Here is a 57,671-nt window from a genome sequence, read left to right as displayed (position 1 = left end):
TGCTCTTCATCGAAGAAAAAGAGAAAATAGCTATTCAGAATATCATCAACAATGCTGGTAAAAAAGAAAACTCTTTGAGAATCGTCTACCCGAAGAATTCATCCGATCTCAGGCTAGGTTTTATGCTATTGAAAAAAAACCTTATTACTGAAACCAATGACAAACTTGCTCAAAAAGCTTTTGAGGGTGACAAAACAAAAGAGACGGATATAGCCATTCACGTATCTCAATTTAAAGAAGACTTAACCGACCCAGGGGGTATTTATCGTGTTATGAATTATGGGTTTGTTTACGAACCTGATACAAACAATCTAGATGATCAGTTCATTGACCACAAGAAAGAAATAAAAGAATACGTCAATTTTTTTAATGATAAATACAACAAAATTCGCTCATTTACGTCTATTAGAATAGACACTGTTACCGATCAAGGCAAGGTTATTCCAATCGGAGTAATAAATGTAGAATCTCCCCAAAAAGGCTTTATCGAAGACGTAGCAGAGTATCGATCAACTTACAGAGCTATAATTACTTCATTAGTTGCCCTATCTTCAGAAACTGTTTTTGATTATAGGGAGTTTATTCTGGAAAATTTATTAAAATTGAAAAACTAGTAGAACTGAACAAATGATTCTGGTAGGGTAAAGCATAGCTAATTTGTACTTACTTTTACATTCAGGAGTTCTGCAAGTTGACCGAAAAAAATATGGAAGAACTAAAAAAAGAGCTATTAGAGAACTTAAAAGGTGAAGACCCATCTGCAAAGTTCCTTAAAAGAAAAGAGGAAAATAAAGGTATGCCCCTCATGAAAGTTGTGGGTAATGGCCTTGTTGTTCCTTTTGAAAAAAACCCCATTGATCCTGAATACTATGACGAATTAGTAGCCAATGGTACAAAAGTTAACATTCCTTCTTTCAGGCGTCCCTAGTTAATTGACTTTCATAAGTTATTCAAAAGAAGTACTTACCTTCCTTATGAAGTCTTATCCTGGTCATCTCTCCTCCATTAATCTGGATAAAAGAAATGTTCAGATGACTAAATCGGGTGAGCAAATTAGCGACTCAATAAGATCTTCTGAACTTTATAACATGATGTGATTCACATTCAAAAAGAACTGTGATACAATTCTGCCAGCCCAATTGCCAGCCAGAGCATTCTAGTTATGGTAAAAGATGTGCTAAGTGATTGATTTTAATGGTGCCGCTTAAGAGACTTGAACTCCCAACCTACTGATTACAAATTGACATATAGTACATTTTTTGAACTTTCCTGAACTGTTATGAATGGCTCTGTATCCCCCTTGGATATTGGCTTTAACGCATAACAAGGAGTTCATAAGAATGCAGAAGAAGTTAACAAATGTCGTTCAATTTGCCAGCCCGGTTGCCAGCCAGAACAAAACCCCACCACAAAAGAAAAATAGTATTCGGTTTACCGAATCAGCCATCAAAAAACTTGTGTCTAAATCTAGAAGAATTGTCTTCTGGTGTAATGGACTAGCAGGTTTTGGAATAAGGGTTTCACCTAAAGGAAATAAGAGTTGGGTTTACGAATATAGACTTGAGGGTGTTCATAGAATGCTCACTCTTGGAAAATATCCTCGCTTGTCACTAATAGAAGCGAGAAAAGCTTTTGTGATAGCTTCTGAAAAGGTTCAGCTCGGTATTGACCCAGCAACTGAACATCTTGAGAAGAAAAAGGCTGAACAACAGGCCATGACAATCAAGCAACTTGTTCCTCTCTATATTGAGTATTGCAAGTCACGTGGTGAGAAACGCTGGGATGAAAAACAGCGTGTCCTTAATAAAGAACTGGTCGCTGTAATAGGCGCAAGAAAGGTCAAGGACATTTCTTTCCGTGACATGGCCAATATGATCTATGAAATCGGGATAAAACGGAGCAAGGCAACCCAGGCAACCCGTTTTCTTTCTCATACCAAAGGGCTGTTCAAATACGCCAAGAACTTTCATGGGCTTGTCGAATTTAACCCTTGTGCCGACCTGGAGGCACCCAAGGTTAAAAAGACAACGAAACGCTCTCTTAATACAAGAGAGGTTTTTGCTGTTTGGCACAACCTTAACAAAATGAAAGTGGTTCCGGTCATTATTCTCGGACTAAAATTCATGCTCTGTACAATGACTAGGGGCATAGAAGTTCGAACCGCAGAATGGTCAGAAATTGATCTGGAAGGAAAGGTTTGGGTTATTCCTGACCATAAAGCGAAGAATGGTCGCAGACATCTTGTCCCACTTAACAGCTATGCTCTCGATATTCTTGAAGAGGTGAAAGAATGGACAGATGGGCATCGGTATGTGTTTGGTTGGAACAGGATCAACAACATTGATAAATCCCGAGAAACATCAGAAAACGATTATCTAAAAGAAACAGCTTTTAACCATGCTATGCGCGTGAACTTTGACCAGATTGGTATTGACCAGAAGTTTACGCCACATGATTTAAGAAGAACAGGAGCAACTCTATTGACCAGTGTTGGTTATTCTACTGACTGGGTTTCAAAGCTGCTAAATCATACCCCATCAGGAGTGACTGAAACTCATTATGATATGTTCGATTATTTTGAAGAAAAGAGGGCTGGCATTGAGTGTATTAAATATATCCTGGACCGTATTCTATCTTCCAAGAACATTGACTTTGTCCCATCAATCAAGACCCTCCGCTCTGAGTTTATGGCGAAGGGTCTTGTCTTTGAGTTTTTAAAGGAAGAATACTACTTAAGCAAAACTATTCAGCATAACTCTGTTTGTCCATCCAATCCTTCAAGTCACGCAACCTATACGCTTTCCTACGACCTTGAGAAGTTATAGACACAAGAGGTGGGAAATTCCCATCCTTACGCTCGCGGTATTGAGTTGACTTGTCGAGAGAAGTAATTTTCTCGGCAAGGTCAATACTTACAAAAGCATTCATCTCCATCATCAGTGCTGACAACATCTTATGTCTTTCTTCTAGGTTCATAGCTGGTAATAAAACATCGATTAAGTTTTCGCTTAGCGTATGCATTTTTTCCTCCTTGCATATTAGACGTCACTCTTTTAGTGAAGTCATTGATTTTGGAAATGTACACTCCAGGAAACATACCTTAGTAAGAATGTAATTTAATTGCCTATGTCATCATTACCCATAGAGTCCATTTCTTAATCGAATGATTCTTTGTAGGGTCATTCTGCGTCAACTAAAACAAGAGGAGTTAAAATGAACGCAAAAATCTACTCGAGAAGGTTAAGAACCGACTATTTAGCGAAAGTCGTGAATCAACTAATTGATCTAAGGATTATTAAAGGTTTAACGTTAGAAGACCTTAACCATAAAATTGGTGTATCAGATTACTTGGTCCATAAATGGGAAACGGGTCACAAAACACCTAGCACTTTCAACTTATGCTGTTGGGCAAATGCTTTGGAGGCTGAATTAATTATTGTGGCTAACGACAATAGGCCAACAAAACCTCCTTCCGAAACAGTCAAGGCTGTAAATGATAACAAATTGCAAATCGTAGAATAGGTCTGTTTGTTGATGGCTCGAAATTGAGCCATCAACACCCATTGGTTCACATTCCAGTCTGGGACAACTGGAAGAATTCAAAAGCTGCAAGACATAGGTAATCTTGCCTAATGGTAATCGAATTTAATTGAAACTTGGCCCCTTGGTAATTTGAGCATTAATCTCATCAAGGATTTTTTCTTGGATTAGTTGACTGTAGTGCTTTTCAGTGATTTCGACACTAGAATGACCAAGTCCAGAAGAAATTTTACGAATATCTATCCCCATTTGTAGACCTAAGTTTGTCCAAGTATCACGTGGGGTGTAGGTTGAGAGATTCTTCTCTATTCTTAAATCAGTAGCTATCTTCTTGATATTGTTATTGAACCATTTGAGTTTGTCACGTTTGGCTCGGAAGATAGCTTCACCCACTCTGCCTTCTGGAATGATTGGGAATATATAGGCTGTTTTTGACTTATTCTGAATATAGTATGAGAGGATAGACAGGTTCTCTTCATTCTGTTTGATTGAGAAAAAATCCCCTTCACTCTCCGTCTTCTTACGTGTGTAGCTAAACCGCTCCCCATCAAATTGTTCAACACGTGCTAAGGCAATGTCATAGAAGTTCATACCCATGTTATTGAACATGAACAGGAAGTAGTTTCTTACATGAAACTTTGACCCACCCTCAGGATAGGAGCATTGACGAATAGAATTGATTTCTTCATGCGTAAGAACAATCGGAGTATTAGCAGTGCTACTCTTTTTGAAGCTCTCTAATGGCTTATGCCCTTTTAGGTCATCATAGGTTTTCTCAGCATCATTGAGAATCGCCTGTAAGCTTCTCAGATGAATGTTGATTGAGTTCTTTGATTTAAGGCGGGTACTGAGATAGGTTTTGAAGTCTTTAGCAAACTCAAAGTTGAAGGCCTTGATCGGCATGTCATAAGGTTTGAGTTCTTCCCTAACGGTAAACATGTCTTTTTTGGTCTTATCAAAGAGGTCAGGAATAGACTGTTTATCATCTTTACCGAATAGCTTCTTGCGGTATTTGACAACGATCTTTAAAGCGTCTTCATAAGACGAAGCGGTCGAAAACCTGGCTTCAGCATGAAAACGATAAATCAACTTGGCACCATGCTTTAATAAACTAAGCTCGGATTGCTTGTTAAAGAACTTCCTCTCAATGGTTTCTTTTAACTGGGTTATCGGCCATAGCTTGATCTCGCCTTTATTCTCATCCATCCAAAGATCAATGTCACTGTAAAGGCTATGAATGCGCTTGGTCTTTCGGACAGGATTAGTAACCCCTTTTAATTTGAAATGTGCAGTTTTCTTTTTCCCTTCAATACTATCCAGTTCAATAAAATCTTCTTTGCCAAGTCTGATATAGAAAGGGATATCTCGTCTTTGAGTTTTATGCCCAATGCGTAAAACAAGAGGGTATTTGTTATTTTTATCTACATTAGAAGGGCGTGTATCTAAGACTATTCTGACTGTGGCCATGGTTAAACTTTCCTTTTACTTGCACGTATTCTGCACGTTTTTTTCCGTGTGTGGTGATGAGAAGTGACACAAGATAAGAGAAAACCGATCTTAATTAGCCAATAGGACACATTTGCTTTCATGTAATATCATTCCGTTCCGACTGTTAATCAGAGGGTCCTTGGTTCGAGCCCAAGAGGAGGAGCTCTCAATATCAGCCAGTTACAATATACAAATTGTAACTGGCTTTTTTATTTGCACTCAACTATGTAAAGGAAGATGATGACAACTCTACTGAAAAAACGAGAAAACGATGAAGAAGAAAACTTCAATAATCAATATTCTGAATAGCTTCTTAATTTCTTTCTCGTTCGACCTCAAGTAGTTAATCAGTCTACTACTCACCCTTACTGCTGAAACTACAAGTTGCCGAATAATTCTTACTAAAATCTTCATTTCATAGTGATTTAGATTGATGGTTTGGTTTCATGGTAATGAATGAAACAATTATCAGCCTGTTGCTAGAGCCGTCTATCGTTCCAAAATAGTTAAGCCCGACTGATGGAGGCGCTCTTAGCCTAGGGGTTTTATCTCTATTTCCTCTCATTGTATTTGTAATTTGTTACTGTGATATATTTGACATAACTTTTACCAAAGTTAACAATATTAACTTAATATGCATCAAAAAGGTTTTATTTCTACCAAAGAATTCATACTATTGTTAATAATCTACGTTAGCCATATTGGGTGTCTTTTATTTACCAAACTTACCATTACCCAAAATTGATCGACTAATAATACCTCATGAGCAAAGAATTCAGACAAAAACTGATCGAAAAACTGGAAGATAAATTGGGAGATTGGCAGAGCTACTCAATACCAGAATTAATGGCTCGGTCCGAACTAAAAGGTTTAATCAGCGACGAAACTCTTAGGAGGGTGCTGGCAGGTAAGCCTGTCAGATTTAACACTCAAAATCTGATTCTCAGTGCCTTCGAAGAGAGTATTGAAAAAACAGAATTCTCACAACTCACACATGGCATTGAAACTGCCAAAGTAGTTGAAAACCTTCTAACTAAGAATGAACGACTGTTTTCCATAAGGTCCAAAAAAGCCCAGATTGACCTGACATTAAACTTCACAGACACAGTTCTTAGAATTAAGTGCATTGATGATGACAAAGATGTTGCGGAAATCAAGAAAGTGCTGGGCGCCTCGAAGGAGGTTCCAGATAAATACTTCACAAAGCACATATCTAATGCATTGCAGGACCTGAGAGACGAACGATGTAGTAGCTATATTATCTTGTCACACCTAAACCCAAGACCCGCTTTAGTCAATTCACTTAGATCGTCTAAAATTAAGTTCGAACCTCAGATTAAGTTATTTACTCTTCATGAGTTCTTACAAACCTTTTTTGATACAAAAAACTATCTACACTCACTTCATCGTAAACTTCTGAAGCACGGTTTAGTCTTAGAAAACGACAAAAAAACACTCGATCACGAGAGTCTGCTAAACATTCCTGTTCGATATAATTTAGCCACCGTGCCTTCAGAAGACTCTAATGAAAACACGTTCATAAGGGATGAGATAAAGTCCTTTATAAAAGAAGATGATAGACTCTTAGTCATTCTTGGACACCATGGTGCTGGCAAAAGTCTTAGTTGTCTTATTTCTGCTTTTGAACTCATCAATGAAGACCATGATAACAATAGGATTTTTCCATTACCTATAGTTGTTCAAGCGACTAGCTTTTTATCACTTCAACCTTCGGCAGTCATAGGCAGAGTACATGAGGAAATAGAAATTCAATATAGAGCCTCACTACCGCGCAACTTAATAGAAACCCTAGTCAATGAAGGTAAAATAGTCGTCTTCATTGATGGCATAGATGAAAGTAGATCATCTGGCGAATGGTCAACAATAAAAAAATTCTTTACTGATCTACTTGATAATCACAAATACTCAGACCGACCGAAATACATTATAACTGCTCGGCACGAACTCTTTGAAACCGAAGAAATTGAAAGCCGAACGTTTTCCTCTCTACAGCTGGTCAAGGTTTTGTCCCTAGCTGCATGCACATTGGATGAAACTTATCGAATTCTCAGAAATAGGTTTTCATCATTCGATGATTTAAAACAAGACAACGCGTTCGGAAAATTGATCAAATTAACCACTAATCCACTTTCCTTAGAATTAGCCATAGGTGTTCTAACCATGATGCAAAATCCCTCTCGAAAAGGAGGCGGCAGCTCACAGAATATGGCCGTTGCCAGAGAAGCCTACGACTTATTTTCGGAGTACACAAGGGCGTGGGCCAAAAGAGAACAATTAAGGGCTGTGTCCACTGAGATTACACCATCGTTAAGCGAACGCCTCAAGTTCTGTGAATTGTTGGCAGAGGTTGCATGGGATAATGCTTATTCTGAAGGCATAGATTCAGAAGCTCTTAAATTTGCTACTATTGAACAATACAAAAAAACTGGATTAAACATAACGAATAACCCAAGTGAGCTAGAATTTCTATTCTATGATGCCAAGATTTCTAGCTGTTTAATTCGCCGCAACGACAATTTTGATTTCCCTGACCCGAGACTCCATTCATTCTATTTATCTAAAAGAATAGTCTCCGAACTAATAGATAGGAGATCAAGGTTCACAGTTCTCAGAAAGAAGAGAATCGAACAGGACGAATTTGAAGGATTATCTACTTTTGTACTCGGTGGATTAAATGCTGACCATTTTAACCGTATAGATGACATATTAGATCTGTTAACTGATCTTATTAATGATTCTCGAAGTTTTAATCACTGCCAGTCATTTCAAGAATTATCTAACCTACATTTTAATCTAATTGGGCTTTTGTGCTGGGTTTCTATAAAGAATTCTGGAAAGCACAAACCATTGAGGTTACAGAAAGTTTACTGCCCTTACGGATCAGTACCGTCATTTGGTCTTGAGCCAGAAATTTTGAAGAAACTACCGATTACCGTCGAAAGAGGTAATTGTGAGTTCAACGACCTAGCTATTTTCAATCAGAGTGGTAACGGGCAACTCTTAACCAAAAAACCTGATGCTCTAAGCGAAAGTCAAGGTTACCTTTCAAAAACCAAATCAATAGAGAACCTCCAGGAATATTGCTGGTCAAACAATATTCTGGAGAGAGATTCAAATCGTGACGTTAATAGTCAAAATGATCTCAAGTGGGTTATTATACCGGGAGGAAAGTATTCCTTAAATCAATGGGAAGCCAATGACAAACAAGAATATGAGGACAATTGGTGGTCCGACACTAAACGCAGAGGCATCAAATCGAAGCTTACCAAAGGCAAGGTTGACGTATTAACTGAAAGCTTTCTTTTGTCTCAACATCCGGTCACCAATGGCCAATTTTTGGAGTTTATTCTTAAAGAACATGAATGGTCTCCTCAGAATCACAGAGACGCCATTGGGAACAGATGGTACTTATTAGGTTTTAATTGGCTAATTCAAAAGTATTCTGATGATCTATCCAGATGGTCTGTTGCGGAAATAAGAGAATACGATCCAATCTGGTTTGATTCTCCTGTTGTGAGTGTAACATGGTCAGCAGCGAATGCCTTTGCCACTTATCACGGGAGCTACTTGCCGCTTGAAAGTCAGATTGAAATTGCAATGAATTTGTTTGACTACCCAGAAGACAAAGGGCTCAAAAAAGATAAATGGTACATCTATTTTGACAAGGAAGGTGGAAAAAACAACGAAACAATGATGATCCCATCATATGTTCCTCGTTTTGATTGTACTAAGGCGAATCCCTTCAGCCCTGACCAAGGGGTTCATTTTGATTTATCCTCCTTCGAATCAGAAATGAAAAAGCTAGACCCCTCGTTGATCAATATCCCATATCACTTAGCAGGAGGTGTCAGTGAGTGGACCTCTTGTCAATGGGATCCTCATTGGCCCATAAATTCAAATCACTACGGCATGTACAAGGACACAATTATAGCCCCATACAATAATGGGCTAGGACTCATTAATCAAAAACCCAAGAGAATCCTTTCTGCTGAAGACAATATTGAGAAGGGATACTCACAACGGGGAGGTAGTTATGTAACAACATTGGATCAACATGGGATTTATCATCGCTCAGTTCAGCCGGTCAGTAATGCCAATGAAGATGTTGGGTTCCGATTGGCAAAACCTATTTATTAATATAAAATCATAACCATGAAAAATATCAAAATACTTCTTATAGCAATCATGACTGTCTGTTGTGTGGTCATGTTAAAGTCTTGTAAAAAGAACAGTGAGAGTGATACTTTTAAAATTGGGGTTCTAGCTCCTGTGACCAGCTTCATGAGTGGTCACGGAACAAGTATAGAGAAAGGTGCCCGTATTGCTCAACTGATTCTTAATGAGGAAGATGGAATTCTAGGAAAGAAGGTAGAACTGATTGTCCTAGACACACAATCTGATCCATCCGTAACAGTGGACCGCACAAAAGAACTAATTGAAAAACACGATGTTAAACTCTTGATCGGAACAGGCACGAGTGCGTCATCACTTGCGGCCATAACTCCGGCCACAGAAAAGAAGGTGCCTTTTATTTACTCTTTGGATGGAGAATGTAAGACATGTTCCTTTGGAGATGCTTCTTCTGTTTCTACCAGTGTTTGGGGCTCTGGGTTTACCGAAAGAATGATTGTAGAACCTTATCTCAAATACTTGGAAGGGAGATTTAGGAAAAGTCAAGATGACGACTTTAAGGTTTTCTTTGTTGGTGGTGATTATGTCTATCCTAGAACTACTAATGCCTATGCAATTGAAGTGGCGAAGAAATTGGGATTTACAATTCTTGCTGAAGAATACACCGATATGTCTACTAAAGACTATACACCAGTAATAAGAAGAATCTTGGACGAAAATCCCGACTTATTAATAGTCACCAATCCAGGTGCAGCGGGAGTGTCGTTCATGAGGCAAGCCTTACAGCTTGAGTTGAATGAAAAAGTTGTCATTGGCGGATTCGCAACTTTCGATCAAGAAGCAATCGATGCTATGGGAAATGCATCTGAAGGGGTTTTTGTAGTCAATCGATACAGCAAATTTCTTAACAATACTCAGAATGATGAATTCCTAAAGTTATACTCGGAAAAGTACTCTAATGACAATTTGATGCCGGGACCCACAGCTGCAGCCGGGTCTTTTGGTTCGATTATGCTGGCAGCAAAGGCATTCAACCAAGCGAAATCCGATGAGCTTATTGATTTCCGCAGGCATATGAATGGCGCAGAGATGATGCTACCTCAAGGCCCGGTAAGAGTCAATCCTGATAATCAAATCTTCGAGCAACATGTCTATATAATGCAAATCAGAGATCAGCAATACAACCTAGTTCAAGATCTGGGCATTCAAATCCATCCAAACTTTGAAGGGTGTTCGGTGAAGTAAACAGGTTTAAAACTCCTCTCTATGTCCAAAATTCCCGAAATATTAATCGATAGCCTTGTCTCCTCAAGCCACCTACTCCTGGTAGTTCTGGGCTTTTATGTTGTCTACGGAATAATGAAAGTGATCAATATGGCACATGGAGATTTACTCATGCTAGGAGGATATTTTACCGCTTATTTCAACTCAATCCTCGGTAGTTTCTGGTTGAGTGTACTGATTGCAGTGATATTATGCCTAATTCTCGGACTAATTATTGAGAGAGTCGTCATTCGACCCCTTTATAGCGAAGATAAGATAATGACATTACTGGCCACCTGGGGAGTGAGTTTAATGTTAATTGAGCTTGTCCGACTAATTTATGGACCATCGGGGATCTTTGTTGACGCACCCATTTCTGGAGTCTATGTTTTGGGAACATTTCCGATATCAAGATATTCAATATTTGTTCTTATAGTCTCGGTTATTATTACATCCACTTTTGGTCTGTTGCTTGGCTATACCAAGTTTGGGACACTATTAAAGGCCGCCATACATAACCCTTGGCGAGCTTCACAGTTTCAAATTAATATTGGCAAAGTCTATTCCATTGGTTTTGGAATTGGGGCTGCTGTGTCCGGGTTTGCCGGAGCAATTATAAGCCCCATATCCGCCTTGACTCCAAATATGGGAATTGATTATGCCTTTCTATCATTCTTGGTGATCATTGCTGGAGGTTTTAGATCAATTTGGTCTGCCATCGTTGGTTCTATAATTGTTGCCTCTACAAGAACGATTCTTAGTTCTGTAATTGATAGTACAGCTGCCACGATAGGCATGCTCGGGATCATACTCTTAATTATTTTCTTGAAACCCGGTGGACTTTTTGAAGAGGTAGAATCAACATAAAGTATGAAGAAAAAACTCAACTATAAAGTGGTAATAATGTTGGTAACCGTGCTTACCATATTAATGTCATCGTACCTACCTTCATATTCTCTGAACTTCTTGGCTGGAGTGTTTCTAATGGCATCTCTCACAGCATTGACTGATTTTGCTTGGGGAAGAGCCGGCATCATCATTTTTGGCCCGATGCTCTTTTTCTCTCTCGGTTCATATACATCAGCAATTTTTCTAAAAAATCAAATTGATCTTGGCCTTGGTGGTTTAGCATTAATAGCAATCATTTTGATCATTTACCTTTTAATATTTTTACCCAGCTTTTTTAGAGGTTTGAAGCCAATACAATTCGGTCTCGTAACTCTTATTGTCAGCGTTGTTTTTCAACAACTGATCATTGATTTTTACGAACTCACCGGAGGATCCAATGGTTTGATTAATTTCTCGAGTAATGGTAAATTTTTTGGATTGGAACTAGCGCTCTCGAATTCAAGAATCAATTACTTCAGTAGCACTGTCTTTAGCGTTATAATACTCTCAATACTGCTTTACCTAAAAAGGTCGAACATGGGGAAATTGATTACTCTGATTAGGGATTTCCCAGATCGTGCTTCTTCCTTAGGTTTTAGTATTGCAAAATGGAGAAGTGCTGTTTTTCTTCTCTTTGCTCTTCTATCTTCTTTTTGTGGATTTTTTTATGCCCCGATTGTTGGAGTGGTTCATCCAGGTTTGTTTTCTGTTCCTTATAACGTGGTCATTCTTGTTTGGCTTGTGATTGGTGGACGAGGCACACTCTATGGCCCGTTTCTGGCCGCGATATTTTTAAAAGGCTTAGAATTCTATCTCGGTAGCAAATTTTCCGGCTACTACCTCATTCTCGTAGCTCTTACCCTCCTTATTACAGTTATTTTCTTCAGGAGAGGCTTCATAACCAGTCTTTCAAAATCCATCAATCATGCTGCTTCAACTAAATAGCATCAACAAATCATACGCAGGGTTTTCAGTGATTAAAAATCTCAATTTAGATATCGATACTAAATCTGTAACAGCCATCATAGGTCCCAACGGTGCGGGTAAATCCACCCTGTTCAAAATTATATATGGAAGTGAAATCAGTGATTCAGGCAAAGTCATATTTAATGGCCTAAATATTAGTCAAAAGAATGTTCATGAGCGCGTCAAATTAGGGATTGGAGTGTCAATGCAGATTCCTAGATTTCCAGACGAACTTTTGGTTCAAGAATTACTCTCTCTCGCAGAAGGCAATACTGAGATCTTCAAACCATTGGCTTCAAACTGCTCACTCCAAAAAAGAACAGAGAGTATTATTAGTCGTTTTCGGCAATCTCTTTGGAAAGATCTAGACTTCAAGAAGTCAATATCGGAACTATCCCATGCCGATCGTAAGAAACTAGACATTCTAATCGGGGTTATTAGTGCGCAAACGCTCTGTCTACTAGATGAACCAACAGCAGGATTAGCCCTATCTGAACAAGAAGGGTTGATAAGATTTTTAGACTCTTTGCAAGATGAAATGTCAGTTTTGATAATTGAACATAATATGGCATTTCTCAAACAGCTGGATAAGCATGTCTCATTTATGCATGATGGCCAGATTTTTATGACGGGAACCTTTTCCGAGATTTCAAATAATAACTTAATAAGAGATATTTATCTAGGAAAATGAATATTCATGAAATTATTCTTAAGTTAGATAACTTATCCATAGGATATGCTCACATTCCTATACAAGAAGATTTACACTTGGAAGTCGGAGTCGGCCAATACATTGCAATCACTGGAAGAAACGGATTAGGGAAGACTACATTATTAAACACCATCGCAGGGCTCACGCCTAAGTTAAAAGGAAACATGTTTTTTGAAACCTCCGACATAAATCAACTTTCAACATATGCCCTGGCTGGGAAAGGCATGAGATACTTACCTGACAATAAGGGGTTGTTCAAAAACATCTCTGTTGAGCAAAACCTGACTATTGCAAAGAAAGAAGGACATTTTCATTTAGAAATGGTTCTTGATCTTTTTCCTCGATTGAGGTCTCGATTGTCAAACCTTTCAGGAACATTGTCAGGTGGGGAACAACAAATGCTAGCAATTTCTCAAATGCTTCTTGCAAACCCCAAGTTAGGTCTCATTGACGAACTGTCTGAGGGTTTGCAACCTGATGCAATCCAAAGTTTATTAGATTTTCTTGAAGCCAATCGTCAAGCTTCCGGAATGTCGCTTTTGTTTGTAGAACAAAGAATAAACGTTGTAAAAGCTCTGTCTGATGGTGCAATTGTCTTCAGAGCCAATAAGGCTCCAGAATATATTGGTCGCAATTTGTGGGTAAGTGACGAAGCCCTGTTAGAAAATCTCATTTTCAACTAAGACACACAAACATGAACGAATATCCAGAATTTGATCACTATATCTCCGAGACCTTGACACAAGCGTCCCCCCCGGTAATGCATCAGATTAATTCAGATGTTCAAAGGATGCGCGAAAAGAATGTCCAACTTTATGATTTTGGACAGGCCATTATCAATATGTCACCGCCCCGTTCCGTTTCCTCATTTTTAAAATCTGTTGATTGGAGTAATCCTGACTATCAGCGAATTTGCCCAGTACCTGGCATGAAATCCTTGCGCAAGAAAATAGCCCAATATCGGCAGAAAGTGTTCGACAAGCCAATTAACGAAGATAATGTCATTGTTACCTGTGGGGCCAATCATGCTGTATATATGGCAATAAACTCCATTTCAATTCCACAAGATGATGTGGTGGTATTTTCGCCATATTTTTTTAACCATTTTATCGCCATACAGACCCAAGAACTTAACCCACATCCAATAAGATTGGGCAACGATATGTTACCAGACTTAGATCTTATAACCGATGACATTGTCAATAAAAAAGCGATAGTCCTTTCCTCACCGTTGAACCCTTCAGGAACATATTTATCAGCTGACCAGCTGACCGGTTTGTCTAAAATGGCGCAGTCAAAGGGCACCACTTTAATTCTGGATGAAACCTATTTCGAATTTCAAAAAGAAAACGACCCTCCAAATCTTCTTAATGACAGTACAATTCTTGTTGGCTCATTTTCAAAATCAATGTGCATCGCTGGATTGAGAATAGGCTATTTGATCGCTCCTCACAACCTGATTGAGGAAATGTTGAAACTCCAAGATACCATGGTGATATCACCAAATACAATAGGTCAAATGGCCGCCGATAAAGGACTGGATGAGATAACATCTCACACATCAAAGGTTCGAAAGGAACTCAAAAAAAGGAGTAAGGCTCTTTCTGAGGGACTAGCTGAAATCAATGTTTTCGATGAAATACATGGTGACATAGACTTATTCCATTTCACAAAATTGCCTGGGAAAAAGAATGGTAAAACTGTTAAAAATGACGTCTTACTAGCCGAAGAGCTATTAAAGAAAGGCATCATTGTTATGCCAGGAAATGTTGCTGGACAGCAAGGGTATTTAAGATGGACTGTTGGTAATATCTCAACAGAAGAAATATCTGAATCTATACCTATCCTGAAGGCTTTTTTTGACAGCTATTCTGAATAGAATATTTTCGGTAGGCTGTTTTAAATCTCAAAAATGACCCTTTTCATATTCAATATGCATCCACATTTCGTGGACTACGAGGAGTAGAGCTCTTTTCTCGAAACACGGAGTCATACGCTATATTCTAATATCCACTTCACATAACTCATTAGTGATTACTTGCAGTTTTTGTAACCGAGGATAATTATCAATTTTCATCTCAATGAAGTATTTGAACAGTACCACTTCAAGAACTGTTTGGCAAATGTTTTTTCGATAAGATTTAACCCATGATTGAAAGTCTGAACTTGATGCCAACGGAGCCATTTATGTAGCCGACCCAAGAAATCACAAAATTCGGAAAATCGTTTTCAATAATTAGTAGCAGTACAATACATTAAGCAATTGAATAACGAGCACCTCTCATATGAGAGGTGCTTTTATTTTAGAATAGTGTGTAATGAGTCACCTCAATATTTCGTTACTTTGGTGCCATGAGAAAATCATTTCTCTTATTGATCACATTGCTCTGCCTCACATCCCTTGGTTTTGCCCAATCCAAGAAGAAAAAAACCAAGGAAAAAGAAGAGGTAGAGAAACCTGATATCAGGTTCAAAAAGGCAGATGTGGATACCATGCCTGACGCTGACCTAAAGAAAAAGCGGAACTACTATTATGGTGAAAAGACAAAGAAGTCTTTTACCACTAAAGATTCTCGGACTGCGGTCACCTACGAGCTATTCAATGTATTACGAGAACCGGTTAAGGTTGATAGTTATGTCAGAAGAATATATTATCACGATACTCGAAAGGGTGAGGTTGTTGCAGTGACAGGAAGAGGTCAGACGCTGTCCAGAGTACTTCATGGCCCTTATAAAAGAACAGTGAATGACATAGTGGTGGAAGAAGGCATGTACTATTATGGTACAAAGAACGAAACCTGGATGTACCAGAAAACTGATTCCACGCTTTATGATAAGAGGCACTATGTGAAAGGCTGGTTTCGCGATTCAGAAATCACCTACTACGATGAAGATCAGAAAACCAGAGTTAAGGAAGTTATACCCTATCGATATGGCAAAAAAGAAGGTGAGTACTATCTCTTCTTCCCTAGTGGAAACATTGCGGTAAGAGGACGATATGAATTCGATAGAAAAGTAGGTGTCTGGGAAGAATTCCACAACCTGCCTGGCGTAAGTAGAATCAAAAAAGAAATCCAATATCCCCCAGAGTTCTATTTGAAAGATTTCAAATCCTATGTCCGGAAAGAATGGAATCGCAATGCTACGCCAACTTATGTGGCGCCCCCTAAGAATCAATAGAAAGCATCCTTAAGGTGAAGGATTTCATCTTCCCCCTTTTTACTCAAAATTGCCACAATATCAAACCGAATGTCTCCTGACCACTCAACCTCTCTCATATATTCTTCGGCCGCTTTTATGATCGCGGCCTGCTGAGTATTGGAAACAAATGACTCTGGTTCTCCAAAACTTCTGCTTGTTCGGGTCTTGACCTCCACAAAGATCATGAGCCCATCTTTTTGACAAATAATGTCGATCTCGGACTTCTTAAACCGATAGTTTCTTGCTAGAATCTCATAGCCATTGGCCACCAAGTACTCAGCGGCTAAATTTTCTCCTTTTGTGCCAATCGTTTGCATAGATATGAATCTGCCGTTGATTAATTTAGGCATTAATTTCTGCTAACTTCGATCATTCGAATATTCAATCCCCTATGCTTAAATCCATCAACCCAACAAGCACCACCAGCTGGCAAAAACTTAAGGCGCATTTTGAGGCCATGAGTTCAGCGGAAATGAAGCAGCTATTTGATACTGATCCAGAAAGATTCAAGAAGTTTTCTTTGAAGTTCAATGACCTTTTAGTCGATTTCTCGAAGAACATCATCACTCAGGAGACCATGGAACTTCTCGTTAATCTGGCCAAAGAATGTGAGCTCAAGCAGGCCATTGAGAGCAAATTTAATGGCCAACCCATTAATGCCACAGAAGGACGTGCTGTGTTACACACAGCCCTCCGCAACAAGTCTGATAAACCAATTATGGTAGATGGTAAAGATGTGATGCCAGACGTTAAATCTGCCTTAGCTAAAATGAAGGTATTTGCCGATAAGGTTACCTCTGGTAGCTGGCACGGTTATACGGGCAAATCAATTAGGTACATTGTCAATATCGGTATTGGTGGATCAGACTTGGGTCCCGTAATGGTTACCGAAGCCTTAGCACCTTATGCCACGTATGATACTACTACCTACTTTGTCTCTAATGTAGATGGTTCTCATGTTTCTGAAATTCTGAAAAAGGTGAATGCGGAAGAGACCCTTTTTATGATTGCCTCTAAAACCTTTACCACTCAGGAAACCATGACTAATGCGCATACCGCTAGAACATGGTTCTTAAATCAAGGTGCTTCTGAAGCCGATATTGCAAAACACTTCGTTGCACTTTCGACAAATGCAGATGCTGTGAGTGAATTTGGCATCGATACTAATAACATGTTCGAGTTCTGGGATTGGGTTGGTGGAAGATATTCGCTTTGGTCATCAATCGGTCTTTCCATTGCATGCACGATAGGTTTTGATGATTTTGATGAACTCTTAACCGGTGCCTTTGAAATGGATCAGCACTTCCAAAGTGCTGACTTTGACGAAAACATTCCAATTATATTAGCACTAATCGGTATATGGTATGGCAACTTTTTTGGAAGCGAGTCGGAAGCCATTTTACCTTATGATCAGTACATGCACCGTTTTGCTGCATACTTTCAACAAGGCAATATGGAGAGTAATGGAAAGTATATTGGACGAGATGGCAAGCCAGTCGATTACCAAACGGGTCCTATTGTGTGGGGAGAACCTGGTACCAATGGTCAGCATGCCTTTTATCAACTCATCCACCAAGGCACAAAATTGATTCCTTGTGATTTCATGGCACCGGCCCAAAGCCATAACGCGGTTGGAGACCATCACTCCAAATTACTATCTAACTTCTTCGCACAAACCGAAGCCTTAATGAAAGGTAAGTCTTATTCTGAAGTTGTTGAAGAACTCGAGCAACAAGGAAAATCAAAGGAGGAAATAGAAAAACTTGCTCCTTTCAAAGTGTTTGAAGGCAACAAACCTACCAATAGTATACTCTTCCAAAAACTGACACCGAGAGTTTTGGGTAGCCTTATCTCGATGTACGAACACAAAATCTTCGTTCAAGGCGTAATCTGGAATATCTATAGTTTTGATCAATGGGGCGTTGAATTAGGAAAAGTATTGGCTAAAAAGATCCTGCCAGAATTGTCTGATAACGATCAGGTTGAAAGTCATGATAGTTCCACCAATGGATTGATCAACGCCTATAAAGAAATGAGAAACGCATGAGCGAGAAGAACTACCTATACCCACTAAAGTTTGATACCATCTTTAAAGAGAAAATCTGGGGTGGAACAAAAATCAAGGATGTACTGAACAAGGATTTCTCCCCACTAAAAAACTGTGGAGAAACTTGGGAGATTTCGGGTGTTGAGGGAAACCTAACCACGGTCTCGGAGGGAAACTTAAAGGGCTGGACCCTTCCGGAACTTATCGCTGAGTACAAAGATGACCTTGTCGGGGCCAAAGTTTATGAAGAGTATGGTAATGAGTTTCCATTGTTGGTCAAGTTCATTGATGCAGCGCAAGACCTGTCCATTCAGGTTCACCCTAATGATAAGTTGGCAAAAGCCAGACATAACTCTCTAGGCAAAACCGAAATGTGGTATGTCTTTCAGGCGGATGAAGGCGCAAGACTAATTAGCGGTTTTAACAAAGACACCAATAAAGAGGAATATCTGGATCACCTTAGTAATGGAAGGCTAACAGACCTTTTGAATTATGAGGATGTCCAAAGCGGTGATTGCTTCTACTTGCCTGCTGGTAGAGTCCATACGATCGGTCAGGGTTTACTTCTGGCAGAGATTCAACAATCATCGGATGTCACCTATCGCATTTACGATTTCGACAGAACAGATGATGAAGGAAACAAGCGTGAACTGCATACAGAAGAAGCACTTGATGCACTAGACTATAAAGGGTACTCCGACTATAAAACCAACTACACACCTTGCCTAAATGAGTCGGTGCCGTTGGTGAAATCGCAGTACTTCAGAACCAACCTTTTAGACTATACCACGGGCATCATCAGAGAGCATTATAATTCTGCCTCTTTCATCATATATACATGCGTGCAAGGTGAAGCAGAAATAGCCACTCAGGGGCATAGTACAAAAATATGTATGGGTAATGCAGTTTTGGTACCTCGAAAGTTCCCAGAAATCCATATTCGGACCAAATCTGGTTTCAAAATGTTGGAAACCTACATGCCATAGTCTATTTTTGATTCATGGCTGGAAAGAAGAATATGAAGAGCTTCTCGGCCACGTTCTTAAATACGAAAGACAATAGCGTGGTCAAGAAAGAGTTTCTGGCGCGTAATCACACTTCTGCTCTTAGGAAAGCTAACAGACAAATTACGAAGTACGTTCGTGTATTGACTGTAGAACCCGTTGGAGAACAGAAGAAACCGGCCTAATTTAGCGTGTATATGTGGCCCCGTGAGCGCGAAAGACATGAGTTTTCATATTAATAAGACAGTTGAAGTAATAAATCTGGGTACTGATGACTACAAGCGTGTGTGGGACTATCAGGAATCTATTTTCAAAAAAACGGTTGATCAAAAGATCTTTAACCGGAAAACTGAGTACCCAAAAGATCAGGTTACTACCAACAACTATCTTATTCTATGTGAGCACCCTCATGTGTATACTCTAGGGAAAAGTGGTTCCATTGATAATTTGCTCCTTGACGATCAAGGACTCAAAGATCATTATGCCCAATTTTATCGGATCAACAGAGGCGGTGATATTACTTATCACGGTCCAGGGCAGCTTGTCGCCTATCCAATCTTAGATTTAGACCATTTCTTTACCGATATCCATAAATACCTTCGCTTTTTAGAAGAAGCTATCATCCTCACCTTGGCAGATTTTGGTTTGTCTGCAGGAAGGATTGATGGACTCACTGGCGTTTGGATTGATTTTGAAGAGGGAGCGAAAGACCCACGGAAAATTTGTGCCATGGGCGTGAAGTCAAGTCGTTGGGTCACTATGCATGGTTTAGCCCTAAATGTCAATACCGACCTTTCTTATTTCGAGCATATTGTACCCTGCGGGATAGACGACAAAGCCGTGACTTCCATGAACAAAGAGCTTGGCAGACACGTAGAAATATCAGAAGTTCAAGAAAAACTGACGCACTATATTGCCGAAGTTTTTGAAATGGACATTATCCAATCAAATGCGGTCTAGAAAACTCTATACTTATCTCCTACCCATCATTCTGCTGACTGCTATATTCAGCATACTCGGATTAAGGGATAGTATATCAGATGAACATCCTATTAACATCTCAATGAACGAGAAGCACAGAGGTGTTTGCTGGGTTGGTGGTCCACGCTTGGTGGATTCTACAATGCTCGAAGCACTGGCGACTCGTAATGTCAATTGGATCTCTCAGACTCCATTCGGATGGCAAAGAGGCTATAGCAACCCTGAAATTGGAAACAACATTGGCAATGATAGAGCTTGGTGGGGGGAAAGGGACGAAGGGCTAAAAGTAACTACTCAATTAGCAAGAGAAAGGGGAATTAAAACCATTCTAAAACCACACATATGGTTGCGTGACAATGAAGGCAAATGGCGCGGAGACATAGCCATGAATTCAGAAGAAGATTGGCAAAAGTGGTTTGCCGATTATGAAGAATTTATCCTTCACTATGCCAAATTAGCGGAAGCTGAAAAGATGGAAATGCTGTGCATTGGTACGGAACTTCACAAAACCTGCATTGAACGCGAACAGAACTGGAGAAGCTTAATTGCTAAAATCCGAAACGTCTATTCTGGCAAACTTACTTATGCAGCGAATTTCTCTGAGGAATTTGAGGATGTAGCCTTCTGGGATGAGCTCGATTATATAGGAGTTCAGGCCTATTTTCCTGTTGCAGAAACTGAAAATCCCACACTCGAAGAAGTAAGACAAGGCTGGCAACCACATTTAGAAAAACTTGAGGCCTTCTCAAGACAACACGAAAAACCGATTCTCTTTACAGAAGCTGGTTATAAAAGCACTAAAGACTCAGGGGTTGAACCCTGGGTTTGGCCTCAAAGACTTAGCCAAGAGGAAGTGCTGGATATTTATTCAGAAGAAACGCAAGCTACGCTCTACGAAGCCATGTTCAGAGAAGTATTCGATAAACCTTTCATCGCAGGAATACACCTCTGGAAGTGGTACCCATCCCAAAGAAGACGGTCAAACAACTCTAGCGATAGACAGCAAAGGCTCTATAACATTGACTTTACCCCTCAGGGTAAAAAGGCCGAGGAAGTCATGACAGAATGGTTTACGAAATTCAGTCAATAACCAGCTCAATTTCTATTTTTGCAACATGAAGAAGGACATTCAAATGCCCAAGGTGACCGGTGTAAAACTATGCATTGCAAAAAGCATCAACGACCTTGGTGAGAGCGACTGGCACGTTTATTTGATCAACAAAAATTTGATCGAGTTGACGAATGTCATGATCGTCTCCAAAGGTTATGAAAACAAAGATCCTGGCGCTCGAAAGACTTCTACCCTAAGGCACATGATAGAACAAGTGGATGGACAAAGTGTAGCTAAAGTAGAATCCATCAGTCCAGAAGTATTCTCTTTCTTTAATGAGTTTTGGGTAAGCTATTATATTGTTAATGAGCTCTTTGATAAGAAGTTCGTCATAGCCCCGTTCCAAGAATTTGACCTCGAAACGATCGATGAAATTGATCTTTTAGGAAGAATTGCCACTTGATTTCATGGAATTGTTCAATTACATTGTAATGAACAGACATGAAAGACATACACAACATCTTATTTCTGGATATTGAAACAGTACCCTTATATCCAACATTTGATCTCCTTCCCGATCGTTTCAAGACCTTATGGGAAAAGAAGTCCCGCTTTATAAAAGGAGCTGACCAACAAACGGCAGAAGAGCTTTATGCACGAGGCGGCATTTACGCAGAGTTCGGTAAGATCATTACTATTGCTGTTGGCTATTTTGTATCCAGTGGTGACGAGATAAAAAACTTCCGAATAAAGGCCTTTGCTAATCATGACGAAAAGATTTTACTCAATAAATTCTCTGCGCTCATTAATGAGCATTTTAATTCTAAAAAACTCAGGCTCTGTGCCCATAACGGTAAAGAATTTGACTTTCCTTATATAGGAAGAAGAATGTTGATTAATGAAATCTCTATTCCTGAACCGCTCAATTTGAGTGGACGCAAACCTTGGGAGGTGCCTCATATTGACACAATGGAGCTCTGGAAATTCGGAGACTACAAACACTTTACTTCATTGGATTTATTGGCCGCCCTCTTCGATGTTGACAGCAGTAAAGACGACATTGACGGCAGTCAGGTTTATGAGGTTTATTACCATGAAAAGAACCTTGAACGAATAGCCGAGTATTGCAAGCGAGATGTAATGGTACTTGCCCAAGTGTTTATGAGGTTGAATCAGATGCCCTTGCTAACAAAAGATGAAATCACCATTCTTTAAAGTCTGACTGAATAGAAGATTTGCACTTTTTTATTTCTACTTTTAAAACAACTCTATTCTCCATTAATGGCTCGAAAAAGAAAACCTCAGCACAAAAGAAAATCTAAAAATCCAGCCAGCGGCAACCCCAAAAGAGTCGAACCTCTAATTGCCGAATTTCTTGGTCGAAATCCGGGGAGAGGTTATCAAATTAAACAAATACTAAAAGGGCTGGGTGTAAGAGATGTTAAGTCAAAAAACATCGTAACCGAAGCCATTTTCAGATTGGAAGACTCAGGCAGTATCAAGAAGCTACGCAATGGTTCCTTCACAATAGACCCAGCAGATATTAAAACACTTATCGGTGTGGTAGACAATGTGAGTTCTCGATTCGCATATGTCACCTTGGAAGGTGGAGATGAGGAAGGAGATGTCTGGGTTTCTGTCAAAGACTTAAATGGCGCATTGGATGACGACAAGGTCAAGATTGTTTTGAAGCCTGGTCGCCATGGAAAAAGTCGCGAAGGAAAAGTAGTCGAGATCCTTGAGCGCAATAGGCAAGAATTTGTCGGTAGATTGGAGATGTCGACCCGCTATGGCTTTGTCATTCCTGACTTTAAGAAAATGTTCCATGACGTCTATGTACGCCTGGAAGACCTCAATGGAGCTAAGCACAACGACAAAGTGATTGTTAAAATCACCCAGTGGCCTGAAAGAGACAAAAAACCCGAAGGCATTGTCACGCGAGTATTGGGCAAGGCAGGGGAGCACAATGCTGAGATCCACTCCATAATTGCTGAGTTTGGCCTGCCATTAGAATTCCCTGAGGGAATTGAAGCCGAAGCCGAAACAATCTCGGATAAGATCACCGCAAAAGAAATCTCGAAGCGAAAAGACTTTCGCAAGATCACCACTTTCACCATCGACCCACATGATGCAAAAGACTTTGACGATGCGCTTTCCATTAAACCCTTGTCGAATGGAAACACAGAAGTGGGAATACACATTGCAGACGTCACCCATTATGTAGGTCTCAAAACTTCTTTGGAAAAGGAAGCAGTCGAACGAGCAACGTCAGTTTATCTGGTAGATAGAACGATCCCGATGCTTCCAGAAAGGCTTTCCAACGGACTTTGTTCACTTCGGCCTGAAGAAGAAAAGCTTACTTTCTCAGCAGTCTTTGAACTGGACGAGAATGGAAACATCAAAAAAGAGTGGTTCGGCAGAACCATCATCTACTCCGATAGAAGATTTACCTACGAAGAAGCACAAGAAAGACTTGAATCTGGAGAAGGCGACTTTCATGAAGAAGTCAAGGCACTGGATGTACTGGCCAAAAAGCTTCGACAAAAGAGGTTTGATAACGGAGCTGTCAATTTCGAAACCGTTGAGGTTAAGTTCAAACTAGATGAAAAAGGAACTCCTCTTGGAGTGATTCCGAAAGAGCGTAAGGATGCTCACATGCTTATAGAGGAGTTTATGCTCCTAGCCAATAAGCGCGTAGCAGAGTTTATATATAATAAGGTCAAACAAGCCAATCCACTGACCTTCGTTTATAGATCTCATGATAACCCCGATCCGGAAAAGCTCGATACCTTCTCCAATTTTGCCAGAAGGTTTGGTCATCAGCTAGATTTTGAGAAAAGAGGAATTTCCAAGTCACTCAATGGCCTGATCGATCACATAGAAGGGAAACCTGAACAGAATGTACTACAGCAATTGGCCATTAGAACCATGGCCAAGGCCAAATACACTACCGATACCAAAGGACATTTTGGGCTTGCCTTTCCTCATTATACCCACTTTACCTCCCCCATCAGACGCTATCCGGATATGATGGTACATCGATTACTTCAACATTACCTTGATGGCGGTAAGTCAGTAGACAAAGAGGAATATGAAGAGCTCTGTGTGCATTCTTCAGACCGCGAGAAACGCGCTGCCGATGCCGAAAGAGCTTCGATTAAATACAAGCAGGTGGAATTTATGTCGCTTGTTGAACAAAAAGATTTCGAAGGTATTGTGAGCGGAGTCACTGAATGGGGCATCTATGTTGAAATTACAGAAACGAAGTGTGAGGGAATGGTCCGCATTGCCGATCTGGACGATGATTTTTACGAATATGATGAACAAAACTACCGTGTGATTGGTAGAAGAAACAAGCGAATGATTAGCCTGGGTGATAAAGTGATGGTCAATGTTAAGGCCACCGACATAGACAGGCGAACCATCGATCTAATTTTTGCAGAAAATGACCAATAACCTTCAGGAGCTCGTCAATCAAATCAATAAGCGACTCGAAGAATTAGAATACGGAACTGACCCCAACGAGCTTTACGATCCCATTCGATACATCATGTCACTGGGGGGTAAGCGCCTTCGGCCTGTGCTTGTCTTGCTGGCATACAGGCTTTTTAAGGAAGATCATGACCGAATCATTGATCAGGCTATTGCCGTTGAGGTATTTCACAACTTCACCTTGATGCATGACGATATTATGGACGAAGCCCCTTTGAGAAGAGGCAAACAGACCGTTCATGAAAAATGGAATGAAAGCACAGCCATTCTTTCTGGAGATGTCATGATGGTGAAAGCCTATGATTTGATCATTGAGGCAGAAGCAAACCTTAAGCAGATTGTCAAAGATTTTAACCATTGCGCTGCTGGAGTTTGTGAAGGACAGCAAATGGATATGAACTTCGAAGACTTACCAACTGTCTCTGAAGCACAATACATCAATATGATCCGTCTAAAGACAGCCGTTCTTTTAGGCTTTAGTCTTAAACTAGGTGCTATGTTGGCTAACGCAACTGAAAGCGAGGCTAATGCGCTCTACGAATTCGGGGTTGATATTGGAATAGGGTTCCAACTGAAAGATGATCTCTTAGACGTTTATGCTGATCAAGCAAAGTTTGGAAAACAGGTCGGTGGTGACATCATTTCTAATAAAAAGACTTTCCTATTACTCAAAGCCCTCGAGCTGGCTAATGACAATCAATCTACCCGGTTGAATGACTGGCTCCATCAAAGCGATTTCGACCCTCAAGAGAAGGTAGAGGCAGTCAAGAACATCTATAACGAAATAGGTATTCATGAGCTCACCATGGCAAAAATGAACGATTACTTTCAGAAAGGATTTGAAGCCTTGGCAGAAATTGAAGTAGCAGAAGAAAAGAAAAAGCCGTTAATTGACTTTGCAGATTACTTAATAAACAGAGACAAGTAAATGGAAATCACTTATGGGCTAATGATTGCAATTGGGTTAATCACCTATTATGCATGGCAGCGTCCAGATATGCATCGCAAACTGATGCTAAATCCATATGCCGCTTTCCACGAAAGACAATTTACAAGGCTGATTACTTCAGGTTTTGTACACAATAATGGAATGCACCTCTTCCTCAACCTTTTTACCCTCTACTTCTTTGGGGGAGCGATCGAGAAGATATTCATGTCCTTTTTTGGCGATGCAGGCAGTTTCCTTTACGTACTTCTCTTCCTTACTGCGGTAGCGGTTGCCAATATCCCAACATTGATTAAGCATAAAGATCACCCCAATTATAACTCTCTGGGTGCATCAGGAGGTGTTTCTGCTTTAGTCATGGCCTTTATACTCTTTGACCCTTTGCAGGATTTATGTCTCTATGCGATTGTCTGCCTGCCGGGCTATGCATTAGGCGGACTATTTATTGTTTACTCTATTGTAATGGGAAAAAGAGGAGTAGATAATATCAACCACGATGCGCACCTATATGGTGCACTCTATGGTGTACTTTTTATCCTCTTGCTGAAACCAGCGATTTTCGAACAATTTATAAACACCTTATTCTAAGGTAGAATGAACAAAGCCTCACTAATCCTACTGCTCTTAGCAGTCTTTAATATTTCTTTTGCCTATCAAGAGGTTGTAGACACCACTACTACGGAAGACAAGAAGCATATACTTGACTCTCTTTACCTTACTGGTGCCAAAGGATTTAGTCAAATCTTTATGCAAAACAGTATCATATTAGGGAGAGCAACTATTGCTTCACAAACCGAAGGTTTACTGATTTATGAGATCAGCGTAGATGGGAACGGCAAGGTGGCCATGCGGTTCATGACCAAGGTATCTGATGAAATAGAAAGCGCGGTTACCTCAATAATAGTAAACAGTGCTAATAACTGGATCAATATTGGTAGACCTTACAAGTTGTATAAGCCACTTGTCTTTAGCCTCGGGACCTATCAGGTTAACCAGATAATGGGTGCTTTAAATGAGTTCCCCTCCAAATTCGAGCTACCATTCATGCGTTCTTCAACACATAGTGTAATAAGAGGAACATCTGTTAGAACTAGGACTACTATAGAAAGAAAGCCCGGTGATATTAGGAGTAATAAACAAATCGCGCGTGAGATGGGAGAACAATTGAGGAGAGAAAGGATGATGAATCAACCCACACCACGATATCCTAACGTTGATGGAGCTACTATGAAAGAGTATAATAAAGAGCTCAAAAAGTTCGAAAACTTCATGAAGAAAGGTAAGTCTAAGAAAGCCTATTTCAGCCTGAATAAAATCATTCGCTACAACCCGTTTAACAAATCTTACATTCAACAACGAAGAAGGCTTGAAAAAGAGTTAGGGAAAGATGAATATCGGGTCTATGATATACTCTGGCTTCAGGCCATGGACTATATAGCCTCAGCACAAAACAAAAAACCCTGACGTTTCCGCCAGGGTTTCATTTTTATATTGTTTTTAAAGCTTAAGCTTCGGCAGCTTCCTCGCTAAAAGGGACTACAGAAACAAAAGATCTGTCTTTTCTACCTTTTCTAAACTCAACCACTCCATTAGTCAATGCAAATAAAGTATGATCTTTACCCATTCCAACATTGGTACCTGGATGATGTTGCGTTCCTCTTTGTCTTACGATGATATTACCGGCAATTGCAGCCTGACCACCATAAATCTTGACGCCAAGTCGTTTCGATTCCGACTCTCTACCGTTATTCGAACTACCTGCTCCTTTCTTATGTGCCATGGTATCTTCTTATTTAGAAATTTTCTCAATTAATACTTTTGTGAATTGCTGGCGGTGACCATTCTTCACTTTGTATCCTTTTCTTCTCTTCTTCTTAAAGACGATCACTTTGTCGCCCTTTACATGTCCGATGATTTTACCAGACACCTTAGCACCCTTTACTACTGGGGCACCAACTTCTACTTTACCTTCGTTGTCGAGTAACAATACGTTACCGAACTCTACGGAAGCGCCTTCTTCGCCCTCCATCAATGGAGCGTATACGAATTGGTCTTGCGTTACCTTGAACTGCTTACCTGCTATATCTACTATTGCGTACATTTTGAATGTTTTTCAAAAACGGACTGCAAAGGTAATGGAATGTTGGGGAAAAACAAACCAAAACAAATCCATAAATGCAAGAGAATTTTCAATATTAAATTTTCATTTTTTTTCATGCCGTCATACGATATAGATTCGAATAAGTTTTAATCTAAGCCCAGTCCCGCAGCTATCTATATAACAGACAGTTAAACCTCTTTTGGAAAACGATTACACATGTGCAATAACTAAAAATTTAGCGTTGATTTTTCAGCCAGTTTTTGTAATATTTGTTAAAGGTTACGACCCCAATAAACAACCTATCCTCTGGTCGAAGTCTTACTCATAGAGTATCAAGACTTTAACTGGAAACTCTTAAAAAAATTTAGAGAATTCTTCAAAGGTTCGCCTTTGATTATGTGTGTTTATGTGAAGAAGCATGTCTTCTTCCGCGTGACTTGTATTATTTCGACCCCAATAACTAAAGATCAACATGAGTGAGCTGACAGCAGCAGTGCAGGAGCCTTTATTGAAAGAAAACAAAAACAGGTTCGTTCTTTTCCCTATTCAACACGATGACATCTGGCAATATTATAAGAAAGCCGAAGCGAGCATTTGGACAGCGGAAGAAATTGACCTTCACCAAGACCTAACGGATTGGAATGAAAAACTTACGGAGGACGAGCAATACTTTATAAAACACATCCTTGCCTTCTTTGCCGCATCTGATGGCATTGTTAATGAGAACCTTGCCGAAAACTTCGTAAACGAAGTACAATACACCGAAGCAAAGTTCTTCTATGGTTTCCAGATCATGATGGAAAACATACATTCAGAAACCTATTCTTTATTAATAGATACTTACATCAAGAATCCACAAGAAGCCAATGAGCTTTTTAATGCGATCGAAACTTTCGATGCGATTAAGAAAAAAGCAGAATGGGCTTTGAAATGGATTGATTCACCTTCGTTCGCTGAAAGACTGATAGCCTTTGCCGCTGTCGAAGGTATTTTCTTCTCTGGTAGCTTCTGTTCTATCTTCTGGTTGAAGAAAAGAGGATTGATGCCAGGACTTACTTTCTCCAATGAGTTAATCTCACGTGATGAAGGACTTCACTGCGACTTTGCTGTTCACTTGCACAATGAGCACTTGGTAAACAAAGTACCTCAGGAAAGAATCAAAGAGATCATCATTGATGCACTTGATATCGAGCGTGAATTTATTACAGAATCTCTTCCAGTAAGACTGATCGGTATGAACTCAGACTTGATGGCACAGTATCTAGAATTTGTAACAGACAGACTGTTGACGGAACTAGGTTGCCCTAAAGTTTACAATTCAACCAACCCTTTTGATTTCATGGAAATGATATCACTACAGGGAAAAACTAACTTCTTTGAAAAGAGAGTTGGCGATTACCAAAAAGCGGGAGTAATGAAAGACAAAGACGATACATCGGATGCCCGATCATTGTCTTTTGACGCAGACTTCTAAGAAAAAATATTTAATACCCCCAAACCCCAATAAATAATGTTAGTAGTAAAAAGAGACGGCAGACGCGAGTCTGTCAAATTCGACAAAATCACCGCCCGGGTCGAAAAGCTCTCATACGGCTTGGACTCCAACTTCGTTGAACCGATCGATGTTGCCAAAAAGGTAATTGAAGGTCTGTTCGATGGTGTGAGCACCCCGGAACTAGATAATCTTGCAGCAGAGATTGCAGCAACCATGACCGTTCAGCACCCTGATTATGCTAAACTGGCCGCAAGGATTGCAATTTCTAACCTGCACAAGACCACTAGCAAATCTTTCTCAAACACCATGAAAAGGCTCTACACTTACGTAGACCCAAAGACTGGCGAAAACGCACCTCTAGTTTCTAAAGAAACTTACGGTATCGTAAAGAAGAATGCCGCGGTACTTGACTCAACCATCATTTACGATCGTGACTTCAGTTATGATTACTTCGGTTTCAAAACACTGGAGCGTTCGTACCTAATGAAATTAGACGGTAAAATCGTAGAACGTCCTCAGCACATGCTCATGAGAGTAGCTGTAGGTATTCACGGTGATAACCTCGACAAAGTAGTAGAAACGTACAACCTACTTTCAGAAAAGTGGTTTACACACGCTACGCCTACGCTTTTTAATGCAGGCACACCAAAACCTCAACTTTCTTCTTGTTTCCTTTTAACAATGAAGGATGACAGCATTGACGGTATCTATGATACCTTGAAGCAATGCGCTAAGATTTCGCAGTCTGCAGGAGGAATTGGCCTTAGCATTCACAATGTGAGAGCTAAAGGATCATACATCAAAGGAACAGGTGGAGTTTCTAACGGTATCGTTCCGATGCTTAGAAACTTTGACATGACGGCTCGTTATGTAGATCAAGGTGGAGGTAAGCGAAAAGGATCTTTCGCCATGTATCTTGAGCCTTGGCATGCCGATATCTTTGACTTCCTTGATTTGAAAAAGAATCATGGTAAAGAAGAATTAAGAGCAAGAGATCTTTTCTATGCACTTTGGATTCCAGACCTATTCATGAAGAGAGTAGAAGCCAATGAAGATTGGACACTACTTTGCCCTAATGAGTGCCCTGGCTTGTCAGATGTGTATGGCGAAGAATTCGAGAAGCTATATGAAAAGTATGAGAAAGAAGGTAAAGGTCGTCAGACCGTTAAGGCGCAAGACCTTTGGTTCGAAGTACTAGAATCTCAAATCGAAACTGGTACGCCTTATATGCTATATAAGGATGCAGCCAACAAGAAATCAAACCAGAAAAATTTAGGAACGATTAAATCGTCTAACCTTTGTACTGAAATTATTGAGTACACTGCTCCAGACGAAGTTGCCGTTTGTAACCTTGCTTCATTGGCATTACCAATGTTCGTGGATGAGGAGAAAGGTACTTATGACTTCCAAAAACTATATGATGTTACCTATGTAGCCACTAAGAACCTGAACAGGGTAATCGATGTGAACTACTATCCGGTACCGGAAGCTAGGAACTCTAACATGCGTCACAGACCAATCGGTTTGGGTGTGCAGGGACTTGCTGATGCCTTTATCCTTATGAGAATGCCATTCGATTCTCCTGAAGCGAAAAAGCTGAATAAGGACATCTTTGAAACCATCTATTTTGCCGCAATGACTGCTTCTAAAGATGAAGCAAAAGCTGACGGTGCATACGAGACTTTCAAAGGATCACCGGTGTCAAAAGGCATCTTCCAGTACGATATGTGGGGTGTTACTCCAGATTCAGGACTTTGGGATTGGGATAGCCTCAAGAAAGAAGTGAAGAAGCATGGTGTGAGAAACTCATTATTGGTGGCTCCAATGCCTACGGCTTCTACCTCTCAAATACTCGGAAACAACGAGTGCTTTGAGCCATACACTTCAAACATCTATACAAGAAGAACATTATCAGGTGAGTTTGTAATTGTAAACAAACACTTGATGAAAGACCTGATCAAGCTTGATTTGTGGAATCCTGATATGAAGAACAAATTGATCGCTGCACAGGGGTCAGTTCAAAATATTCCTGAGATTCCTCAAAACATTAAAGATCTATACAAAACTGTTTGGGAAATCTCTCAGAAAGCTGTCATTGAAATGTCAGCAGACAGAGGAGCCTACATTTGTCAGTCTCAGAGTTTGAACATCCACATTCAGGATCCAAACTTTGGTAAGTTGACATCAATGCATTTCTATGCTTGGAAGAATGGCTTGAAAACAGGCATGTATTACCTAAGATCAAAAGCAGCAACCAGCGCTATCCAATTTACTGTAGACAAAGCCGCAGCGAGCGTGCCAACACCTACGGCAGCAGAATTGGAGCAAAATGCAGCGGATATGGCTTGCTCATTAGATAATCCTGACGGCTGCGAAGCCTGTGGTAGTTAGTAATATCGGGGTTGATTACTACTAACGTAGAAACCCTGACCGGGCGGTCAGGGTTTTTTTATTGCCTTTCTAAATAACCCAGCCTCAACACCCCTCGCAATCTTCTCCATCCTCTTCAAACTCGAGGGTAGAGTGTTTTATATTCAACTCAGCCAATTTCAACTTAGCTCTTGATTTAATATCTGTCAATTCACGTAAGGAATACACTTTATCAAGCACCACATGTGCAGATAGTACGTGATACTCACCATCCATAGACCATACATGGCAATCATGCACATCAATTATTTCAGGAAGACATCTAAGGCCTTCCTGAATGGCTGGTATATCCACATCCTGTGGTGTGGTTTGAAGAATGATATTGAAACTTTGCTTCAGGTTTTTGATCACATTGTAGATAATGAACAGCGCGATAAATACTGATAATAATGGATCAATGAATTGCCAATCAAGGTACATGATCATCAGGCTTCCTAGCAACACGGCTATCCAACCCAAAACATCTTCTAAAAGATGAAGCCTTATGGCCTTTTCGTTCATCGTCTTTCCCTTTTTCAAGCGAAATACAGCAGCACCATTTACAATAACACCAAAAATGGCAATGATCAACATTCCCTTACTATCAACTTCTCCTGGGTTGGAAATTTGTGGAGCCGCTTCAGATATGATGATCACTGAACCCACTAACAAGATGGCCGAATTGACAATAGCACCAATTAACGAAAAGCGTTTATATCCATAGGTGAATCTTTCATTACTGTCTTTGTGGTCAGAAAGGTGCTGAAAGTACCAGGACAGCCCTATGCTCAGGCTATCCCCTAAATCGTGTAACGCATCAGACAGGATTGCCAAACTGCCTGTGATGAGTCCTCCTATTACTTCAATAATGGTAAAAGAAAGATTCAGGAAGAAGGCGACTTTCAGGTTCTTGGAACCATGTCCATGTTCTGCATTGTGATGATGGTGATGCCCCATACCCTTAAGATAGTCAATTCAGCAGCGCAACAGGGTTTCAATACTCAAATAGCCAATTGTGCTATGACTGCAGCAAGTGCACCTAAGATTGAAACTGAGAAGCGTTTCCAGTTCAACTTATGATGTGGGTCGGTCTCTATAAAGATGGTGGTGGAAATTTGCAGGAAGCCACCAGCTACAATGGCAAAGAAGATAATCAAGTAACGTTCGGGGAAAACATCCGAGTGGCCAAAGAACTCTGAAAACAACAACCCAAGAGGAGATGCTAAGGCAAACGTCAGCATTAAAAGTATAGCTTTCTTGATGCTCTTCATCTGGCTTACCAATAATGCCATTAATGCCAGTGCAGCGGGTATCTTATGCATAACGATCCCCAACAGAATCTTCGGAGAACTACCATGACTATAGACAGAATCAGGGCTGTGGTTTGAGTGAATGGCATCTGTCATAATGCTTCCCTCAAGAAAAGAGTGTAACCCTAGTGCGATCAATAGATAAGGCACAGAATAAGCACCATGGGCATGGACATGCCCATGTTCCACCCCATTGGAAAAGTTCTCTAATACCTTTTGGATAAAGAAGCCTATGAGTATGTAAAGCCCGAGTCTAAATGGGTCTTCTCCACTCAAAAACAAATCTGGAATGAGGTGAATCACTGTCATTGAAAACAGATAGGCACCCGCAAAAACCAGGAAATAGCTTAACCTCTCAGCCTTGAATGACTTTTGATTAATCATCAAGGCACCAGGAATGGCTACGCTAAGAAATAATATGATGGCATTGATGATCATTAACTCACTGATGTTTTTGCAACAGAATTGCAAATATCTAAAAGAAAATGAGAGTTAGGCAAAAAAGGTTCAATATATCGATGAAACTACTAGTCGACTATTTTATCAGTTAAACCGGGAGAGACATAGGTCACCATTTTTCCTTGATCATCCGCATAAATAAGGTAAGCCTCTAGGGTCGGATCAGACTCAATGAGTTTGATACTCTCTTCTAAGCCCAAAACCATGCATGCCGTGGCAAATCCATCGGCCAACATGCAAGTCGGTGCTAAAACGGTGGCGCTCAAAAGAGTCTGCATTTTAGGAAATCCAGTTCGAGGATCTATAGTATGGGCCACTTTACGGCCATCTTCCAGAACTCGAAAGTTTCTATAGTTTCCACTGCCAGCCATCCCCCTATTTTCAAGATAAATGGCATCAAATATGCCTCCAATGCGGGCCTCATCAGGTACTTCAATAGCAATTGTCCAGACCTTACCCTCAATGTTTTTTCCACTAGCCCTAACCTCACCTCCTATCTCAACCATATAGTCATTAATCCCAATAGAAGTCAGCCAATCGGCCACCACATCAATAGCCTGTCCCTTGGCAATAGCAGAAAAGTTCAGTTTAACCTCCGGGATTTCCTTAGAAACCCGAGTTTGGTCATAGGTCAGATTCTGAAAACCCACGAAACCTAGAAGAGAATCAACTTTTGATGAATCTAAATCTAAGGTCTTGCCATCACCAAAACCCCATGCATCTATCAATGGACCGAGCGTTGGATCGAAGGCACCATTCGACTCCTTATACACCTTCGCACTAGCCTCTAATACATCGTAGAAGTAAGGCAAGGTGAACTTTACTGAACCAGACCTATTAAAAGTAGATATCTCAGAATCAGGAATATAAGTTGACAGTGCTTGATTAAAATCTCTAAGCAATGAGTCTATCTCAGCTTTGTAATTACTGAACTCCGTATCGAGATACTTTATGTTGTATGGGATGGTTCCCATAGTCGTACCATTCACATAAATCTCCTTAGTTTGTTGCTGTCGGTAATTCCAAACTACAAAGATGGCAATCACTAAAACGATGAGATAAACACGGGATTTGGCATTCTTATTCATACCTGAGATTTTGATTCAAAGATAGGCCAAAACCATCTGCAATAAAGTTCTGCGGGATTAAACTTGATGGATGAAAGCATCATCTATCTGAATCTTTTATCTTGTGAAAAATTTCCGGCATGCGTGAGGATTATTTGAATGGCAGTGACGATGAGTTGAGTTCAACCGAACGCGACATCGAGCGTGCCCTTCGCCCCTTAAGTTTCGAAGACTTTACTGGTCAACATAAGATTGTTGAGAACATCAAGGTATTTGTAATGGCTGCCAAACAGCGTGCAGAACCTTTGGATCATGTACTCTTGCATGGACCTCCTGGCTTAGGAAAAACCACGCTTTCTCATATCATTTCGAATGAATTGGAGTCAGAGATAAAAGTTACCTCAGGACCTGTATTGGACAAACCCAGTGATCTGGCCGGGCTATTGACTAACCTAGAAGAAGGTGATGTCCTTTTCATCGATGAGATACATAGGCTGAACCCTATAGTGGAAGAGTATTTGTACTCGGCCATGGAAGACTATAAAATTGATATCATGCTAGATTCTGGCCCAAATGCCAGAACAGTACAAATAAGCTTGAACCCCTTTACACTAATCGGAGCTACTACACGATCGGGGCTCTTAACCTCACCACTTCGCGCCAGGTTTGGTATCAATGCCAGGTTGGAATACTATGACTCAAAACTATTAACCTTAATCGTTTTGCGCTCTTCGGAAATTCTAAATACTCCGATCAATGAAGATGCTGCCTATGAAATAGCCCGAAGAAGTAGAGGAACCCCTCGTATTGCAAATAACTTGCTCAGAAGAACTAGAGACTTTGCTCAAATAAAAGGCACTGGTACCATCACCATTGACATTAGTCAAATGGCATTAAATGCTCTGGATGTAGACTCTCATGGCTTGGATGAGATGGATAATCGTATTCTCACCACCATCATTGAAAAGTTCAAAGGTGGGCCTGTGGGTATTTCCACAATCGCCACCGCAGTGGGCGAAGAAGCAGAAACGATCGAGGAAGTTTATGAGCCATTTCTTATTCAGGAGGGTTTCTTAAAGCGAACCTCTCGTGGTAGAGAAGCAACCGATTTAGCTTATGAACACCTTAAACTCAAGAAACCCGGTCAGTCGGGTACTCTGTTTGGGTAATCGAAATAAGTTTCCCCTTTGGGGAAATGTCCACCGGATAAAGGGGCAATGAACCACCAAATCTCACATAACACCTCAATCGTAAAGGCCATGGCCCAAGATTTAGGCTTTGACTTTTGTGGGATTTCCAAGGCTGAATTCCTCTCCGAAGAGGCTCCTAGGTTAGAGAAATGGTTGAAGAATAAAGCTCACGGAGAGATGAGCTATATGGAAAACCATTTTGACAAGAGGCTAGACCCAACCCAATTGGTTCCAGGGGCCAAATCCGTGGTATCGCTGCTCTACAACTACTACCCTGAGAAAGACCTCGCTTCCCATCAAACGGATAACCCAAAAATTGCGAAGTATGCCTATGGCAAGGATTATCACTTTGTGATCAAGGATAAACTAAAGGAATTTATGCATCTACTGGAAGAGCAGGTTGGCCAGGTAGAAGGAAGGGTATTTGTTGATTCTGCCCCTGTGATGGAAAGGCAATGGGCAGCGAAATCAGGATTGGGTTGGATTGGTAAAAACACGCTACTCATCAATAAAGATCGAGGTAGCTTCTACTTTCTAGCCGAGTTAATCATTGACCTAGAGCTTGAAGTGGATGGACCAATCAAAGACTATTGTGGCACCTGTACCAAATGCATAGACGCCTGCCCAACAGATGCCATTACGCCCTATGAGCTTGATGCTTCTAAATGCATTTCTTATTTGACCATTGAGTTGAAGGACCAGCTACCCTCAGAGTTTAAGGGTAAGATGGAGGGATGGGCTTTCGGCTGTGATATTTGCCAAGATGTTTGCCCATGGAATCGCTTCTCCAAGCCCCATACAGAACCCGAATTTCATCCGAAAGATGAGTTGATAGAATTATTTAACAATAATTGGCAAGATTTAACAGAAGAGGTTTTCAGGTCAGTTTTCAAAGGATCAGCGGTGAAAAGAACCAAATTTGAGGGCTTAAAACGGAATCTAGATTTCCTTAAAAAAATTTAAGCCCATCATTTCTGATGGGCTGGTTCATGATTCTTTTTACTGTGTTAAAACGAATTGGCGATCTATGATTGGGCCATAAACCTTTCCAAATTGCGCATAACACCAGTTTTTTAGCTCATTCAATTCATCTTCCACGAGTGACTTGATGGCTTTTCTTAACTCTCTCTCAAATAATTTCTTATCAAAGCTAACCTTCGAGAGGATAATTTTGAAATACTCCAACATGTTAAGAACGTTTAGGGTTATGAATCTAAATTCCGGTATCGGTCGTACCATTCATACGAACGAATGGTTCCAATGGTTATTCCTTTTAAAAATGAATTTATATTTGAATTAGATTTCCACTGGGAGATTCAAAATACGAAAAATTTATGAAAAAGTCTAAACCCATTTTACTCCTTGTTGCATTTATGTTGCTCCCTTTGGCATCGCTAAAGGCACAGGATATTTCAATTCAATTGGGTAAGGATGAAGTAGGGTTAAACGAACTTTTTACGATTACAGTCACCCTGCAGAATGGTTCGATCAAAAGCTATTCTGACTTTCCAGAGATTGATGGATTTGCCAAAAGAGGAACTTCCTCTTCGAGCAAAACCAATATTGTTAACGGACAGATTACCTCATCACAGAGTATCATACAAAGATACTTACCACTTGAGGAAGGCACCTTCACTTTGAACTCCTTTACCATGGAACTCAACGGGACCTCCATTAGCTCTAATGGTAAAACCATTAAGATTACCCCTCCGGTTGAAAGAAGAAGAAACAGCAGACGTAACAGGTTTGACCCATTTGATGATCTTTTCGGTCGAAATGAGCCCCGAAAAGCTCCAGAATTCGTTGACGTCAAGGAAGACGCCTTTCTGGCCTTAACTACCGATAAAGATGAAGTTTATGTAGGTGAGGGGTTCACCACAACTTTTGCATTCTATGTTGCAGATGCCAACAGAGCACCCCTTCAGTTTCATGAAGCTGGCAAACAACTTTCAACCATACTAAAAGACCTCAAACCAGAAAACTGCTGGGAAGAGAACTTCAATATTGAGAACATTTACGGAGAAAGGGTGACCATAGGTGGTAAGAACTATACGCGCTACAAAATTTATCAAGCCGCGTTCTATCCACTAAACTTAGAGCCTGTAGTTTTCCCTTCTGTGCCCTTCGAAATGATTAAATATAGGGTGGCTAAATCCCCATCCTTCTTTGGTCGAGACAGAGAAGAAGACTTCAAAACTTTCAACACTAGAGAGAAAACCGTGAAGGTAAAAGCACTCCCTCCTCACCCACTTAAGGATGCGGTAGCGGTTGGTGATTTTGAGTTGGACGAGAAAATTGACAAGACAACCGTAGAAACTGGTGAAAGCTTTGAATACACCTTCAACATTTATGGTGAAGGCAACATAGCTGGTATTCCTGATTTAACTATTCCTTCTACCAAAACCATTGATATTTATCCACCAAATGTCAGTCAAGATATCAATCGTGGTTCGGGCAGAGTCACTGGATCTAAGCAGTATAGCTACTTCGGAATTCCAAATGAGCCCGGTGACTATGACCTAAAAGACTACTTCGGATGGGTTTTCTTTAACCCTGAAAAAGAGACCTATGATACCTTGAAATCGACCGTCAAACTCAAAGTGACTGGCGAGAGCAAAAAGAACGTTTCTATTTCCTCAACAGACCTCGGTTCATTCTATGACAATATAGATGTAGCCTCGAACGAATTGAAGAACCTCAACGAGGATAAAACTGCCCAGATTATTGCCAATCTGCTAATTATAGCTATGTTAGCGGGCGCAGGATATTTGTTCTTCAAAAAGTAAATGGGTAGCACTTTCGGTAAAATTTTTAAGATTCACACCTATGGTGAATCGCATGGACCAGCCTTGGGAGTAATCATTGATGGATGTCCCGCTGGACTGGAGATTGATGAATCTTTCATTCAACTGGAACTAGATAGAAGAAAGCCTGGTCAATCCAAAATCACTACGCAACGAAGAGAAGCGGATGAATTCGAGATACTCTCAGGCGTCTTCGAAGGTAAATCTAGTGGAACACCGATCAGCATACTGATCAGAAATCAAGATCAAAAGAGCAAAGACTACTCCCACATAGCCGATAAATTTAGACCATCGCATGCCGATTATACCTTTCAAGCCAAATATGGTATCAGAGATTATCGTGGTGGTGGAAGAAGCTCAGCTCGAGAAACTGTAGCACGTGTTGCTGCTGGTGCTATCGCAAAATTACTATTGAAGCATTACGGCATTTCTTGTAGCTCATATGTCTCACAGGTTGGATCACTCAAATTAGAGAAACCCTATCAAGAGCTCGACTTAAGCAAAACAGAAGACAATATTCTCAGATGCCCCGATCCACAGACGGCCGAGGCAATGATCGAGCTTATCGATCAAACCAGAAAGAACAGAGACACAATTGGCGGGGTAATTACAGGGGTGATACAAGGCACTCCCGCTGGTCTCGGAGAACCGGTTTTTGACAAGCTTCATGCAGAACTTGGGAAAGCTATGCTGAGTATTAATGCGGTTAAAGGCTTCGAGTATGGAAGTGGTTTTGATGGCATAAAACTCAATGGTTCGGAACACAATGATGCCTTCTATACCGAAGGTGGTCAGGTAAAGACCAAAACCAATTACTCAGGAGGTATTCAGGGAGGCATCTCTAACGGGCAAGATATTTACTTCAATGTTGCCTTCAAGCCAGTGGCCACCATTATGCAAGATCAAGAAAGCATTAATGAGGCAGGTGAGCGCGTTACAGTTTCAGGCAAAGGCCGACATGATCCTTGCGTAGTACCTCGTGCAGTGCCGATCGTTGAAGCAATGTCAGCTTTGGTAATTGCCGATTATTTGCTAATTAGCAAGGCTAATCGATTGTAACTAAATCCATTATTCTGTTATGAAAAAACTTCCTCTGCATGTCAAAATCATGATTGGACTAGTAGCTGGTATCATTTGGGCTTTCGCTTCAAGTGCTATGGGCTGGAACCAGTTTACTATCGATTGGGTCGATCCTTTCGGTCAGATTTTCATCCGTATGCTGAAGTACATTGCCGTGCCGCTTGTACTATTTTCAATCATCAGTGGTATCTCGGGGCTAAAAGACATGTCCAAGCTGGGCCGCATGGGTGGAAAGACCTTAGGCTTCTACCTTGTAACGACTGTTGCAGCTGTTGGTATCGGTCTATTATTGGTAAATGTTATCAAGCCAGGAGCACTCGTAGATGAAGAGTCGAGAATTAAAAATCGACTGAGCTACGAAACATGGGCCAATTCTAATGGAATCGAGATTCTAGATGGCAAAAACTTCACAAACGATCCAGCTTATGCAAGCTATGATCGAGCTGAAGAGATGACGGAAGCTCAAAAGCAAATGGTTGCCGAAAAGCAAGCAGCTGCTTCTGAAAATAAAGACGCTGGCCCACTCAAATTCCTAGTGGACATGGTGCCACAGAATATAATACTGTCGCTTGGAAATGACAAGCTGATGCTCCAAGTCATTTTCTTTGGCATCTTCTTCGGCATATGCATGGCTGCCCTGCCAGATGAAAAAGTTGCTGGATTATCATCCTTTGTTAATGGGGCCAACGAGGTGTTTTTGAAAATGGTAGACTTTGTAATGAAGGCTGCACCATTCTTCGTCTTCTGTCTATTGGCAGGGGTTGTCGCCAAGATGGCCGATACCCCAGGCGAAGTATTCGAAATTTTTAAAGGGTTAGCTTCTTATTCTGTAACACTCGTAGCTGGATTGCTATTCTTGATCTTCATCTTCTATCCTACAATTGTGAGGGGCTTTGTGAAGTCATTGACCTATAGAAAGTTCTTCAAGAAAATTGCACCAGCGCAGTTTCTTGCATTTTCAACCAGTTCGAGTGCAGCTACACTTCCTGTAACAATGGAAGTAGTTGAAGACAATCTGGGTGTATCAAAAAATGTATCCAGCTTTGTATTGCCGATCGGAGCAACCGTTAATATGGATGGTACCAGTTTATACCAAGCCGTAGCAGTAGTCTTTATGGCACAATTGCATATGGTAGACCTATCCATTACTCAACAATTAACCATTGTCTTGACAGCCACCTTAGCTTCTATCGGTAGTGCTGCGGTCCCTAGTGCCGGATTAGTGATGATGGTAGTCGTATTACAGTCAGTAGGCCTTAATCCAGCTTGGATTGCCATTATATTCCCTGTGGATAGACCACTGGATATGTTAAGGACTGTAGTGAATGTTACAGGAGATACTACAGTTTCTACGATAGTCGCAAAATCCGAAGGAGAATTAAGAGAAGTCTAAGAACTTATAGGCTAACTTTGCAGTTATAAGTTCTAATTCAATAGAGAAATGAAAGCTGTAAATATATACATGGAAGCCAATCCCAATCCTAACTCTATGAAGTTCGTAGTGAACTTTATGTTGCTTCAGGATGGTGTGAGCTTTGATTACCCAAATGCAGAAGCTGCAGCCGATTCCCCTTTGGCGCAAGAGTTATTCAAGCTACCAAATGTGGAACGTGTCTTTTACATGAGCAATTTTGTCACAGTCACAAAATCAGAAGATGTAGACTGGATTGAAATCCAAGATGGGATTCGAGATGTTATCAAACCTTATCTCGAGGCTGAAAAACCTTTGATTCTTGAGGAGTTGGATAAGGATCCTTTATTCGATGAAAACGACTCTGAGGTCGTCAAAAAAATCAAGGGTATCCTTGATGAATACATTCGACCAGCAGTTGAACAAGATGGTGGCGCTATCGGATTCTCCTCTTTCGAAGGTGGTGTAGTAAAAGTTAACCTGCAAGGTTCCTGTAGTGGATGCCCAGCATCAGCTGTTACTTTAAAGTCAGGCATTGAAAACCTACTGAAACGAATGCTTCCAAACGATGTAACCGAAGTGGTAGCTGAGGGAGTTTAAGGTTTGAAAAACTTATTCAAAGGCCATCTCATTCAATTGGGATGGCTTTTTTTGGCCCGATGGACAATCGATTGCATAGCAATCCAGAGATCACCAGTACTTAGTTGTCTGGCAAAAGCTTATTTTTGATTAACACAGATCAATATGACAAAGACGATCAAGAGAATTGGGGTACTGACCTCAGGTGGAGATGCGCCTGGCATGAATGCAGCCGTTAGGGCTGTTGTCAGGGCGTGTATATATTATGACCTCGAAGTATTCGGAGTTTACAAGGGCTATGATGGTCTTATCAATGGCAATATTGAGCAACTCTTTGTAAGATCTGTATCCAATATTTTGAGTCGAGGGGGTACTTTCCTATTATCTGCACGTAGTCAGGAATTTCGTACGAAAGCGGGGCGTGAAAAGGCCTATGAAAACTTTAAAAAGTTCGACCTTGATGCACTGGTAGTCATTGGTGGAGATGGTTCTTTTACCGGAGCGGATATTTTCAGCCAAGAATTTGATGTGCCAGTTATCGGAATTCCTGGAACAATCGACAATGATCTGGCAGGTACCGATTATACCATTGGATTTGACACTGCCTGCAATACAGCCCGAGAGGCCATCGATAAAATTAGGGATACAGCCTCCTCCCACGAGAGGCTTTTCTTTGTAGAAGTTATGGGTCGTGACGCAGGATTCATTGCGGTTAACTCGGCAATTGGTGGTGGTGCGGTCGCAATGGTCGTTCCTGAGCATAATTGGACTGTCGAAGCCTTAATAAAACGCCTTAGAAAAGGTGCCGCGAATAAGAAGGCCTCTAATGTTGTCATTATAGCAGAAGGTTGTCATCTAGGCAATGCCTATGAAGTGGCAAAAGAAGTAAAACAAGAGCTAGATTACTTTGACATTCGAGTAACAGTTCTGGGTCATCTTCAGCGTGGTGGATCGCCTACCACAATGGATCGTGTATTGGCAAGCCGACTTGGAGTAGCAGCGGTTGAAGGTTTAAAAGACAACCAGTCGAAAGTAATGGTGGGTATGATCAACAATGAAATTGTCTATACGCCTATCGGTCATGCGGTCAAAACTGAGAAGAGACTCGGGGATGAAGAATTTAGAATTGCTAAGATTCTATCGATATAAAAAAAGGAGGCAATTGCCTCCTTTTTAATTTCATTAAGAACTTCTTAATTTCTGTTTATCGCATTAAGCTCTTCGAAAGCTTGTTCCAATCGCTTAACTATACTCTCCTCACCTTTTCTTAACCATACTCTAGGGTCATAGAACTTCTTGTTTGGAGAATCTTCACCGTCAGGATTACCAATCTGAGCTTGTAGATAGTCTTTCTTGTCCTTATAGTAAGCATGTACTCCATCCCAGCATGCCCATTGAATATCTGTATCAATGTTCATTTTGATAGAGCCATAAGAAGTAGCCTCCTCAATCTTAGAAGCTTCAGAACCTGATCCACCATGGAATACAAAGAACACTGGTTTCTCTTCCGTTCCGAATTTCTCTTGAATATAGGTTTGAGAGTTCTTTAAAATCTCAGGTCTTAATTCAACATTACCTGGCTTGTATACACCATGTACGTTCCCGAAAGATGCCGCCACAGTGAAAATATCACCCACTTGCCTTAAAGCGTCCCAGGCTGCAGCCACTTCCTCAGGTTGTGTGTAAAGTCTTGAAGAATCTACATCAGTATTATCGACACCATCTTCTTCTCCTCCAGTAATACCTAGTTCGATTTCGATGCCCATCTCAATAGCGTTCATTCGCTCGAAATACTTACAGCTAATCTCGATGTTTTCTTCCAGGCTTTCCTCAGAAAGGTCGAGCATATGAGTACTGAACAATGGCTGTCCATGCTTTTTGTAATAAGCCTCACCAGCATCTAACAAGCCATCAATCCATGGTAATAGTTTCTTAGCTGCATGATCGGTATGTAGCACTACTGGCACGCCATAATGCTCCGCCATTTGATGAACGTGCATTGCACCAGATATCGCTCCCTGAATAGAGGCGTTATAATCTGAGTTGTCTAGTGACTTTCCAGCATAGAAAGCCGCACCGCTTACCGAAAACTGCACCATTACTGGAGAGTTTACTTTGCTGGCCACTTCCAAAACTGAATTGATACTATTGGTACCTATTACGTTAATGGCGGGGAGTGCAAACTGATTCTCTTTTGCATAGTTCAGGCAATCCTTGAGTTCCTGACCGTAAAGCACACCGCTTCTGAATTTTCCCATGTTAATCTTTTGTATATGAGTTGATAATACGTGGTGCAAAGAAAAGAAAAAATAGTTTCAGAGCGAACTCAATATTAATTCAAATCGAAGCCCCTTAAAACACTTATAGCGCAAACAAGTCGCGCTATAAGTAAAGTAAACTATAATAGAAATGGAGGAAATTACTGACAATAATTCAGAACAATCGTTCCCACAAAAGGTTCTTAAACCGTTCTTAGCTTATTGCTTAGACCAAAGTAGGGATTATTAAATCAATTATCAATCTAACTCACTTAAGGCCAAGGCCATACCAGCCTTTTGCAAACGATTGAAACTTGCTTTACTGCTCGTTTTCGCGAATTAATTTTTTTTCAAAAAAATTTTGCGAACTACTGATTAGTCAAAAGATATGGACATATTTAACTTCCAATACGATAGATTATTTTAGAGTAGTACCAGATGAAGAGCGGGCAGGTTACAATCAAGGATATTGCGAAGGAACTGAACATATCATGTTCAACAGTCTCACGGGCATTAAAAGACTTCCCTGGTATAAGTCCTACTACCAGAAAAGCCGTGGTAGAATTGGCCGACAAATACAATTACCGACCCAATGCCATTGCCCTAAGCCTTAGAAACCAAAAGACTAATGTTATTGGGGTGGTGATTCCCGAAACCGTGCATTTCTTCTTTTCTACTGTAATCAGTGGTATTGAAGACGAAGCGATGAAGGAGGGCTACAATGTAATGATCTGCCAATCCAACGAACAGTACGAGCGTGAAGCCGACAGTATAGATGCCCTAATGGGTGCTCGTGTAGATGGATTACTGGTATCAATCTCAAGAGAAACATCAGATTTGCAACACCTGGAGAAAGTGGTCAAAGAAGGAACCCCCATGGTCTTTTTCGACAGATTGGTTGAAGGCATGAATGCTTCTAGTGTAATTGTGGATGATTATCAAGGGGCCTATGATGCCGTGGAACACTTGATAGAAAAGGGGTCTAGAAACATTGTTCATCTTTCTGGGCCAGACAACCTGATCATTAGCCGTAAGCGAAAAGAAGGATATATCTCCGCACTGGAAGATCACGAAATTCCTCTGAACGAAGAATACATTATAGAATGTAGGCATGGTGAAGAAGCTGAAGCTGAGAAGGCCATGACGCATTTATTGGAAAGTGGAAAAGCGATCGATGGTGTTTTTGCCAACAATGATATGGCAGGCCTTGGCGCGATGAGTGCCATTCTTAAGGCCGGAATCCGAATTCCTCAAGAGATAGCTGTAGTAGGTTTTAGCAATTGGAGATTCTCCTCGCTAGTAAATCCCAGCCTCTCGAGTATTTCACAACCAGGGTATGAAATGGGCCGTGAAGCTGCTCGCCTCATACTAGAGGAGATCAATGCTAAAGAGCCTGGAAAAAGGCAAGTCAAGATCCTGGATACCGAGTTGATCGTTAGAGATTCATCTAATCGTAATTAATACTCGATTCATTGCAAACGTTTGATCAGGCCCCATTCGCCTAAACTCATTCTATTCATTTATTAAGCCTAGTTTTGATGCAAATAGGCTGCAGTTTTTTAGCTAATATAGAAGGCTATTTAACCACGAGTCAACGCATATAATTGACTAATTCATGAATTTCAGAAACGAATCTTTAGGCGCCATCACATCATTTCAGGTGCTTAATAATACCATTGAGGGAGAGGCAGGCAATCGAAAGTTCAGATTGACACCCTACAATCATAATATCGTGAGAGTACAGGTTTCAAAATACGAGACCTTTGATGAGTACCCTTTTTCGGTCGTTATGCAGCCCGAGAATATCGCTACCAAAATCTCAGATAGTAGCGAAGAAATTCTGTTGACTACTGAGGCTTGTGAAATGAAAGTCTCAAAGTCACCTTTCAGAATTAGCTTTTACAATCGCCAAGGAGAACTACTCAACGAAGACGATCCGACTTTTGGAATCAGTTGGTTGGGAGAAGAGGTGACAAACTATAAGTCGCTGGCTCAAGATGAAATTTTCCTTGGCATGGGTGAAAAAAGTGGAGGTCTCAATCGGAGAGGTTCATCGTATGACAATTGGAATTCGGATGCCTTTGGTTTCAACAATGACACCGATCCGCTTTATGTGAGCACACCGTTTTTTATAGGTGTTCGAGAAGGAAGACCATATGGTATCTTTCTAGACAATACGTATAAAAGTCATTTCAATTTTGGCACCTCCAACAATGATCGCTTCAGCTATTTCAGCGCTTCTGGAGGCGATTTGAATTACTACTTTATTCAGGGAGATACCGTCAATGACGTAATTCAACAATATTCAAAACTTACAGGCACTATCCAGATGCCTCCTAAGTGGAGCTTGGGTTTCCAGCAGTGTAGGTATAGCTACTATCCTGACCATGAAGTATACAATATTGCCGATACATTTCGAGAAAAGAAGATTCCTGCCGATGTCATTTACCTAGACATTCATTATATGAAGGACTATATGGCCTTCACCTTTGACAATGAAAGATTTCCCAACCCTAAAGCCCTCATTGAAAAACTTATATCCCAAGGATTCAAGGTTGTAGTGATTCTTGACCCAGGTATCGCCACTAAGAAAGGCTATGGTACTTACGATCGAGGCTTAGAAAAAGATGTCTTTGTGAAATACCCTGATGGCACTGCCTATGAAGCCAGTGTATGGCCAGGCAACAGCCATTTTACGGATTTTACGGATAAAAAAGGAAGAGACTGGTGGGCCGATGAGTTGAAATTCTATACAGACCTGGGCCTAGAAGGCTTCTGGAATGATATGAATGAACCGGCATGCTGGGGACAGGACATTCCCGATATGGTTGAGTTTGACTATGACGGTCAGCAAGTAACACACAAAAAGGCGCGCAATGTCTATGGATTCCAAATGGTACGTGCCACCTATGAAGGGGCACGAAAACAGATTGGCAATAAGCGACCATTTACGCTGACACGTTCAGGCTTCTCAGGCGTACAACGATATTCCGCAGTGTGGACAGGAGACAATGTCGCAGGTGATGACCATATGCTACTAGGCGTGAGGTTGGTCAATAGCCTTGGCATGGCTGGGGTGCCTGTGGCGGGTTATGACGTTGGGGGGTTCGTAGAGGAAAGCAGTCCACAATTATTTTCCAGATGGCTGGCGGTCGCCACTTTTGCCCCTTTCTTCAGAGTTCATAGCATGGTGAATGTAAGAGATTCTGAACCATGGGCTTATGGTGAGGAAGTTGAAGAGATCTCAAGAAATTATATCAACCTCCGCTATAAATTGATGCCTTACCTATATTCTCTCTTCTACAGGGCGTATCAAAACGGCACACCAATCAATAAGTCACTGGCTGTTGATTATACCAACGATCCAGAAATATATCACGGCAATGCTCAGCATGAATTTACACTAGGCGACTGGTTGCTCGTTTGCCCAACTACCAGCCAACAAGAGTATGCCAAAATCTATCTACCTGAAGGCAATTGGTATCGATTCTTTACGGATGAAAAAGTGATTGGAGCTCAGCATTTGGTGATCGAAACGAGTATGGAAGACCTTCCTGTGTATGCCAAAGAAGGAGCAATTATCCCATTGCAAAACGTAGTTCAAAATACCCAGGAAGTGCATGACGGTGAAATGAAGCTTCATATCTATCATGGTGATGTAGAAACATCGCAACAATATTTTGAAGACGATGGGGAAACCTTCGATTTTGAGCAAGAGGCCTTTTACAGGAGGCAAATGACTTTCAATGGGAATGAAAAGCGAATTGTCTTATCAGAAAAAGAGGGAAATTTTCAGAGTTCATTCAAAAGACTAAAAGTCTATTTACATGGTTTTGAGTCTACCGAATTTCAAATCAATGGACAAAAGGCCGATTTATCTACCGAAGACATCAGGCTAATCGAGCCTGTAACAGAATTTGACCCACTTCCCCAAAGAGACAAGAAGAACTATCTCATCTCAGATATTAACTTTATAGAAACAGATTTTATTGATTCAGAAATTGAAATCATATGGAGCTAAAAATAATCAACATGAAAAAGTATTGGACTATTGCCCTAGCAGCTTTAATACTGACAGCATGCGGAGAAGGCAACACAGAAACAAAAGAAGAATCGGTAGCCGTTGCCTCTAATGTAAAACACCCTGAGTGGAGTAAAGATGCGGTGATTTACGAGGTAAATATTAGGCAGCATACACAGGAGGGAACCTTCAATGCCTTCACCAAAGACATCCCAAGATTACAGAAGATGGGGATTGATATTCTTTGGCTTATGCCCATTCACCCTATTGGGGAAAAGAACAGAAAGGGGACAAAAGGAAGTTACTATGCAGTGAAGGATTATAAAGCTATCAACCCTGAGTTCGGTACGGAGCAAGACTTTCGAAACTTAGTGAAAACGGCTCATGACAATGGTATGAAAGTACTGATCGATTGGGTGGCCAATCACACCGCTTGGGACCATATATGGACTGAGACCAACCCTGAATTTTATACCAAGGATGAAGCTGGCAACTTCATGCCGCCAGTTGCCGATTGGGAAGATGTAATCGACCTCAATTACGACAATCAAGAACTAAGATCTTCAATGACTGAAGCACTCAAATACTGGGTAGCTGAATTTGACATCGATGGTTATCGCTGTGATGTTGCTGGAATGGTCCCGACTGATTTCTGGGATAATGCAAGGAAAGAGCTTGATGCGATTAAACCCGTTTTCATGCTGGCCGAAGGTGAAGAAACCGAACTTCATATGGATGCCTTCGATATGTCATACTCTTGGGAGTTGATGCACTTAATGCGTAAAGTAGCATCTGGGGAAGAATCACCACAAGCTATCAAAGACATGTATGATAGAGATTTTAAACGATACCCAAAAGGCTATTACAAAATGAATATCATCACCAATCATGATGAGAATAGCTGGAACGGAACCGCTGACGAGTTCTTTGGTCCTGCTCAAGAAGCCTGGTTCGTCTTTGCTGCTACAACTTATGGTATGCCACTTGTTTATTCTGGTCAAGAAGCGAATAACAAAAAACGCATTGAGTTTTTTGAAAAGGATCCAATCGATTGGTCCGGAGGGTATCCTTTCAGCATACTCTACCAAACACTTTTCTCCATAAAAGAAGCAAATCCGGCTTTATGGAATGGTGATTTTGGGGGAAGTCTAGAATGGATTGAAACAACTGCAGATGATAAGGTTTTGGCTTACAAACGCGTCAAAGATGATCGAATGGTGATCGTTTTGATTAACCTGACCGATGAAAAACTAGAATTTGAAATAGACCAAGATTACCTGGCTATGCAGAGAGTCTTCGGGGGAGGCGTTTTTACGGTTACTAAGAACCAGGTGATCGCTCCCTATCGCTATAAAGTCTTTATGAAGTAATTACTATGACAAAAAAACCTCGCCTCAGTTTTGCCCAAATCTGGAACATGAGTTTTGGGTTCCTGGGTATTCAAATGGGTTTTGCGCTTCAAAATGCAAACACCTCTCGCATATTTGAAACCCTTGGTGCCGATACAAAGAACCTTGCGATCTATTGGCTCGCGGCTCCCGTAACGGGATTGATAATGCAACCCATTATCGGCTATTATTCAGATAGAACTTGGAGTGCTCGTTGGGGCAGAAGAAGGCCATATTTTGCCGTTGGGGCTGTTACCGCTACCATTGCATTGTTGCTAATGCCCAACTCCCCCACCCTTTGGATGGCCGTGGGAGTTCTCTGGATTATGGATGCCTCGATCAACATAACCATGGAGCCATTTAGGGCATTCGTTGGAGATCTCCTGCCAGATGAACAAAGAACTTCTGGTTTTGCCATGCAAAGCTTCTTTATCGGTATCGGAGCATTGGTCGCCTCATTTATGCCTTGGATTTTTACCAACTGGCTCAACATTCCAAATACGGCACCGGATGGTGAAATTCCTCCTTCGGTTAAATATGCCTTTTACGTTGGTGCAATCATGTACTTGATTACTGTATTATGGACTGTTTTCACTACTAAAGAATACCCGCCTGAACCTGATGAGAATCACGATGCTCCAGCTATGGAAGAGTCCGAAGAAGGCTTCTTCACGAAAAAGTTTATGAAAGTAGGCGCCATTCTAACGATCATTGGTGCTGCCTTTTCATTCTTCGTTTACAATGCAGAGATCGACCCTCAGCTTCATGTACTAGGAGGCGGTTTTATGTTCTTTGGTCTAATCCATTTACTTGGAGGACGCCTCGTCAAAGCTCGCAAAACAGCCATGGCCCTTGTCCACATCGTAAAGGACTTTAACAGTATGCCCAAGACCATGATTCAATTAGCGGTTGTTCAGTTTTTCTCATGGTTCGCCTTATTCTCGATGTGGATCTATTGCACACCAGCGGTGACATCCCATATCTATGGCTCATCTGATACAACCTCACCTATCTACAATGAAGGCGCTGATATGGTAAGTAACCTATTTGGAGGTTACAATGGCATTGCAGCCATTGCGGCTATTTTCATCCCTTTCATTGCTAGAAAGACAAGCAGAAAACTTACACACCTAATCGCTCTGACACTTGGCGGTTTAGGCTTGATTTCGATGTATTTCGTTTCTGACCCACAATGGCTTTGGGCAAGTATGGTCGGAGTAGGTATTGCTTGGGCCAGTATATTATCCGTACCCTATGCTATTCTATCAGGCGCACTACCCTCAGACAAAATGGGCTACTACATGGGCGTATTCAATTTCTTCATTGTAATTCCACAAATTGTTGCAGCCGCATTATTAGGCTTCATCCTGAATACATTTTTTGGTGGCGAAACGATTATGATTCTAGTCACGGGTGGTGTTTCAATGATTATCTCAGGGTTCTTAACCCTCAGGGTGAATGATACTCATTAGCACATGAAAATACTCTATGTAAAAGGCAGCCAGCAAGCTGCTTTTTCTTTTTAAATTCAGACAATCATAACAGCGCCATGAAGAAGATTTTTTTACTATCCATACTTTCATCTACACTACTTTTTAGCCCTTCTCCGAGACAAGAGACTTTATATGAAACCTTTGTAAAAATCAATGCCGAGGTTCTAGCCAATTCTAGGGCTTATGAAACTTTAAAAGAAGCTACTTCCACTATCGGACATCGCCTTACAGGCTCAGAAAATGGTGCTAAGGCCGAAGAGTATACCCATGACCTGTTAAAGTCTTATGGTCTAGATGTTAAATACTTTCCTTTTGAGGTGGAAACCTGGATGCGCGGAGATATCGAAGTCCAAATAGGGGACTTGAATAAAAGAAACTACGAGACTTACTCTGCAGTAAGCCTTGCACATTCTCCTGTCTCTGCGGATATCGATTTAGAAATTGTCGATATGGGCAATGGGCTGGAAGCTGATTACGCAGCAAAACCCGGGGCTGTCGAAGGTAAAATAGCACTCGTTTACATTGGCATTTTACCCGATTCACCAAAAGGCAGCTCTAATCTACATCGCTCTGAAAAGACAGCCTTAGCCACCGATAATGGCGCTAAGGGCATCATCATTATCAATCAGGTAGACGGTGGGGTTTTACTGACTGGTACAGCTTCTGTCACGGGCGGATTAATAGATATTCCTGCAGTGTGTATTGGTAAAGAAGATGGATTAGCCTTGAAAGAAACGCTCAAAAAATCCAAAAAAAGAGCCAAGATCAGTATGACTAATACCTCTGATCAGATTAAGGCCAGAAATGTAATTGCCACAATTAAGGGATCCGAGTTACCAGAAGAAAAGATTATTGTTGGCGGACACTTAGACTCATGGGACTTAGCCCAAGGTGCCATAGATAACGGTATTGGCTCATTTGCGGTATTGGACATGGCAAGAACTTTCAAAGCCTTAAACCTAAAACCCAAAAGAACCATAGAATTCATCATGTTTATGGGTGAAGAGCAGGGGCTCCTTGGCTCAAGGGCTTATGTCGATGCGGCACTGAAGGACGGCTCCATTGATGCAATCAAATATGTCATGAATCAAGATATGTCGGGTAACCCTAGAGGCTTTAATGCTGGTGGACAAAAAGGAGCTGATGCGTTCTTCGATAGAATTGGTGAGCATATCATGGCAATTGACTCTACCACGTTCACAAATTCAAATAGTAATAGTGCTGGCCTCCACAGTGATCACCAATCATTCATGATTCAAGGCATTCCGTACACCTCTCCTAACTCCAACCTAGATCGATCCATATATGGCTGTTATCACTCTGACTGTGATGATTTCAACCTTGTCAATGAGGAGCATATTCGAAATAATGTGAGGTTTTCTTCTATGATGCTATATGCCCTAGCTGATACAGATTCGCTACCGGCCAAGCGACTTAGTGATGAAGAGACAAGGGCTTTCTTGGAAGGAAACGGCCTAAAGCTCAAGCTGAAAATTGGCGGTGACTGGCGCTGGGAGGACTAAAATTGGATCTCCTCAATATCCTAATTCTCTTTGCGATTGGCTTAATAGCAGGAATCATTAACACCTTGGCAGGAGGCGGTTCGCTACTGACACTGCCCGTTTTAATTTTTATGGGCCTACCTCCCAATGTCGCCAATGCTACCAACCGTATTGGAATATTCTTCAATGGAATCTTTGCTATAAAGGGCTTTCAGAGCAAGGGAAGTAAAATAGACAAGTACAGTCTCGGCCTAGGTATTGCGGCATTTTTTGGTGCTATCCTTGGGTCTCTTATCGCAGTAGATATCAAAGGCGAAACCTTTAATAGAATTCTGGCTTCGGTTATTGTTTTGGTGGTAGCCTACATGCTCTTTGGAACGAAACTATCCTCCGGAAAGGAAGAGAGGGTAAGTCCAAAATCAAAAATCTTCGGACTGATTGCCTTTTTCCTAATCGGAATCTATGGTGGCTTTTTACAAGCTGGAGTAGGTTACGTTATTATGGCCGCACTCACTTTTATCAACCAATTCTCCCTACTCAAAACTAATGTCACCAAGGTAATCGTAGTACCCATATATACACTCGCATCTTTGGGAGTATTTATTTACAATGATTTAATCAATTGGGAGCTGGGCATTGCTTTGGCTATTGGTAGTGCTCTGGGTGGATGGCTTACAAGTCGATGGAGTACTCGTGTGAATGACCAGTGGATTCGCTATTTCGTGATGCTGACGGCCCTTGGCTTTGCTGTTAAGTTATTTTTCTTCTAATCATCTGAGGTTTCTTATTTAAAATGGCAATCGGTATTTTCAACTATGGATAAAGAGCTTGCCGGACTTAGGGCTTCTTTTGAACGGTACATCAAACCTACGGATGAGGAATTCAGGCTATTTGCTAGACATTGGACTCCATTTTCGTTTGAAAAAAACACCATTATTACTGATTTTGGCGAAACGGAGCACTACTTCTATTATGTACATAAAGGGCTCATAAGAGGTTACTTCTTGAAAAATGGAGTCGAGTACAACTTAGGATTCTCTTATGACGGTGAGTACAGTGGGGTGTATGATTCCTTCATTGCACAACAGCCTAGCACCTGGACATTAGAAACCATCAGCAATTCTAGCGGACTACGAATTGAGTACAATAAGCTAATGGAATTACTAGATGAACATCGCCTTATGGAAAGGTGGATTCGATTATTCTATCAGCAGGTTTTGGTGGGCTTTGGCATATTCACGAAAAGTATTTTGGGAGATTCTGCCGAAGAACGATTTAACCGCCTGATGAATCAGAGCCCACATGTGCTTCAAATGATCCCTCAAAAACATCTCGCATCTTATCTCGGAATGACCCCAGAAACCTTCTCAAGAATGAGAAAAAAGTCGATGAAATGATTTCTTGATATAGATCAACGGCCTTTTGATTCTTCTTTCAGAACTTGCCATCATAAATGAAGCAAAAATGGTCATAAACGCGTCAAAACATATCGATTCATCACTAAAGGACCTGCAAGGCATCCTGGATGAAGTAAAAAAAACAATCAAGGGAGTTGATGATGCCACTCTAAATACTCCAGAAGCAGAAGGAAAATGGAGTATGCTGCAATGCCTTAAGCATATGTCCATTGCGGTCGAGGTCTATAATACCAATACCTTAAGTGCACTGGAATCTGCTCAAAATGGAACCAACTCCTCGGACTACAAGTCTCACTGGAAAGGTGACATGTTTGTGAAAATGATCTCTCCAAAGGAAAATGGTGAGATCAAAAATAGTATGAAGACTTTCAAAACCATGAATCCTCATAATTCCCTAGCGGTCGATGATACAATCAAGGAGTTCTTTGCTCAACATGAGGAATATTTACGCTTGATCGAAAAGTCAAGAGCCTATGATCTTAATCGGGTAAAAGTGAATACCGCCTTGGGTCCGATGGTCAAACTTAGGCTGGGAGATGCCTACAGGTTTATCATAGGTCATGCCCATAGACACTTGATTCAATTAAAAAGAATCAAGTCTGTCGTGACGGCATAAATATCTAATTCCCTAACTTGTCTCTGTCAATGGCAGAACAAGACAACAACTCAGAAGAAGAAAACAACCAAGAAGACTTCTACCCGAGACGAAGAGGCTTTGGTAGTATAGGTACAGGCATTGCCATAGGCATTGGTATAGGCGTTGCCATGGATAATATTGCCATAGGTATTGGAGTAGGAATTGCCATGGGGCTCGGTTTTGAAATGATTAATCGAGCCGCCAGAAAAGGCAAATGATCTTACATCCCCAATCCGTCAATTAGAATCCTTGCCCTCTATTTAGCCCTATCGTCTTTATTTAGATAGTGAAATTGATGCCGAACACTTTGGCAAAAGACAAAACGTATACATTGCTCTTAAGCATTAGTAAAATCGCGCTTTATCTGGTTGAATTTGAACCCTTTATTTTGCATTTTTGGGCGTGCGCACTGTATTTTCATGTTTTATTATTGGCTTACTCTGGTTGAGCCCTCAGGCCCATGCACAAGAAACCGTTGAGGTAGTCTCGTTTAATATCCGTTACGGAACGCCTGGTGATGGCGAAAACAAATGGAAGAGCAGAAGGGATCGTGTCTTTAGTATCTTCAAAAGGTATAAGGAAGGTATTATAGCTACTCAGGAAGCACTACCTCTACAAATCGATCAAATTCTCGAAGAGGTTCCCCAGTTAGATGTAGTCTATCGCTCAAGAACCGAAGTAGACAAAGAGGGAGAGTCAAATGCTATATTTTACAATAAGAAGACCTGGCGGGTAGTAAGCCATGAAACTTTTTGGCTTTCAGAAACACCCGAGAAACCGGCCTCTAAAAGTTGGGGTAATACACTTCCCCGTATCAGTACCCAAGTGGTTTTCCAACATAGAAACAGTGGGAAAACTGTTAAAATTCTCAATACCCACTTGGATCGTTCTTCTAATAACAGCCGTGTCAGAAGTGTAGAGTTGATTTTAAGAACCTTGATGACCGAAACCGTGGCCACGCCTACAATACTGCTTGGCGACTTCAATGCACCCTTTGATGATGATATTATCTTGAGAGTAAAAGAATTCTTTAATGATGCCTACACTGGCGATGAATTAGAAGGCTGCACTTTTCATGGTTGGAATGGAGGAAGTCACTGTCCAAGAATAGACTATGTCTTCTATGATAATTCTCAAAAACTGAAGTTGAAGAATTTTAAGATAGACCAATGGAAGAGCAAGCAACTTTACCCATCTGACCATTATCCATTGGTCGCTACTTTTGAGCTGAATTAGGGTTCGGCAACTTCTTCCGATTAGTGATAAAGACACCTACAAGAATTGCCGCTATGCCTGCAATTTGTCCTGCAACCAACACCTCTCCATCTAGAATACCCCATGTCAACGCAACAATTGGTATCAAATAGGTAACCATACTGGAAAAAATTGGGGTCGTAATTTGTACCAATCTGTTAAAGAGAATTAACGCAAAACCAGTACTCATTACTCCTAATAAGGTGATATAACCGAGTGCCTCAAATGCACCTGGTGCTGCCGATATCTTCTGGGTAAACTCAGTACCCAACAGTAAATAAGCCAAGGCAAAAGGTCCTACCAATAATATACTCACACTCGTAATCACTACGGCATTCAGGTCTGCCAGATAGTATTTAATAATGTTTAGGTTAGCCCCATAACACATTGTGGCAATCACAATAAAAATGGCGTAATAGTTGAACCCTGAAAATCCAGCCTCATTCGAACCCGCTGTCAATAGAATTGCGGTACCTATGAAGGCCAGCGCCACTCCGATATACTTGCTATTGTCAAACTTCTGTTTGAAAATAGTAGCTCCCATTAGCAGGACAAAAATTGGGGTAAGCCCATTCATTACTCCGGTTATACCACTATCGAGTCTTGTTTGTCCTAAGGCAAAGAGAAAAGCGGGGAAAAAACTTCCAAGCATTCCTATGCCTAAAAGCATTTTGAGGTTTTTGGAAGAAAGGTTTTTAAGCTTGGGTAAACTCAAAGGCAGCATAAAAATACAAGCTGCCAAAATTCTTAAGGCACCTACTTCTCCAGCATTATAGACCTCAAGCCCTCTTTTAATTAAAATAAAAGACGTACCCCATACTAAAGCCAATATGATCAGGATGGTCCACGCGAGAACTTTCGTGTTTTTCATGGGCGATTATCGAAGCCCAAATGTAGAATTTTTGTGAAACAATCCGAGCCTAATCTTAGGCCATCTGAAAGGCATCTTCGAAGGTCACTGAAATCTCCTCTAGTAAATCGAAAAGTTCTTCCGGGTTTTCGGACTCTACAAGCTTAGTTCTGAAAGGTTTGAAATTATGGATACCTCTAAAATAGTTGGTGTAATGCCTTCTCATTTCATAGATACCTTGGCGCTCTCCTTTCCACTCGAGTGAGAATTTGAGGTGCTTTCTTGCCACGCTAACCCGTTCAGCCATATCTGGAGCAGGCAAGGTTTCACCCGTTTTCATAAAGTGCTTAATCTCATTGAAAATCCAAGGGTAGCCAATAGCCGCCCGACCAATCATGATTCCATCAACATCATACTTATTCTTGTATTCCAATGCCTTTTGGGGAGAGTCAATATCTCCATTACCAAAAATTGGAATATGTATATCAGGGTGGTTTTTTACCTCAGCAATTTTAGTCCAGTCTGCCTCACCTTTGTACATCTGTTTGCGCGTTCGGCCATGTATTGTCAGAGCCTGAATACCAACATCCTGTAATCGCTTGGCAACATCTACAATTTGGATGGTACTATCATCCCAACCCAAACGGGTTTTTACAGTCACCGGAAGAGAAACCTGTTTGACAATTTCCTCTGTCATTTTCTGCATTTTGGGAATGTCCAGCAGAATTCCAGCCCCGGCTCCTTTGCAAGCCACCTTCTTCACAGGGCAGCCATAGTTGATATCTACAATCTCCGGTTGAGCAGCTTCGGCAATCGCTGCAGCCTGACGCATGGATTCTATTTTATCTCCAAAAATCTGAATACCGATAGGACGCTCATAGTCATAGATGTCCAACTTTTGAACACTCTTGGCTGCATTCCTGATTAAGCCCTCAGAAGAGATAAATTCTGTATACATGATATCGGCACCATTCTCTTTGCAAACTGCTCTGAATGGTGGGTCACTCACATCTTCCATCGGTGCTAACAACAACGGGAAGTCTCCTAACTCTATATTTCCTATTCTTACCAAACCCTATTCTAAAATTCGCGTAAATTTACGCCATTATGACGAGAATTGACAAAGGTATAGATGTCACAGGCGGAAGATCACCTAGATCTTCCTTTCTTATTATTCTGGGATTGGTATTTGTAGGCTTTTTTATAGGCCAGTT

Annotated in this window: 55 protein-coding genes (2 of these 55 cut by a window edge); 43 read left to right on the top strand and 12 right to left on the bottom strand. The window is 40.9% G+C overall.

All coding sequences use genetic code 11. The annotated features are described in order from the left end of the window. The 4 genes from BFP97_RS17850 to BFP97_RS17835 form a co-directional block, all read left to right on the top strand. A protein-coding gene (locus BFP97_RS17850; RefSeq protein ID WP_139135359.1) for a hypothetical protein crosses the window boundary here: on the top strand, window positions 1–614 show its 3' end. It extends 628 nt beyond the left edge of the window; 614 of the gene's 1,242 nt are visible here — the last part of the coding sequence; its start codon lies beyond the left edge, outside the window; its stop codon occupies window positions 612–614. Between the two features lie 92 nt (window positions 615–706). Continuing rightward, window positions 707–928 (top strand): hypothetical protein, encoded by a 222-nt coding sequence (locus tag BFP97_RS17845; RefSeq protein WP_069843726.1) that lies wholly within the window; start codon window positions 707–709, stop codon window positions 926–928. 355 nt (window positions 929–1,283) lie between these two features. Next, on the top strand, window positions 1,284–2,825 hold the full coding sequence (locus BFP97_RS17840; RefSeq protein WP_083262646.1) for a tyrosine-type recombinase/integrase: 1,542 nt from the start codon (window positions 1,284–1,286) through the stop codon (window positions 2,823–2,825). Window positions 2,826–3,213: 388 nt separating this feature from the next. Then, window positions 3,214–3,522, top strand: a complete 309-nt coding sequence (locus BFP97_RS17835) for a helix-turn-helix domain-containing protein (RefSeq protein WP_069843724.1) — start codon at window positions 3,214–3,216, stop codon at window positions 3,520–3,522. A 123-nt stretch (window positions 3,523–3,645) separates the two neighbouring features. Here the strand turns inward: BFP97_RS17835 and BFP97_RS17830 are convergent, their stop codons facing one another. Continuing rightward, window positions 3,646–5,007 carry a phage integrase SAM-like domain-containing protein gene (locus tag BFP97_RS17830; RefSeq protein WP_069843723.1) on the bottom strand — a complete coding sequence of 454 codons (1,362 nt, stop codon included), beginning with the start codon at window positions 5,005–5,007 and terminating at the stop codon, window positions 3,646–3,648. A gap of 270 nt (window positions 5,008–5,277) precedes the next feature. Then, entirely contained in the window at window positions 5,278–5,442 is a 165-nt protein-coding gene (locus BFP97_RS20785; protein ID WP_170827507.1) for a hypothetical protein, read from the bottom strand. 348 nt (window positions 5,443–5,790) lie between these two features. Between BFP97_RS20785 and BFP97_RS17825 the strand changes: the two genes are divergently transcribed. The 8 genes from BFP97_RS17825 (at window position 5,791) to BFP97_RS17785 (ending at window position 16,189) form a co-directional block, all read left to right on the top strand. Further along, the gene (locus BFP97_RS17825) at window positions 5,791–9,186 is read left to right on the top strand and encodes an SUMF1/EgtB/PvdO family nonheme iron enzyme (protein ID WP_069843722.1); all 3,396 of its coding nucleotides are present in this window, start codon (window positions 5,791–5,793) and stop codon (window positions 9,184–9,186) included. A 15-nt stretch (window positions 9,187–9,201) separates the two neighbouring features. After that, window positions 9,202–10,425 (top strand): ABC transporter substrate-binding protein, encoded by a 1,224-nt coding sequence (locus BFP97_RS17820; RefSeq protein WP_083262645.1) that lies wholly within the window; start codon window positions 9,202–9,204, stop codon window positions 10,423–10,425. 21 nt (window positions 10,426–10,446) lie between these two features. Continuing rightward, window positions 10,447–11,310: a branched-chain amino acid ABC transporter permease gene (locus tag BFP97_RS17815; protein ID WP_083262644.1), complete on the top strand. Its 864-nt coding sequence runs from the start codon at window positions 10,447–10,449 to the stop codon at window positions 11,308–11,310. Between the two features lie 3 nt (window positions 11,311–11,313). Beyond that, window positions 11,314–12,276 (top strand): branched-chain amino acid ABC transporter permease, encoded by a 963-nt coding sequence (locus BFP97_RS17810; RefSeq protein WP_069843719.1) that lies wholly within the window; start codon window positions 11,314–11,316, stop codon window positions 12,274–12,276. Then, window positions 12,257–12,988 carry an ATP-binding cassette domain-containing protein gene (locus BFP97_RS17805; RefSeq protein WP_069843718.1) on the top strand — a complete coding sequence of 244 codons (732 nt, stop codon included), beginning with the start codon at window positions 12,257–12,259 and terminating at the stop codon, window positions 12,986–12,988. Before BFP97_RS17810 ends, BFP97_RS17805 begins: the two co-directional genes overlap by 20 nt. Then, window positions 12,985–13,692 (top strand): ATP-binding cassette domain-containing protein, encoded by a 708-nt coding sequence (locus tag BFP97_RS17800; RefSeq protein WP_069843717.1) that lies wholly within the window; start codon window positions 12,985–12,987, stop codon window positions 13,690–13,692. Before BFP97_RS17805 ends, BFP97_RS17800 begins: the two co-directional genes overlap by 4 nt. Window positions 13,693–13,799: 107 nt before the next feature. After that, the gene (locus tag BFP97_RS17795) at window positions 13,800–14,888 is read left to right on the top strand and encodes a pyridoxal phosphate-dependent aminotransferase (protein ID WP_170827506.1); all 1,089 of its coding nucleotides are present in this window, start codon (window positions 13,800–13,802) and stop codon (window positions 14,886–14,888) included. 473 nt (window positions 14,889–15,361) lie between these two features. Continuing rightward, window positions 15,362–16,189 carry a toxin-antitoxin system YwqK family antitoxin gene (locus BFP97_RS17785; protein ID WP_069843714.1) on the top strand — a complete coding sequence of 276 codons (828 nt, stop codon included), beginning with the start codon at window positions 15,362–15,364 and terminating at the stop codon, window positions 16,187–16,189. Here the strand turns inward: BFP97_RS17785 and BFP97_RS17780 are convergent. Further along, window positions 16,183–16,560, bottom strand: coding sequence for a YraN family protein (locus BFP97_RS17780; protein ID WP_255399502.1), 378 nt, complete (start codon window positions 16,558–16,560; stop codon window positions 16,183–16,185). The genes BFP97_RS17785 and BFP97_RS17780 overlap by 7 nt on opposite strands. 41 nt (window positions 16,561–16,601) lie before the next feature. Between BFP97_RS17780 and pgi the strand changes: the two genes are divergently transcribed. The 11 genes from pgi to BFP97_RS17725 all read left to right on the top strand — a co-directional run bounded on the left by pgi (window position 16,602) and on the right by BFP97_RS17725 (window position 27,195). Next, on the top strand, window positions 16,602–18,257 hold the full coding sequence (gene pgi / locus BFP97_RS17775) for a glucose-6-phosphate isomerase (RefSeq protein ID WP_069843713.1): 1,656 nt from the start codon (window positions 16,602–16,604) through the stop codon (window positions 18,255–18,257). Further along, window positions 18,254–19,243: a type I phosphomannose isomerase catalytic subunit gene (locus tag BFP97_RS17770; RefSeq protein WP_069843712.1), complete on the top strand. Its 990-nt coding sequence runs from the start codon at window positions 18,254–18,256 to the stop codon at window positions 19,241–19,243. The genes pgi and BFP97_RS17770 overlap by 4 nt, the downstream gene beginning before the upstream one ends. A 14-nt stretch (window positions 19,244–19,257) precedes the next feature. Beyond that, window positions 19,258–19,446 carry a hypothetical protein gene (locus BFP97_RS17765; RefSeq protein WP_069843711.1) on the top strand — a complete coding sequence of 63 codons (189 nt, stop codon included), beginning with the start codon at window positions 19,258–19,260 and terminating at the stop codon, window positions 19,444–19,446. A gap of 37 nt (window positions 19,447–19,483) precedes the next feature. Beyond that, window positions 19,484–20,221 (top strand): lipoyl(octanoyl) transferase LipB, encoded by a 738-nt coding sequence (gene lipB / locus BFP97_RS17760; RefSeq protein WP_069843710.1) that lies wholly within the window; start codon window positions 19,484–19,486, stop codon window positions 20,219–20,221. After that, the gene (locus tag BFP97_RS17755; protein ID WP_069843709.1) at window positions 20,211–21,332 is read left to right on the top strand and encodes a glycoside hydrolase family 113; all 1,122 of its coding nucleotides are present in this window, start codon (window positions 20,211–20,213) and stop codon (window positions 21,330–21,332) included. Before lipB ends, BFP97_RS17755 begins: the two co-directional genes overlap by 11 nt. Before the next feature lie 25 nt (window positions 21,333–21,357). Beyond that, window positions 21,358–21,756, top strand: coding sequence for a hypothetical protein (locus BFP97_RS17750; RefSeq protein ID WP_069843708.1), 399 nt, complete (start codon window positions 21,358–21,360; stop codon window positions 21,754–21,756). A 38-nt stretch (window positions 21,757–21,794) separates the two neighbouring features. Next, window positions 21,795–22,508: a 3'-5' exonuclease gene (locus tag BFP97_RS17745; RefSeq protein ID WP_069843707.1), complete on the top strand. Its 714-nt coding sequence runs from the start codon at window positions 21,795–21,797 to the stop codon at window positions 22,506–22,508. Window positions 22,509–22,574: 66 nt separating this feature from the next. Then, complete coding sequence (gene rnr, locus BFP97_RS17740; protein ID WP_069843706.1) at window positions 22,575–24,749, top strand: ribonuclease R; 2,175 nt, start codon at window positions 22,575–22,577, stop codon at window positions 24,747–24,749. After that, entirely contained in the window at window positions 24,739–25,713 is a 975-nt protein-coding gene (locus tag BFP97_RS17735) for a polyprenyl synthetase family protein (RefSeq protein WP_170827505.1), read from the top strand. Before rnr ends, BFP97_RS17735 begins: the two co-directional genes overlap by 11 nt. Further along, window positions 25,714–26,319, top strand: coding sequence for a rhomboid family intramembrane serine protease (locus tag BFP97_RS17730; RefSeq protein ID WP_069843704.1), 606 nt, complete (start codon window positions 25,714–25,716; stop codon window positions 26,317–26,319). It begins immediately after the preceding gene. Window positions 26,320–26,325: 6 nt separating this feature from the next. Beyond that, on the top strand, window positions 26,326–27,195 hold the full coding sequence (locus tag BFP97_RS17725; protein ID WP_069843703.1) for a hypothetical protein: 870 nt from the start codon (window positions 26,326–26,328) through the stop codon (window positions 27,193–27,195). 40 nt (window positions 27,196–27,235) lie between these two features. Here BFP97_RS17725 and rpmA read toward each other — a convergent pair whose 3' ends face one another. Both rpmA and rplU read right to left on the bottom strand, forming a co-directional pair. After that, the gene (gene rpmA / locus BFP97_RS17720; protein WP_069843702.1) at window positions 27,236–27,511 is read right to left on the bottom strand and encodes a 50S ribosomal protein L27; all 276 of its coding nucleotides are present in this window, start codon (window positions 27,509–27,511) and stop codon (window positions 27,236–27,238) included. A gap of 9 nt (window positions 27,512–27,520) precedes the next feature. Then, the gene (gene rplU / locus BFP97_RS17715; RefSeq protein WP_069843701.1) at window positions 27,521–27,832 is read right to left on the bottom strand and encodes a 50S ribosomal protein L21; all 312 of its coding nucleotides are present in this window, start codon (window positions 27,830–27,832) and stop codon (window positions 27,521–27,523) included. 472 nt (window positions 27,833–28,304) lie between these two features. Here rplU and BFP97_RS17710 point away from each other — a divergent pair, with 472 nt between their 5' ends. Together BFP97_RS17710 and BFP97_RS17705 are read left to right on the top strand one after the other, a co-directional pair. After that, entirely contained in the window at window positions 28,305–29,306 is a 1,002-nt protein-coding gene (locus tag BFP97_RS17710; protein WP_069843700.1) for a ribonucleotide-diphosphate reductase subunit beta, read from the top strand. A gap of 36 nt (window positions 29,307–29,342) precedes the next feature. Beyond that, a complete protein-coding gene (locus tag BFP97_RS17705; protein WP_069843699.1) occupies window positions 29,343–31,718 on the top strand; it encodes a ribonucleoside-diphosphate reductase subunit alpha in 2,376 nt (791 codons plus the stop codon). An 84-nt stretch (window positions 31,719–31,802) separates the two neighbouring features. Here the strand turns inward: BFP97_RS17705 and BFP97_RS17700 are convergent, their stop codons facing one another. From BFP97_RS17700 to BFP97_RS17690, 3 genes are all read right to left on the bottom strand, one after another. Then, window positions 31,803–32,693, bottom strand: a complete 891-nt coding sequence (locus BFP97_RS17700) for a cation diffusion facilitator family transporter (protein ID WP_069843698.1) — start codon at window positions 32,691–32,693, stop codon at window positions 31,803–31,805. A 44-nt stretch (window positions 32,694–32,737) separates the two neighbouring features. Continuing rightward, a complete protein-coding gene (locus BFP97_RS17695; protein WP_069843697.1) occupies window positions 32,738–33,484 on the bottom strand; it encodes a ZIP family metal transporter in 747 nt (248 codons plus the stop codon). A gap of 89 nt (window positions 33,485–33,573) precedes the next feature. Beyond that, window positions 33,574–34,593 carry an FAD:protein FMN transferase gene (locus BFP97_RS17690; RefSeq protein WP_069843696.1) on the bottom strand — a complete coding sequence of 340 codons (1,020 nt, stop codon included), beginning with the start codon at window positions 34,591–34,593 and terminating at the stop codon, window positions 33,574–33,576. Window positions 34,594–34,712: 119 nt separating this feature from the next. Here BFP97_RS17690 and ruvB point away from each other — a divergent pair, with 119 nt between their 5' ends. Then, window positions 34,713–35,741, top strand: a complete 1,029-nt coding sequence (ruvB, locus tag BFP97_RS17685) for a Holliday junction branch migration DNA helicase RuvB (protein WP_069843695.1) — start codon at window positions 34,713–34,715, stop codon at window positions 35,739–35,741. A 90-nt stretch (window positions 35,742–35,831) separates the two neighbouring features. Continuing rightward, window positions 35,832–36,725: a tRNA epoxyqueuosine(34) reductase QueG gene (gene queG / locus BFP97_RS17680; protein WP_255399499.1), complete on the top strand. Its 894-nt coding sequence runs from the start codon at window positions 35,832–35,834 to the stop codon at window positions 36,723–36,725. A gap of 36 nt (window positions 36,726–36,761) precedes the next feature. Here queG and BFP97_RS17675 read toward each other — a convergent pair whose 3' ends face one another. Further along, window positions 36,762–36,950: a hypothetical protein gene (locus BFP97_RS17675; RefSeq protein ID WP_069843693.1), complete on the bottom strand. Its 189-nt coding sequence runs from the start codon at window positions 36,948–36,950 to the stop codon at window positions 36,762–36,764. Window positions 36,951–37,096: 146 nt separating this feature from the next. On the opposite strand from BFP97_RS17675, the gene BFP97_RS17670 reads away from it, so the two are divergent. The 5 genes from BFP97_RS17670 to pfkA all read left to right on the top strand — a co-directional run bounded on the left by BFP97_RS17670 (window position 37,097) and on the right by pfkA (window position 42,785). After that, entirely contained in the window at window positions 37,097–38,548 is a 1,452-nt protein-coding gene (locus BFP97_RS17670; RefSeq protein ID WP_069843692.1) for a BatD family protein, read from the top strand. Next, window positions 38,549–39,625: a chorismate synthase gene (gene aroC / locus BFP97_RS17665; RefSeq protein ID WP_069843691.1), complete on the top strand. Its 1,077-nt coding sequence runs from the start codon at window positions 38,549–38,551 to the stop codon at window positions 39,623–39,625. It abuts the gene before it with no gap. A gap of 19 nt (window positions 39,626–39,644) precedes the next feature. Further along, window positions 39,645–41,039 carry a dicarboxylate/amino acid:cation symporter gene (locus tag BFP97_RS17660; RefSeq protein WP_069843690.1) on the top strand — a complete coding sequence of 465 codons (1,395 nt, stop codon included), beginning with the start codon at window positions 39,645–39,647 and terminating at the stop codon, window positions 41,037–41,039. A gap of 48 nt (window positions 41,040–41,087) precedes the next feature. Continuing rightward, a complete protein-coding gene (locus BFP97_RS17655) occupies window positions 41,088–41,657 on the top strand; it encodes a NifU family protein (protein ID WP_069843689.1) in 570 nt (189 codons plus the stop codon). Window positions 41,658–41,801: 144 nt separating this feature from the next. Further along, complete coding sequence (gene pfkA / locus BFP97_RS17650; RefSeq protein ID WP_069843688.1) at window positions 41,802–42,785, top strand: 6-phosphofructokinase; 984 nt, start codon at window positions 41,802–41,804, stop codon at window positions 42,783–42,785. 44 nt (window positions 42,786–42,829) lie between these two features. On the opposite strand, the gene fbaA is transcribed toward pfkA, so the two are convergent. After that, window positions 42,830–43,894 carry a class II fructose-bisphosphate aldolase gene (fbaA, locus tag BFP97_RS17645; protein WP_069843687.1) on the bottom strand — a complete coding sequence of 355 codons (1,065 nt, stop codon included), beginning with the start codon at window positions 43,892–43,894 and terminating at the stop codon, window positions 42,830–42,832. A 438-nt stretch (window positions 43,895–44,332) separates the two neighbouring features. On the opposite strand from fbaA, the gene BFP97_RS17640 reads away from it, so the two are divergent. From BFP97_RS17640 to BFP97_RS17595, 10 genes are all read left to right on the top strand, one after another. Continuing rightward, window positions 44,333–45,355: a LacI family DNA-binding transcriptional regulator gene (locus BFP97_RS17640; RefSeq protein ID WP_069843686.1), complete on the top strand. Its 1,023-nt coding sequence runs from the start codon at window positions 44,333–44,335 to the stop codon at window positions 45,353–45,355. Window positions 45,356–45,509: 154 nt separating this feature from the next. Continuing rightward, window positions 45,510–47,915 (top strand): glycoside hydrolase family 31 protein, encoded by a 2,406-nt coding sequence (locus BFP97_RS17635; protein WP_069843685.1) that lies wholly within the window; start codon window positions 45,510–45,512, stop codon window positions 47,913–47,915. 11 nt (window positions 47,916–47,926) lie between these two features. Further along, complete coding sequence (locus BFP97_RS17630; RefSeq protein WP_069844379.1) at window positions 47,927–49,285, top strand: alpha-amylase family glycosyl hydrolase; 1,359 nt, start codon at window positions 47,927–47,929, stop codon at window positions 49,283–49,285. A gap of 5 nt (window positions 49,286–49,290) precedes the next feature. Then, window positions 49,291–50,775 (top strand): MFS transporter, encoded by a 1,485-nt coding sequence (locus BFP97_RS17625; protein WP_069843684.1) that lies wholly within the window; start codon window positions 49,291–49,293, stop codon window positions 50,773–50,775. 77 nt (window positions 50,776–50,852) lie between these two features. Further along, window positions 50,853–52,319, top strand: a complete 1,467-nt coding sequence (locus BFP97_RS17620) for a M20/M25/M40 family metallo-hydrolase (RefSeq protein ID WP_069843683.1) — start codon at window positions 50,853–50,855, stop codon at window positions 52,317–52,319. A 2-nt stretch (window positions 52,320–52,321) separates the two neighbouring features. Further along, window positions 52,322–53,068 (top strand): sulfite exporter TauE/SafE family protein, encoded by a 747-nt coding sequence (locus tag BFP97_RS17615; protein ID WP_069843682.1) that lies wholly within the window; start codon window positions 52,322–52,324, stop codon window positions 53,066–53,068. Window positions 53,069–53,113: 45 nt separating this feature from the next. Then, window positions 53,114–53,695, top strand: coding sequence for a Crp/Fnr family transcriptional regulator (locus BFP97_RS17610; protein WP_069843681.1), 582 nt, complete (start codon window positions 53,114–53,116; stop codon window positions 53,693–53,695). A gap of 67 nt (window positions 53,696–53,762) precedes the next feature. Continuing rightward, the gene (locus tag BFP97_RS17605) at window positions 53,763–54,332 is read left to right on the top strand and encodes a DinB family protein (RefSeq protein ID WP_139135357.1); all 570 of its coding nucleotides are present in this window, start codon (window positions 53,763–53,765) and stop codon (window positions 54,330–54,332) included. Between the two features lie 29 nt (window positions 54,333–54,361). Continuing rightward, window positions 54,362–54,571 carry a hypothetical protein gene (locus tag BFP97_RS17600; RefSeq protein WP_069843679.1) on the top strand — a complete coding sequence of 70 codons (210 nt, stop codon included), beginning with the start codon at window positions 54,362–54,364 and terminating at the stop codon, window positions 54,569–54,571. 184 nt (window positions 54,572–54,755) lie between these two features. Continuing rightward, entirely contained in the window at window positions 54,756–55,589 is an 834-nt protein-coding gene (locus tag BFP97_RS17595) for an endonuclease/exonuclease/phosphatase family protein (protein WP_170827504.1), read from the top strand. On the opposite strand, the gene BFP97_RS17590 is transcribed toward BFP97_RS17595, so the two are convergent. Together BFP97_RS17590 and dusB are read right to left on the bottom strand one after the other, a co-directional pair. Then, entirely contained in the window at window positions 55,570–56,478 is a 909-nt protein-coding gene (locus tag BFP97_RS17590; RefSeq protein WP_069843677.1) for a DMT family transporter, read from the bottom strand. The genes BFP97_RS17595 and BFP97_RS17590 overlap by 20 nt on opposite strands. A 55-nt stretch (window positions 56,479–56,533) precedes the next feature. Next, on the bottom strand, window positions 56,534–57,529 hold the full coding sequence (dusB, locus tag BFP97_RS17585; protein ID WP_069843676.1) for a tRNA dihydrouridine synthase DusB: 996 nt from the start codon (window positions 57,527–57,529) through the stop codon (window positions 56,534–56,536). A gap of 35 nt (window positions 57,530–57,564) precedes the next feature. Between dusB and BFP97_RS17580 the strand changes: the two genes are divergently transcribed. Beyond that, window positions 57,565–57,671: the 5' portion of a CPBP family intramembrane glutamic endopeptidase gene (locus tag BFP97_RS17580; protein ID WP_069843675.1), read on the top strand. The gene runs 832 nt beyond the window's last position; 107 of the gene's 939 nt are visible here — the first part of the coding sequence; it begins with the start codon at window positions 57,565–57,567; its stop codon lies beyond the right edge, outside the window.

Origin of the sequence: Roseivirga sp. 4D4 (assembly GCF_001747095.1) — a bacterium.
Lineage (GTDB): Bacteria > Bacteroidota > Bacteroidia > Cytophagales > Cyclobacteriaceae > Roseivirga.
The sequence above is the reverse complement of the archived record's forward strand: the minus strand, read 5'-3'. Positions and strand labels throughout refer to the sequence as shown.

Excerpts from the sequence above, each read along its gene's own strand:
- BFP97_RS17825 (WP_069843722.1), top strand. The coding sequence starts at position 5,791 with ATGAGCAAAGAATTCAGACAAAAACTGATCGAAAAACTGGAAGATAAA.
- BFP97_RS17610 (WP_069843681.1), top strand. The coding sequence starts at position 53,114 with ATGGATAAAGAGCTTGCCGGACTTAGGGCTTCTTTTGAACGGTACATC.
- BFP97_RS17655 (WP_069843689.1), top strand. The coding sequence starts at position 41,088 with ATGAAAGCTGTAAATATATACATGGAAGCCAATCCCAATCCTAACTCT.
- BFP97_RS17640 (WP_069843686.1), top strand. The coding sequence starts at position 44,333 with ATGAAGAGCGGGCAGGTTACAATCAAGGATATTGCGAAGGAACTGAAC.
- BFP97_RS17695 (WP_069843697.1), bottom strand. The coding sequence starts at position 33,484 with ATGATCATCAATGCCATCATATTATTTCTTAGCGTAGCCATTCCTGGT.
- BFP97_RS17590 (WP_069843677.1), bottom strand. The coding sequence starts at position 56,478 with ATGAAAAACACGAAAGTTCTCGCGTGGACCATCCTGATCATATTGGCT.
- BFP97_RS17845 (WP_069843726.1), top strand. The coding sequence starts at position 707 with ATGGAAGAACTAAAAAAAGAGCTATTAGAGAACTTAAAAGGTGAAGAC.
- BFP97_RS17710 (WP_069843700.1), top strand. The coding sequence starts at position 28,305 with ATGAGTGAGCTGACAGCAGCAGTGCAGGAGCCTTTATTGAAAGAAAAC.
- ruvB (WP_069843695.1), top strand. The coding sequence starts at position 34,713 with ATGCGTGAGGATTATTTGAATGGCAGTGACGATGAGTTGAGTTCAACC.
- BFP97_RS17600 (WP_069843679.1), top strand. The coding sequence starts at position 54,362 with ATGGCAGAACAAGACAACAACTCAGAAGAAGAAAACAACCAAGAAGAC.
- fbaA (WP_069843687.1), bottom strand. The coding sequence starts at position 43,894 with ATGGGAAAATTCAGAAGCGGTGTGCTTTACGGTCAGGAACTCAAGGAT.
- BFP97_RS17810 (WP_069843719.1), top strand. The coding sequence starts at position 11,314 with ATGAAGAAAAAACTCAACTATAAAGTGGTAATAATGTTGGTAACCGTG.
- BFP97_RS17700 (WP_069843698.1), bottom strand. The coding sequence starts at position 32,693 with ATGGGGCATCACCATCATCACAATGCAGAACATGGACATGGTTCCAAG.
- BFP97_RS17670 (WP_069843692.1), top strand. The coding sequence starts at position 37,097 with ATGAAAAAGTCTAAACCCATTTTACTCCTTGTTGCATTTATGTTGCTC.
- rnr (WP_069843706.1), top strand. The coding sequence starts at position 22,575 with ATGGCTCGAAAAAGAAAACCTCAGCACAAAAGAAAATCTAAAAATCCA.
- queG (WP_255399499.1), top strand. The coding sequence starts at position 35,832 with ATGGCCCAAGATTTAGGCTTTGACTTTTGTGGGATTTCCAAGGCTGAA.
- BFP97_RS17805 (WP_069843718.1), top strand. The coding sequence starts at position 12,257 with ATGCTGCTTCAACTAAATAGCATCAACAAATCATACGCAGGGTTTTCA.
- BFP97_RS20785 (WP_170827507.1), bottom strand. The coding sequence starts at position 5,442 with ATGAAGATTTTAGTAAGAATTATTCGGCAACTTGTAGTTTCAGCAGTA.
- BFP97_RS17800 (WP_069843717.1), top strand. The coding sequence starts at position 12,985 with ATGAATATTCATGAAATTATTCTTAAGTTAGATAACTTATCCATAGGA.
- BFP97_RS17620 (WP_069843683.1), top strand. The coding sequence starts at position 50,853 with ATGAAGAAGATTTTTTTACTATCCATACTTTCATCTACACTACTTTTT.
- BFP97_RS17735 (WP_170827505.1), top strand. The coding sequence starts at position 24,739 with ATGACCAATAACCTTCAGGAGCTCGTCAATCAAATCAATAAGCGACTC.
- BFP97_RS17635 (WP_069843685.1), top strand. The coding sequence starts at position 45,510 with ATGAATTTCAGAAACGAATCTTTAGGCGCCATCACATCATTTCAGGTG.
- BFP97_RS17660 (WP_069843690.1), top strand. The coding sequence starts at position 39,645 with ATGAAAAAACTTCCTCTGCATGTCAAAATCATGATTGGACTAGTAGCT.
- BFP97_RS17690 (WP_069843696.1), bottom strand. The coding sequence starts at position 34,593 with ATGAATAAGAATGCCAAATCCCGTGTTTATCTCATCGTTTTAGTGATT.
- BFP97_RS17830 (WP_069843723.1), bottom strand. The coding sequence starts at position 5,007 with ATGGCCACAGTCAGAATAGTCTTAGATACACGCCCTTCTAATGTAGAT.
- BFP97_RS17705 (WP_069843699.1), top strand. The coding sequence starts at position 29,343 with ATGTTAGTAGTAAAAAGAGACGGCAGACGCGAGTCTGTCAAATTCGAC.
- BFP97_RS17605 (WP_139135357.1), top strand. The coding sequence starts at position 53,763 with ATGGTCATAAACGCGTCAAAACATATCGATTCATCACTAAAGGACCTG.
- BFP97_RS17840 (WP_083262646.1), top strand. The coding sequence starts at position 1,284 with ATGGCTCTGTATCCCCCTTGGATATTGGCTTTAACGCATAACAAGGAG.
- BFP97_RS17750 (WP_069843708.1), top strand. The coding sequence starts at position 21,358 with ATGAAGAAGGACATTCAAATGCCCAAGGTGACCGGTGTAAAACTATGC.
- BFP97_RS17795 (WP_170827506.1), top strand. The coding sequence starts at position 13,800 with ATGCGCGAAAAGAATGTCCAACTTTATGATTTTGGACAGGCCATTATC.
- BFP97_RS17835 (WP_069843724.1), top strand. The coding sequence starts at position 3,214 with ATGAACGCAAAAATCTACTCGAGAAGGTTAAGAACCGACTATTTAGCG.
- BFP97_RS17815 (WP_083262644.1), top strand. The coding sequence starts at position 10,447 with ATGTCCAAAATTCCCGAAATATTAATCGATAGCCTTGTCTCCTCAAGC.
- pgi (WP_069843713.1), top strand. The coding sequence starts at position 16,602 with ATGCTTAAATCCATCAACCCAACAAGCACCACCAGCTGGCAAAAACTT.
- BFP97_RS17725 (WP_069843703.1), top strand. The coding sequence starts at position 26,326 with ATGAACAAAGCCTCACTAATCCTACTGCTCTTAGCAGTCTTTAATATT.
- BFP97_RS17820 (WP_083262645.1), top strand. The coding sequence starts at position 9,202 with ATGAAAAATATCAAAATACTTCTTATAGCAATCATGACTGTCTGTTGT.
- BFP97_RS17755 (WP_069843709.1), top strand. The coding sequence starts at position 20,211 with ATGCGGTCTAGAAAACTCTATACTTATCTCCTACCCATCATTCTGCTG.
- BFP97_RS17745 (WP_069843707.1), top strand. The coding sequence starts at position 21,795 with ATGAAAGACATACACAACATCTTATTTCTGGATATTGAAACAGTACCC.
- BFP97_RS17730 (WP_069843704.1), top strand. The coding sequence starts at position 25,714 with ATGGAAATCACTTATGGGCTAATGATTGCAATTGGGTTAATCACCTAT.
- BFP97_RS17630 (WP_069844379.1), top strand. The coding sequence starts at position 47,927 with ATGAAAAAGTATTGGACTATTGCCCTAGCAGCTTTAATACTGACAGCA.
- BFP97_RS17625 (WP_069843684.1), top strand. The coding sequence starts at position 49,291 with ATGACAAAAAAACCTCGCCTCAGTTTTGCCCAAATCTGGAACATGAGT.
- BFP97_RS17785 (WP_069843714.1), top strand. The coding sequence starts at position 15,362 with ATGAGAAAATCATTTCTCTTATTGATCACATTGCTCTGCCTCACATCC.
- BFP97_RS17770 (WP_069843712.1), top strand. The coding sequence starts at position 18,254 with ATGAGCGAGAAGAACTACCTATACCCACTAAAGTTTGATACCATCTTT.
- lipB (WP_069843710.1), top strand. The coding sequence starts at position 19,484 with ATGAGTTTTCATATTAATAAGACAGTTGAAGTAATAAATCTGGGTACT.
- BFP97_RS17675 (WP_069843693.1), bottom strand. The coding sequence starts at position 36,950 with ATGTTGGAGTATTTCAAAATTATCCTCTCGAAGGTTAGCTTTGATAAG.
- BFP97_RS17780 (WP_255399502.1), bottom strand. The coding sequence starts at position 16,560 with ATGCCTAAATTAATCAACGGCAGATTCATATCTATGCAAACGATTGGC.
- rpmA (WP_069843702.1), bottom strand. The coding sequence starts at position 27,511 with ATGGCACATAAGAAAGGAGCAGGTAGTTCGAATAACGGTAGAGAGTCG.
- pfkA (WP_069843688.1), top strand. The coding sequence starts at position 41,802 with ATGACAAAGACGATCAAGAGAATTGGGGTACTGACCTCAGGTGGAGAT.
- aroC (WP_069843691.1), top strand. The coding sequence starts at position 38,549 with ATGGGTAGCACTTTCGGTAAAATTTTTAAGATTCACACCTATGGTGAA.
- BFP97_RS17765 (WP_069843711.1), top strand. The coding sequence starts at position 19,258 with ATGGCTGGAAAGAAGAATATGAAGAGCTTCTCGGCCACGTTCTTAAAT.
- rplU (WP_069843701.1), bottom strand. The coding sequence starts at position 27,832 with ATGTACGCAATAGTAGATATAGCAGGTAAGCAGTTCAAGGTAACGCAA.